We start from the raw sequence: 45,981 nt of genomic DNA, 5'->3' as shown, positions 1-45,981 counted from the left end.
CGTCGCCGAGGCGCTCAAGCCGGAGTTCGACGCCGACGCCCTGCGCGGGCGGGTGCGGGCGCTGGCCGACAAGCACCCCCTCTACCCCAACCTGTGACGAACTCCGACTCGACAGGGAGAAGAACAGTGGTACACGCAGTCAAGGGTGCGGTCGCCAAGGGGCGCGGAGCCGAGGTCTCGGTGGAGACGATCCTGGTTCCCGACCCCGGCCCCGGTGAAGCCCTGGTGAAGGTCCAGGCCTGCGGGGTCTGCCACACCGACCTGCACTACCGGGAAGGCGGCATCGGCGACGAGTTCCCGTTCCTGCTCGGCCACGAGGCCGCCGGGTCGGTGGAGGCGGTCGGGGACGGCGTCACCGACCTGGAGCCCGGGGACTTCGTCGTCCTCAACTGGCGTGCCGTCTGCGGCGTGTGCCGGGCGTGCCAGCGCGGACGGCCCTGGTACTGCTTCGACACCCACAACGCCGCACAGCCGATGACACTCGAGGACGGCACCCCGCTGAGCCCCGCGCTCGGCATCGGGGCCTTCGCCGAGAAGACCCTCGTCCACAGCGGCCAGTGCACCAAGGTCGACCCGAAGGCGCCGCCGGAAGTGGCGGGACTGCTCGGCTGCGGCGTCATGGCGGGCATCGGCGCCGCGATCAACACCGGGTCGGTCGGGCGCGGGGACAGCGTCGCCGTCCTCGGCTGCGGCGGCGTCGGTGACGCGGCCATCGCTGGGGCCCGGCTGGCGGGCGCGGGCACGATCATCGCCGTCGACCTCGATCAGCGCAAGCTCGACTGGGCCGAACGGCTGGGTGCGACCCACACGGTGGACGCCGCCGCCCGGGACGTGATCGAGTCGATCCGGGAGCTGACCGGCGGTCACGGGGCGGACGTCGTGATCGACGCGGTCGGCCGGCCGGAGACCTTCCGTCAGGCGTTCTACGCCCGCGACCTGGCCGGGACGGCGGTGCTGGTCGGTGTCCCCACCCCGGACATGACCGTCGACCTCCCGCTCATCGACGTGTTCGGCCGCGGCGGAGCGGTGAAGTCGTCCTGGTACGGCGACTGCCTGCCGAGCCGCGACTTCCCCGTGCTCATCGACCTGTACCTCCAGGGCCGGCTCGACCTGGGCGCCTTCGTCACCGAGACCATCGGCATCGGCGACGTCGAACGCGCCTTCGGGGACATGCACGAGGGGCGCGTCCTGCGATCGGTGGTGGTCCTGTGAGCGCGCGGATCGAGCACCTCGAGACCTTCGGGACCTTCATCCTCGACGGGGGCGCCTGGGAGGTGTCCAACAACGTGTGGCTGGTCGGCGACGACGAGGAGGTCGTCGTCATCGACCCCGCGCACGACGCCACGGCGGTGCTGGAGGCGGTCGGCGGTCGCGCCGTGGCCGCGGTGGTCTGCACCCACGCCCACAACGACCACGTCAACGCCGCCGCGAAGGTGGCGGACGAGTCCGGTGGGCCGATCCTGGTCCATCCCGACGACGAGCCCCTCTGGCGGGCCGTCCACCCGGACCGCGACCCCGACGCCTGGTTGGCCCACGGGGGATCCGTCACGGTGGCCGCGACCACGCTGCGGGTACTCGCCACGCCCGGCCACACGTGGGGGTCGGTCTCGCTGTACGCCCCCGACCTGGGCGCCGTCTTCTCCGGCGACACGCTGTTCTCGGGAGGACCGGGCGCCACGGGTCGCTCGTACTCCTCCTTCCCGACCATCGTCGCGTCGATCCGGGACACCCTGCTGACCCTGCCCGCCGACACCGTCGTCCACACCGGACACGGCCCCACCACGACCATCGGCACCGAAGCGCCGCACCTCGACGACTGGATCCAGCGCGGGTTCTGACGCGCTCCGACCACACGATCAGGAGGACCTCCATGCCGACCCAACCACGCGTCGTGCTCATCGGAGCGGGCATCGTCGGCTGCGCACTGGCCGACGAGCTGACCGCGCGAGGGTGGACCGACGTCACCGTGCTCGAACAGGGACCGCTGTTCGCCACCGGCGGATCCAGCTCCCACGCGCCCGGCCTGGTGTACCAGACCGTCGGGTGCAAGACCATGACGGAGTTCGCCAAGTACACCGTCGAGAAGTACACCGCGCTGACGCTCGACGACAGGTGGTGCTTCCAGCAGCTCGGCGGTCTCGAGGTGGCGACCACCCCGGAGCGCTGGTCCGACCTGAAGCGCAGGCACGGCTGGGCCACGTCGTGGGGGGTGGAGAGCTACCTGCGCGACCCCGGCGAGTGCGCCGAGCTGCACCCGCTGCTCGACCCCGCCAAGGTCCTCGGCGGTTTCCACGTCCCCGGCGACGGTCTGGCCAAGCCGCTGCGCGCCGCCGAGGCCCAGGCCCGGCGGGCAGCGGACCGCGGCGCGCGCTTCCTCGCGCACCACAAGGTCACCGGTGTCGAACGCCGCGGCGGACGGGTCCGCGCCGTCGTGACCGAGCACGACACCTTCACCGCCGACGTCGTCGTCTCCTGCGTCGGCATGTGGGGTCCGCGGATCGGCCGCATGGTCGACCTCGACATCCCCCTGGTCCCGATGGCGCACCAGTACGCCAAGACCTCGCCCCTGCCGGTCCTCCACGGCGTCAACGACGAGCTGCGCGAGATGTCCAAGCCGCTGCTGCGGCACCAGGAGGCCGGACTCTACTTCCGCGAGCACGTCGACCGCCTCGGCATCGGCGCCTACGACCACCGCCCGATGCCGATCTCCGCGGACGACATCCTCGACCCCGGCGACGCGCCGACCATGCCGTCGGAGACCCCGTTCACTCCGGACGACTTCGAGACGTCCTGGGCGGACTCAGTCGACCTGCTGCCGTGCCTGGCCGACGCCAAGGTCGACGAGGGGATCAACGGGCTGTTCTCCTTCACCCCGGACGGCAACCCCCTGCTCGGCGAGCACCCCGACCTCCAGGGCTTCTGGGTGGCCGAGGCGGTCTGGATCACGCACTCCGCGGGCGTGGCCAAGGCGATGGCGGAGTGGCTCGTGGACGGCCAGCCGACCGTCGACCTGCACGGCTGCGACCTCAACCGGTTCGAGGAGGTCGAGCGGGGACCGGAGTACGTCCACCTGCGCAGCTGCCAGGCGTTCGACGAGGTCTACGACGTGCTGCACCCGTTGCAGCCCGCCGAACGGCCGCGCCCGCTGCGGACCAGCCCGTTCCACGACCGGCAGGTCGAACTCGGCGCCGTCTTCCACGAGGCGTCCGGCTGGGAACGGCCGCAGTGGTACGAGGCCAACGCGGACCTGCCCGAGGTCGAGGAGATCCCCGAGCGCAACGACTGGGCCGCACGGTTCTGGTCGCCGATCGCGGGCGCCGAGGCGCTGGTGGCGCGCAAGCGGGTGGCGATGTTCGACATGACCCCCCTGAAGCGGATCGAGGTCACCGGCCCCGAGGCGCTGACGTTCCTCCAGACGATGACGACCAACCAGCTCGACCGCAAGCCGGGGTCGGTCGTCTACACCCTCATGCTCAACGAGGACGGCGGGATCCGCAGCGACCTCACCGTGGCCCGGCTCGCCGAGGACCGCTTCCAGGTGGGCGCCAACGGCCCGCTCGACCTCGACTGGCTGCGCAGGCACCTTCCACCCAACGGACGCGTGCAGGTCCGCGACATCACCGCGGGCACCTGCTGCGTCGGGCTGTGGGGCCCCGCCGCGCGCGAGCTCCTCCAACCGCTGACCCGCGAGGACTTCTCGCGCAAGGCGCTCGGCTACTTCAAGGCCAAGCGGGCCTTCATCGGGGACGTTCCGGTGACCGCCATGCGCCTGTCCTACGTCGGTGAACTGGGCTGGGAGCTCTACACCACCGCCGACCTGGGGCGCCGGCTGTGGGACACGCTCTGGGAGGCGGGACAGGACCACGGCGTCATCGCCGCGGGCCGCAGCGCCTTCACCAGCATGCGGCTGGAGAAGGGCTACCGGTCCTGGGGCGCGGACATGACCACCGAACACGACCCGTACGAGGCCGGACTCGGCTTCGCGGTGCGCATGGACAAGGGCTACTTCCACGGGAAGAACGTCCTGAGGGGCCGCTCCGAGGACACCGTCGCGCGCAGGCTCTCCTGCCTGACCATCGACGATCCCCACCAGGTCGTCATGGGATCCGAGCCGGTGTACGCCGGCGGCGCGCCGGTCGGCTACGTCACCAGCGCCGCACGCGGCTACACCGTCGGCAGGAACATCGCCTACGCGTGGCTGCCCGCGGACGTGTCCCGGCCCGGCACCGCCGTCGAGATCGAGTACTTCGGTGAGCGCGTCCGCGCGGTGGTCGCGGCCGAACCGCTCTTCGACCCCGACATGACCCGTATCCGCTCGTGAACCGGACGCGGTGCTCCCGGCCACGGCCACAGCACCCGATCGTCCCCGACCTCCTTCGACCCACGGCGCCCCGTCGGCGACCGTGCAGCACGGAACGGAGACAGCATTGACCGAGAACCTCGTCGCCCCTCCGGCCACCGGCGGTTCCGCACTGCCCGAGAGCCTGATCCCGACCCTGCCCGGGTACACCTACACCGACCCGGAGGTCTTCGCCCTCGAACAGGAGAGGATCTTCGAGCGGATGTGGTTCTGCGCGGTACGCGGCGCCGACCTGCACAAGCCCGGCGACTTCCGCACCGTCCAGATCGGACGCGAGAGCGTGATCGTCACCCGGTCCCGCGACGGCGCCCTGCGCGCCTTCCTGAACATCTGCCGGCACCGGGGCGCCAGGCTCTGCGTGGAGGAGTCGGGGACCGTCAAGCGGAACTTCCAGTGCCCCTACCACGCCTGGACCTACGGGCTCGACGGGAAGTTGGTCGCCGCCCCCAACCTGACCTCGATGCCGGACATCGATCGCACCGAGTACGGCCTCAAGCCGGTGCACCTGCGCGAGTGGCTGGGCTACGCGTGGCTGTGCCTCGCCCAGGATCCGCCCTCCTTCGCCGACACGGTGCAGGCCGACGTGACCGAGCGCTTGGGCTCGCTGGAGGCCATCGGGAACTACGAGATCGACGAGCTCGAACTCGGGCGTCGCATCACCTACGACGTCAGGGCCAACTGGAAGCTCATCATCGAGAACTTCATGGAGTGCTACCACTGCGCGACCATCCACCCCGAACTCACCGAGGTGCTGCCCGAGTTCGCCGACGGCTACGCCGCCCAGTACTTCGTCGGGCACGGCGCGGCCTTCGGCGAGGAGGTCTCCGGATTCACGGTGGACGGCGGCGAGGGATTCGACCGGCTGACCGGGGTGGACTCCGACCAGGACCGCAAGTACTACGCGATCACCGTCCGTCCCCAGGTCTTCGTCAACCTGGTGCCCGACCACGTGATCCTGCACCGGATGTTCCCGCTGTCCGCCGACCGCACCCTCGTGGAGTGCGACTGGCTGTACAGCAAGGACGTCGTGGCGTCCGGCCGCGACGTGTCGCGCTCCGTCGAGCTGTTCCACCGGGTCAACCAGCAGGACTTCGACGCCTGCGAGCGCTGCCAGCCCGCGATGTCGTCCCGGGCCTACGCCGAGGGCGGCGTCCTCGTTCCCTCCGAGCACCACATCGGCGAGTTCCATGAGTGGGTGCGGAACGCACTCTCCCCCAACGAGGATGGTGACAATCAGCGATGATCACTGCCCCCAGGGTCTTCTGGCCCTCAGTGGTTCTGGTGACCGCCTTCGTCGCGGCCACGGTGTTGTTCACCGACGCCGTGTCCGCGACGGTCACCGCCCTTCAGGACACCGTGATCGGCACGTTCGGGTGGTACTACGTCCTGATCGTGTGCGCGTTCGTGGTGTTCTCGATCCGGATGGGCCTCGGCCGGTTCGGTGACATCAAGCTCGGGCCCGACGACGAGGAACCCGAGTTCAGGCTGAGCACGTGGTTCTCGATGCTGTTCGCCGCGGGCATGGGCATCGGGCTGGTGTTCTGGGGGGTCGCGGAGCCGCTGAACCACTTCGCCAGCCCGAAGCCGGGCGTCGAGGGCGCGGAGCAGGACGTCGCCCAGCAGGCGCTGGTGCAGACGTTCCTGCACTGGGGCCTGCACCCGTGGGCGATCTACGTGGTCGTCGGCCTGGCCGTCGCGTACGCGATCCACCGCAGGAAACGCCCGGTGTCGATCCGCTGGGCGTTGGAGCCGGTGCTGGGCGAGGAGCGGGTGAACGGCTGGGCAGGCGACCTGATCGACGTCATCGCGGTCGTCGGGACGCTGTTCGGCGTGGCCACCTCGCTCGGCCTCGGCGTCCTCCAGATCGCCTCCGGGCTCGACGTGCTCGGTGTCGTCAGCGACCCGGGCAACTGGACGTACATCGTCCTGATCGGCGCGATCACCGCCCTGGCGATCTTCTCGGTGACCACCGGCGTGAAGCGGGGAGTCAAGTGGCTCTCCCAGATCAACATGGGGCTCGCCGCCCTGTTGATGGTCGTCGTGCTGGTCATGGGCCCGACGCTGTTCATCTTCCGGGAGTTCGTGCAGTCGATCGGGCTCTACTTCCAGAACCTGCTCCAGCTGAGCTTCGACACCACGGCGTTGGAAGGCGCGGACGGCGCCCAGTGGCAGGGCTGGTGGACGACCTTCTACTGGGGCTGGTGGATGTCCTGGGCGCCGTTCGTGGGCGTGTTCATCGCGCGCATCTCGCGCGGCCGGACCGTGCGGGAGTTCGTGACCGGGGTCCTGCTGGTGCCGACGGCGGTCACCTTCCTGTGGCTCACCGTGTTCGGCGGCAGCGCCCTGTACCGCGAGCTGTTCGGCTCCGGGGGAGGCGTCGCGGCGGACGGGTCCGTCGACACCGAGGCCGCCCTCTTCGGGTTGCTCGGCGACCTGCCGGGGGGAACCGTCCTGGTCGCGGGCGGGGTCGTCCTGATCGTGCTGTTCTTCGTGACCTCGTCGGACTCCGGTTCGCTCGTGGTCGACATGCTGGCCTCCGGGGGCAGCCCCGAGACCCCGGTCTGGAGCCGGGTGTTCTGGGCGACGGCCGAGGGACTGGTGGCCGTCGCGCTGCTGCTCGCGGGCGGCCTGGGCGCCCTCCAGGTCGGCGCCATCCTCATCGCCCTGCCGTTCAGCGCCGTCATGCTGGTCATGTGTGTCGCCACGTGGAAGCAGCTCGCCGAGGAACGCCACCGCCAGATCCGGCTGCAGCGCAAGCTGGAGCGCGAGGAGCTCACCGAGCAGGTCTCGCAGCACCTGCTGGAGGGCGACGAGTTCACCGAGCAGGTCTCGCAGCACCTGCTGGAGGGCGACGGGTTCACCGAGCAGGTCTCGCAGAGTCTGATCGAGGCGGAGGCCTCACCCGACGGCCAGGCGGCCTCGCGGGACGGGGACGCCGACGCCGTCAAGGACAAGGTCTGACACATGGAGAAGCGCGCTTCTGAGAAGGACGTCGACGAGGACGCGCTGCGCGTCGGTGAGCCCGGCCACGCCGCGGCCGGGCTCACCGGAGTCCTCGTCTCACTCCAGCGCAGCCGGGAGCAGATGGGCGTCGGCCGGACCGTGCGGACGCTGCCGCTGATCAACCAGAGGGCGGGGTTCGACTGCCCCGGCTGCGCGTGGCCGGACCCGCGCGCGGAGGACGGCGACCGGCGCAAGCCCGCGGAGTTCTGCGAGAACGGGGCGAAGGCGGTCGCGGAGGAGGCCACGACCCGCCGGATCGGTCCCGACTTCTTCGCCCGCCACTCGATCGGCGAGCTCGCCGATCGCACGGACTACTGGCTCGGCCGACAGGGCAGGCTGACGCAGCCGATGATCCTGCGCCGCGGCGACGGCCACTACCGGCCGATCGGCTGGGAGGCGGCGTTCGACGTGATCGCCGAGAACCTGGCCTCCCTCGGGTCCCCGGACGAGGCGGCGTTCTACACCTCGGGTCGGACCAGCAACGAGGCGGCGTTCGCGTACCAGCTGATGGTGCGGTGCTTCGGCACCAACAACCTGCCCGACTGCTCGAACATGTGCCACGAGTCGTCGGGGGTGGCGCTGAAGGACACGATCGGGATCGGTACCGGCTCCGTCTCGTTGGCCGACCTGGAACACGCGGACCTGGTGCTGGTGCTCGGCCAGAACCCGGGCACCAACCACCCGCGCATGCTGGGGTCGCTGGAGAAGGTGAAGCGGCGGGGCGGCCGGATCGTGGCGGTCAACCCGCTGCCGGAGGCCGGGCTGCACCGGTTCAGGAATCCGCAGAAGCTGAGCGGGATCGTGGGTCGGGGCACCGTGCTGGCGGACGAGTTCGCGCAGATCCGCATCGGCGGCGATCTCGCGCTGCTCCGCGCCCTGACCGGACTGCTGGTGCAGGCCGACGACGCGGCGCCGGGCACGGTGCTGGACCGCGCGTTCGTCGCGTCGCACACCCACGGCTTCGCGGAGTTCCTCGACCAGGCCAGGCACATCGACTGGACGGCGACCGAACGCGCGACCGGGCTCGACCGGCGGCAGATCGAACGGATCGCGCGCATGCTCGTCGACTCCGAGCGCACCGTGGTCTGCTGGGCGATGGGTCTGACCCAGCAGAAGCAGGGCGTGGCGACCATTCGGGAGGTCGTCAACCTGATGCTGCTGCGGGGGATGATCGGCAAACCCGGGGCCGGGCTGTGCCCGGTGCGCGGGCACTCCAACGTCCAGGGTGACCGGACCATGGGGATCTACGAGAAGATGCCCGAGTCGTTCCTGGGCGCGCTGGAACGCGAGTTCGGGGTCACGGTGCCGCGCGGGCACGGCATGGACACCGTCGAGGTGCTGCACGGCATGCACGACGGGAGGATCAGGGCGCTGATCGCCATGGGCGGGAACTTCGCCGCCGCCACACCGGACACCGAGGCCACCGAGCGGGCGCTGCGCGGCTGTGCGCTGACGGTGCACGTCTCGACGAAGCTCAACCGCTCGCACCTCGTTCCAGGGGAGACCGCGCTGATCCTGCCCACTCTGGGGCGCACCGAACGGGACGTCCAGGAGTCGGGGGAGCAGTTCGTCACCGTCGAGGACTCGATGTCGGTGGTGCACGCCTCCCGGGGCAGGCTCCGTCCCGCGGGCGAGCACCTGCTGTCCGAGGTGGCGATCGTCAGCCGTCTCGCCCGCAGGCTGCTCGGCGCGGACCATCCGGTGCGGTGGGAGGCGTTCGAGCGCGACTACGACGTCGTCCGCGACCGCATCGCGCGGGTGGTGCCGGGCTGCGAGGACTACAACCGGCGGGTGCGGGAGCCGGACGGGTTCGTCATGCCGCACCCACCGCGCGACTCCCGCACCTTCCCGACGGAGACCGGGCGGGCGAACTTCACGGTGAACGTCCCCGAACCGATCGAGGTCCCCGAGGGCAGACTGCTCCTGCAGACGCTGCGCAGCCACGACCAGTACAACACCACGATCTACGGTCTGTCCGACCGCTACCGGGGCATCGAGGACGCGCGCCGCGTGGTGCTGGTCAACGACGCCGACATCGCCGCGCTCGGCTTCGCCGACGGGGACCTGGTCGACCTGGTCTCGGAGTGGCCCGATCCGCGCGGCGGCGTGGAGGAGCGCCGCGCCCGCCGGTTCCGGATCGTGTCCTATCCGACGGCCGTCGGGTGCGCCGCCGCCTACTATCCGGAGGCGAACCCGCTGGTGCCGCTGGGCGCGGTGGCGGACAGGTCCAACACGCCGGTGTCGAAGGCGGTCGTGGTGCGGTTGGAGCCCCATGCCGGGTAGCGGCCGTCCGCGCCCCGGTTCAGATCAGGGCGCGGATGGCCTCCTCGAAACCGGTGACGTGCTTGAGCGCGAGCTTACCGGCCCGGTCGGCGTCGCCGTCGATGACGGCTGTCAACAAGGGGACGTGCTGGTCGACGTGGCCGGCCACACCGGACATCCTGGGGATGAACACGCACCAGATCCTGGTGGCCAGGTTGTCGTAGGTGATCAACGTGTCCTCGAGGAAGGGGTTGTACGCGCACCGGTAGATCGCCCGGTGCACGGCCACGTCGGTTCGGAGCAGTTCGGCGTTGTCCTGCCCGTGGTCACCCCCGATCCGCGACCGCAGCTCGGTGAGCTCGGCGCGGTCGGCGGGCGTCGCGCGCTCCGCCGCCGTCGAGGCGGCGAGCGGCTCCAGGGTGCGCCGTACCTCCGAGATGTGCGCCAGATCGGAGATGTGCACATCGGTCGCGAAGGTGCCGCGGCGCGGGTAGGCGACGACCATGCGGTCCCTTTCGAGGCGTTTCAGCGCCTCGCGGATCGGAGTGCGCCCCATGTCGAGTTCGGCGCTGAGCCGGTCCTCGACGATCGGGTCGCCCGGCTTGATCTCCAGCATCACCAGGCGGTCGCGGATCGCGGCGTAGGCACGCTCGGCCAGTGACGCTCCCGAGGATTGGTGCTTGACCTGAGTTCCCATGTGACCTACGGTACTACGAAGACTAATATATCAGTAGTTGATCAGTTTCCGCTGGAGGCATCGCGATGACCGACTCCGCGTCCCCTGCCCAGCCGCCCGGCGCGCACCTGCCCGACCACCCCGACTTCCTCTGGGACGACCTGGGCCCGAGGGCCTTCTACGACGTCGTGATCGTCGGCGGCGGCGGCCACGGCCTGGCCACCGCGTACTACCTCGCCAAGGTGCACGGCATCACGAACGTGGCGGTGCTGGAGAAGGGATGGCTGGCGGGCGGCAACATGGCCCGCAACACCACGATCATCCGCTCCAACTACCTCTGGGACGAGAGCTCGGGCATCTACGAGCACTCCCTGAAGCTCTGGGAGGGCCTGGAGGAGGACCTCGGCTACCCGATCCTGTTCGACCAGCGCGGGGTGCTCAACCTCGCGCACAGCCTCCAGGACGTGCGCGACAGCGTGCGGCGGGTCAACGCCAACCGGCTCAACGGCATCGACGCCGAGTGGCTCGACCCGCGGGGCGTCAAGGAGGTCTGCCCGATCGTCAACATCTCGGAGGACGTGCGCTACCCCGTGATGGGGGCGACCTACCAGCCGCGCGCCGGGATCGCCAAGCACGACTACGTGGCCTGGGGCTACGCGCGGGCCGCGCACGAGATGGGCGTCGACCTCATCCAGAACTGCGAGGTCACCGGGATCGAGACGGTCCGCGGCCGGGTCACCGCGGTGGAGACCACCCGCGGCCGCATCGCCGCGGGCCGCGTCGGGCTGTGCGCGGCGGGCCACAGTTCGGTCCTCGCGGCGATGGCCGGGATCCGGCTCCCGCTCGCGTCGCACCCGTTGCAGGCGCTGGTCTCGGAACTGCTCGAACCCGTGCACCCCACCGTGGTGATGTCCAACGCGGTGCACGTCTACGTGTCCCAGGCGCACAAGGGCGAACTGGTGATGGGCGCCGGAATCGACAGCTACAACGGCTACGGCCAGCGGGGGTCGTTCCACATCGTCGAACGGCAGATGTCCGCCGCGCTGGAGCTGTTCCCGGTCTTCGCCAGGGCGCACCTGCTGCGGACCTGGGCGGGCATCGTCGACGTGAGCCCGGACGCCTCCCCGATCGTCGGCCTCACCCCGGTCGGGGGCCTCTACCTCAACTGCGGCTGGGGCACCGGCGGGTTCAAGGCCACCCCCGGCGTCGGCGACTGCTTCGCGCACACCATCGCCCACGACAAACCGCACGCGTTCAACGAGCCGTTCACCCTCGAACGGTTCACCACCGGAGCCCTCGTCGACGAGCACGGCGCCGCCGCCGTCGCGCACTGAGAGTCAGGAGCCAGGCATGCAACTCATCCCCTGCCCGTGGTGCGGGCCGCGCGAGGAGACCGAGTTCCACTACGGCGGCCAGGCGCACGTGGCCTACCCGCAGGACCCCGCGGCGCTGACCGACGAGGCGTGGGCGCGGTACGTGTTCTTCCGCGACAACCCGAGCGGCCCGTTCGCCGAGCGCTGGAGCCACAGCGCGGGCTGCCGCCGGTGGTTCAACGCCGTCCGCGACACCAGGACCCACGACCTGCTGGCCGTCTACCGCATCGGCGAGCCGGTGCCCGAACTCAGCGAGAGGGACGAGGTGGTCTCGTGAGCGCGACCTTCCGAATGCCCACCGGCGGCCTCATCGACAGGGACACCGCCCTGCGGTTCACCTTCAACGGCCGGCCGATGACCGGGCACCCCGGGGACACCCTGGCGTCCGCGCTGCTCGCCAACGGCGTGCACGGGATCGGCACCAGCATCAGGTACGGGCGACCGCGCGGCATCGTGGCGGCGGGCTCGGAGGACCCGACGTCGCTGGTACAGATCGAGCGGCCGTTCCCGGAGCCGATGCTGACCGCGACCTCCGTCGAACTGTACGACGGACTCGTGGCGCACGGTCTGCCCGGACAGGGCAGGCTGGCGTCCGAACCCGACCCGGACCGCTACGACGCCAAGCACGTGCACTGCGACGTCCTCGTCGTCGGCGCGGGGCCCGCGGGTCTGGTGGCGGCGCTCACCGCGGCCCGCGGCGGGGCCCGGGTCGTCGTGGTCGACGAGCAGAGCCGGACCGGGGGAGCGCTGCTCGGCACCAGGGAGTACCTCGACGAGCGACTGGCGGCGGAGTGGGTCGCCGACGTCACGGCCGAACTGCGAAGGACCCCCGGCGTGCTGGTCCTGGAACGCACCACCGCGTTCGGCGTCTACCAGGACGGCTTCGTCCTCGCCCTGCAGCGCCGTACCGACCACCTCGGGTTCGCCGCGCCCGCCGACACGGCGCGCCAGCGCGTCTGGCGGATCAGGGCCAGGCAGACCGTGCTCGCCACCGGCGCCCACGAGCGTCCGATCGTCTTCGCGGACAACGACAGGCCCGGGATCATGCTCGCCGGTTCGGCGCGCACCTATCTCCACCGCTACGGCGTCCTGCCCGGCACGCGCGTGGTCGTCTTCACCACCAACGACAGCGCCTACCGCGCGGCGATCGACCTCGCCAGGGCCGGTGTGGACGTCGCGATGGTCGTCGACGCCAGGCCCACCGCGCCCAGTTCCCTCGCCGCCCGGTGCTCGGCCCGCGGGATCGAGGTCCGTGCCGGGCACGTCGTCACCGGAACCGAGGGCGGGGCCAGGGTCACCGACGTCCACATCGCCCCGCTGCCCGGTGCCGACGGGAGCCCCGACACCGTCGGTTGCGACTCCCTGCTGGTCTCCGGTGGCTGGAACCCCGTCGTCCACCTGTACAGCCAGGCGCGCGGCGCGCTCCGTTACGCCCCCGCGCTCGGCGCGTTCGTTCCCGGCGAGGAGCTGCCGACGGTCCGGGTCGCGGGTTCGGCGACGGGTGCGCTGGGCCTCACCGCGTGCCTGGTCCAGGGGCGCGACGCCGGGCGCGCGGCAGCGCTGGCGGCGGGGTTCACGGCCGCGGGCGAGGTCGAACTCCCGGTGTCGGGCGCGCGGACCGACGAAGGGCCCGGCCTGGTGCTCTGGCGCGTTCCGGGAGAGCCCCCGCAGGACGCTCCCGACGCCCGCTTCGTCGACCTGCAGCGCGACGCCACGGTGTCCGACGTGCTGCGCGCCACCGGCGCGGGGCTGCGCTCGCTGGAGCACGTCAAGCGGTACACGACCATCGGCACCGCGCACGACCAGGGCAAGACCTCCGGGATGATCGCCGCGGGGCTGGTCGCCGAGGACCTGGGGGTCGAACTCTCCGAGCAGCGGCCCACCACGTTCCGTCCGCCGTACACCCCGGTGTCGTTCGCCGCGCTGGCCGGACGGGACCGGGGGGAGCTGCACGACCCGGCGCGCGTGACCGCGATCCATCCCTGGCACGTCGCGCACGGCGCGCTGTTCGAGGACGTGGGGCAGTGGAAGCGGCCCTGGTACTTCCCGCGTCCGGGTGAGGACATGGACACCGCCGTGCTGCGGGAATGCCGCGCGGCACGCGAGGGCGTCGCCCTCATGGACGGCTCGACGCTGGGCAAGATCGACGTCCAGGGGAGCGACGCCGGGCGGTTCCTCGACATGCTCTACACGAACAAGATGAGCGGTCTGAGGGTCGGCAGGATCCGCTACGGGGTGATGTGCGGCGTCGACGGCATGGTCATCGACGACGGCACCGTCATCCGGCTGGCCGAGGACCGGTTCCTGGTGACCACGACGACCGGCAACGCCGCGATGGTCCTGGACTGGATGGAGGAGTGGCTGCAGACCGAGTGGCCGCACCTGGACGTGTACGCCGCCTCGGTCACCGAACAGTGGGCCACGATCCCGCTGGTGGGGCCGCGGTCCCGGGACGTGCTCGCCGAGCTCGCCCCCGACCTGGACGTGAGCAACGAGGCGTTCGAGTTCATGACGTGGCGGGACACCGTGCTCGACGTGGGAGCGGGCATCCCCGTGCGGGTGTGCCGGATCAGCTTCTCCGGAGAGCTCGCCTACGAGATCAACGTGACCGCCTGGCACGGCATCGCCGTCTGGGAGGCGCTCATGGCCGCGGGCGAGCGGTACGGGATCACGCCGTACGGCACCGAGACCATGCACGTGCTGCGCGCCGAGAAGGGCTACCCGATCGTCGGCCAGGAGACCGACGCCACGGTCACCCCCCAGGACCTGGGGATGTCCTGGGCCGTGTCGAAGAAGAAGGCCGACTTCATCGGCAAGCGGTCCTTCTCCAGGGCGGAGAACAACCGGCTGGACCGCAAACAGCTCGTCGGTCTGCTTCCGGTCGACCCGGACGTCCGGCTGCCGGAGGGCGCGCAGGTCGTGGACGCCGACCAGCTGCCCCAGCCCCCGGTGCGGATGCTCGGCCACGTCACCTCCAGCTACCGCAGCGCCGCACTGGACCGGACGTTCGCGCTCGCGCTGGTGCGCTCCGGCCGCGAACGTGTCGGCGAGACGCTCCACGTCCCCGTGGGGGACGACCTCGTGCCGGTCACCGTGACCGGGTCCGTGCTCTATGACCAGGAAGGAGCCCGTCGTGACGGCTGACATCGACTCCCGGACCAGCCCGCTGGCCGCGTGGACGGACCGTCTCGCCGCCCTCGCGCCCGCGCTGACGGCGCTGGAGCGGCCGTTCCTCACCCAGCTCACCGTGCGGGTCTCGGACCCGGACGCCGTGGCCGGGATGGGTGAGGCGCTGGGCGTCGCGTTCCCGGCGGACCCGTGCACGTTCACCCGGGGGGACGGCCCGTTCGGCGGGGTGGAGGTGCTGTGGCTGGGGCCGGACGAGTTCCTCGTGGTGGCCCGGTCGGAGCCGGACCCGCGGGCGCCGGTCGAGGACGCGCTGCGCGCCGCACTCGGGTCCGCGCGGGGCGCGGTCGTGGACACCTCGGCCCAGCGCACGGCGGTGTCCCTGGAGGGGCCGCACGTGCGGGACGTCCTCGCCCACGGCTGCGCCGTCGACCTGCACCCGTCGGCGGCGCCGACCGGCACCTGCGTGCAGACCCTGCTCGCCAGGGCCGGGGTCATCCTGCAGGTCGCCGACGCCGGGTCCGGCGCCTTCACCGTGCTGGTCAGGTCCTCCTTCGCCGAGTACCTCGCCGCGTGGCTCAGCGACGCCTGCGTCGAATACCGGGCGGCACTGTCATGAGCCTGAGCGTGTTCGACCTGTTCAAGGTCGGCATCGGGCCGTCGAGCTCGCACACCGTCGGTCCGATGCGCGCGGCGGGCACGTTCGCGCAGGCCCTGCGGGACGAGCGGCTCCTGCCGCGGGTGGCGTCGGTACGCGTGGAACTGTTCGGGTCGCTCGGTGCGACCGGCCACGGGCACGGCAGCGTCAAGGCCGTGGTGCTCGGGCTCGCGGGCCACGCCCCCGACACGGTCGACCCGGTCGCAGCCCAGCCCATGGCGGACGACGTGGCGGTAACCGGGAAGCTGGAGCTGGCGGGCGGCCGCGTGATCGGGTTCTCGGTCGACGACGACGTCGTGCTGCACCGGAACCGGCGGCTCGACTTCCACAGCAACGGCATGGTGTTCCAGGCGTTCGACCGGTCGGGCGCCGTGGTCGCGGCCCGGACGTACTACTCGGTCGGCGGCGGCTTCGTCGTGGACGAGGACGCCGCCGGAGCGAAGGTCCTCGCCGAGGACGCCACGCCGGTGGAGTACCCGTTCTCCACCGCCGGGGAACTGCTGGCCCACACCGCCCGCACCGGGCTGTCCCTCAGCTCGCTGATGCTGGCCAACGAGGCGACCCGCCGCCCGGAGCGGGACACCCGGGACGGGCTGCTGGAGATCTGGTCCGTGATGCGGGAGTGCGTCGAACGCGGCTCCACGACCCGGGGCGTGCTGCCCGGCGGGCTCAGGGTGCGGCGGCGCGCCGCGGCGCTGCGGGAGGGCCTGGAGGCCGCGGGTGACTCCGGTGATCCGCTGCGGGCCATGGAATGGGTCACGATGTTCGCTCTCGCGGTCAACGAGGAGAACGCGGCGGGCGGGCGGATCGTGACCGCCCCGACCAACGGCGCGGCCGGGATCATCCCGGCGGTCCTGCACTACTACGACCGTTTCGTGCCTGGCGCCGACGAGGACGGGATCGTGCGGTTCCTGCTCGCCGCGGGCGCGGTCGGCATGCTGTTCAAACGCAACGCCTCGATCTCCGGCGCGGAGGTCGGCTGCCAGGGCGAGGTCGGCTCCGCCTGTTCCATGGCCGCCGCCGGTCTCGCCGAGGTGCTCGGCGGCACCCCCGCCCAGGTGGAGAACGCCGCGGAGATCGGGATCGAGCACAACCTCGGTCTCACCTGCGACCCGGTGGGCGGCCTGGTGCAGATTCCGTGCATCGAGCGCAACGCGATCGCGGCCGTCAAGGCCATCACGGCGGCGCGCATGTCGGTACGCGGCGACGGCGCGCACCACGTGAGTCTGGACAAGGCCATCACGACCATGCGGGAGACCGGCGCCGACATGAAGGACAAGTACAAGGAGACCGCCCGCGGCGGGCTCGCGCTCAACGTCGTCGAGTGCTGACCGGCGCCGTCTTGGCCCGGGCACCGAGAATCCCCTGATCCCTCCGACCTGAGGAGCACATCGTGGCGCGCAACTTCACCCTCACTCTCCGGTGCCCGGAACGGACGGGCATCGTGCACGCGGTGACCGAGTTCCTGGTCGACCGGGACTGCGACATCGTCGAGCACCAGCAGTTCGATGACGACGTCCGTCACCAGCTGTTCCTGCGGACGTCGTTCTCGTGCTCGACCCCGGACCGCGGTGTCGGGGACCTCCGGCGCGAGTTCGCCCCGGTGGCGGGGGAGTTCGCCATGGAGTTCCAGCTGTGGGACGAGCGCAGGCCGCGCGTCCTGGTGATGGTGTCGAAGGCCGGTCACTGCCTGAACGACCTGCTGTTCCGCTGGCGTGCGGGCAACCTCGGCGGGGAGATCGTCGGGGTGGTCTCCAACCACGGGGACCTGCGGCCGATGGCCGAGGCCGCTGGCCTGGACTTCGTGCACGTGCCGGTGACCGCCGGGAGCAAGGCCGCCGCCGAGGCGCGCCTGCTGGAGCTCGTCGACGCGTACGACGCCGACCTCGTGGTGCTCGCGCGGTACATGCAGGTGCTCTCCGACGACCTGTGCGCCAAGCTCGAGGGGCGCGTGATCAACATCCACCACTCGTTCCTGCCCGGTTTCAAGGGGGCGAGGCCCTACCACCGGGCCTACGAGCGCGGCGTGAAGTACGTCGGAGCGACCGCGCACTACGTGACGGCCGACCTCGACGAGGGTCCGATCATCGAGCAGGAGGTGCTGCGGGTGGACCACTCCCACGATCCGCGCGCGCTGGCGACGGTGGGCCGCGACGCCGAGGCGCTCGCACTGTCCCGGGCGGTGCGCTGGCACTGCGAGCACCGTGTGCTGCTCAACGGCCGCGGCACCGTCGTCTTCCGCTGACCCCGGACCGCGGTCCGGGCACCTCATCGGACGGGTGCGGACACGGCGGCACGGTACCCACCGCCGAGGACGCTTCCGGCGCCGCGCGACGCCCCCGGTCCGGACGGGGCTCACCCCCGGTCGACGTCGGACGCCCGTTCCGCCAGCCAGTGGAACAGCGACGGGTCCTCGCCCATCTCCGGATGCCACTGCACCCCGATGACGTTGAACCGGTCGGTGTACTCGATCGCCTCCACCGTCCCGTCGTCCGCCCACGCCGTGGCGGTGACGTCCTCGCCCAGCTCGGCCAGCGACTGGTGGTGGTAGGTCGGCACCTCCAGTTCCGTGCGCCCCAGGACGTCGGCGGTGCGGGAGAACTCGGCCACGGTCACCGGGTGGGCGCCGAACACCCCCGTCGTCTCCCGGTGTCCGTGGTGCCCCACCAGGTCGGGCAGGTGCTGGTTGAGCGTGCCGCCGCGCACCACGTTGAGCAGCTGCATGCCCCGGCACACCCCCAGCACCGGCAGCCCCCGGGCCAGCGCCGCCTCCAGCAAGTCGATCTCGGCGCTGTCCCGCGCGCCCCGCACCCCGGCGGTGCGGGCGTCGGTCGGCGCCCCGTACCGGCCGGGGTCGATGTCGCCGCCGCCCGCCAGGAGGAGGCCGTCGAGCCGCTCCACGGCCCCCTCCACCCCGGACACGGGCGGCAGCAGCACCGGCACGCCGCCCGCGTCCGCGACCTGGTCGGCGTAGGCCCGCGGAAGCAGGACGGCGGGCAGGTCCCACGCCTCGCCCCACCGGGCCCGTTCGGCGTAGGCGGAGATCCCGATGACGGGGCGCATCGGCCCCCCTTTCTCGTGCGGTCGGCCCCTACATGCCCTACAGGGGGGTGACGTACGCCCCCGAGATCCCGCCGTCCACCAGGAAGTTGGACGCGGTGATGAACGAGGCGTCGTCGCTGGCCAGGAAGGCCACGGCGGCGGCGATCTCGGTCACCTCGGCGAACCGGCCCAGCGGCACGTGCACCAGGCGGCGCTGCGCGCGCTCGGGGTCCTTGGCGAACAGCTCCCGGAGCAGCGGCGTGTTCACCGGTCCGGGAGACAGGGCGTTGACCCGGATGCCCTCGCGCGCGAACTGCACGCCCAGCTCCCGGCTGAGCGCCAGCACCCCGCCCTTGCTCGCGGTGTAGGAGATCTGCGAGGTGGCCGCGCCCATCGTCGCCACGAACGACGCCGTGTTCACGATCGACCCGCGCCCCTGCTCGCGCATGTGCGGCAGCGCGTACTTGCAGCACAGGTACACCGAGGTCAGGTTGACCTCCTGCACCCGGCGCCAGGCGTCGATCCCGGTGGTGAGGATCGAGTCGTCGTCGGGCGGCGAGATCCCCGCGTTGTTGAACGCCACGTCCACGCTCCCGTAGGCGGAGCGCGCGGTCGCGAACGCCTCGCGCACCTGGTCCTCGTCGGTCACGTCCGCGCGGACGAACAGCCCGTCGGTGTCCTTGGCGACCTGCTCGCCGCCCTCCTCGTCCACGTCGACCGCGACGATCCGCGCGCCCTCCTCCGCCAGCCGCAGCGCGGTGGCCCTGCCGATCCCGCTGCCCGCGCCCGTGATCACGGCCACGCGTCCGTCGAACCGCTGCATGTTCCCCCCTCGGGTGGATGTCCCTGCCTGGTCCCGGCGCGATCGCGCCGGGCGTCCTGCCGCCGTGTCCTCAGGTGTCGTCGGAGACGAACACGGTCTTGGTCTCGGTGAACGCCTCCAGGGCGTCCGGGCCCAGTTCGCGGCCGATGCCGGAGTGCCCCATCCCGCCGAACGGCGTCCAGTACCGCACCGCCGAGTGGGAGTTCACCGACAGGTTCCCGGCCCGCACCGCGCGCGCCACGCGCAGTGCCCGACCGACGTCGCGCGTCCAGACGGATCCGGCCAGGCCGTACTCGGAGTCGTTGGCCAGCGCGACCGCCTCGGCCTCGTCCTCGAACGGGACCACGCACATCACCGGACCGAACACCTCCTCGCGCAGCGCGCGGTCGTCGCGGCCGGTCGGGGTGAGCACCGTGGGAGGGAACCAGAACCCGGGCCCGGTCGGCGCCGATCCCCGGAAGGCCACCGGCGCGTCCTCCGGCACGTAGGAGGCGACCCGCTCCCGCTGGGCCGCCGAGATCAGCGGCCCCATCGCCGTCGCCGGGTCGGACGGGTCGCCCACGGCGATCCCGGTGACGGCGGGCTCCAGCAGCTCCAGGAACCGGTCGAACACCGACCGCTGCACCAGCACCCGCGAGCGCGCGCAGCAGTCCTGGCCCGCGTTGTCGAACGCCCCGCCGGGTGCGCTGGCCGCCGCCTTCTCCAGGTCGGCGTCGGCGAAGACGACGTTGGCGCTCTTGCCGCCCAGCTCCAGCGTGACCCGGGTGAAGTCGTCCGCGGCGGCGGCCATGATGCGGCGGCCCACGGCCGTGGACCCGGTGAACACGATCTTGTCCACGCCCGGGTGCCGCACCAGCCGCTCACCGGCGACCGGCCCCGTGCCGGGCAGCACCTGGAACACGCCCTCGGGGAGCCCGGCCTCCCGGGCGAGTTCGGCGATCCGCAGCGCCGTGAGCGGCGTCAACTCGGACGGCTTGACCACCACCGTGTTCCCGGCGGCCAGGGCGGGGGCGGCGCCCCACGACAGCACCGGCATCGGGAAGTTCCACGGCACGATCACCCCGACCACGCCCAGCGGCTCGGCGAAGGTCACGCTCCACCCGCCCGGCACGGGGATCTGCCGTCCGGTCGCCCGCTCGGGGGCGGCGGCGAAGTACTCGAACACGTCCCGCGCGTTGCCCGCCTCCCACCGCGCCTGCTCGACGGGGTGGCCGGCGTTGCGGACCTCCGTGAGGGCCAGCTCCTCGCGGTGGTCGTCGATCGCCGCCGCGACGGCGCGCAGCAGCCGGGCCCGGTCGCCCGGGGCCGTCGCCCGCCAGACGGGGGCGGCGGCGCGGGCGCGCTCGACGGCCGCGTCGACCTCCTTCTCCCCGGCCAGCGGGACCTCGGCGATCACCGCCTCGGTGGCGGGGTCGACCACCCGCTGGACGGTCGGTGCGTCGGGCATCGTGCTCCTTCGTGGTGCCGGGCGCCCGGTCGGTGGTGCGGGCGCGGGGTCGGTGCGTCCGGCGTGCGGCCGGGGACGGGGGCGCGCGGTCACAGCCGTTCGAAGCCCCGGTACATCTCCCAGTCGGTGACGGCCGCGTCGAAGGCGGCCAACTCCACACGGGCGTAGTTGGCGTAGTGTTCGACGACCTCGTCGCCGAACACCTCGCGGGCCAGCGCGCTGTCCTCCCACGCGGCCAGCGCGTCGCGCATCGTGGCGGGCACGGTGGGCAGGCCGGAGGCGTAGGCGTTGCCCTCGAAGGGCTCGCCCGGCTCCAGCCCCTTGTCGATCCCGTGCAGCCCGGCCGCGATCAGCGCCGCGTTGGCCAGGTAGGGGTTGACGTCCCCGCCCGGAACCCGGTTCTCCACGCGCAGCGAGGGCCCGTGCCCGACCAGCCGCAGCGCGCACGTGCGGTTGTCGCGGCCCCACGCGATCGCGGTCGGGGCGAAGCTGCCCGGCACGTACCGCTTGTAGGAATTGATGTTGGGCGCCAGCAGCAGCGTGAACTCGCGCAGCGCCGCCATCTGCCCGGCGAGGAAGTGCCGCCCGGTCGCCGACAGGCCCTCGCCCTCGGCCATGACCGGGGCGCCGTCCTCCCCGCGCAGGGAGATGTGGATGTGGCAGGAGTTGCCCTCGCGCTGATTGGGCTTGGCCATGAAGGTGATCGACATGCCTTCCTGGGCGGCGATCTCCTTGGCGGCGTTCTTGTACACGGCGTGGTTGTCGCACGTGCGCACGGCGTCGTCGTAGCGGAAGGCGATCTCGTGCTGGCCGAGGTTGCACTCGCCCTTGGCCGACTCCGCGTACAGCCCCGCCGCGCCCAGTTCGTTCCGGATCCGGCGCAGCAGCGGTTCGACCCGGGCGCCGCCGAGCACCGAGTAGTCGACGTTGTACCGGTTGGCCGGGGTCAGGTCGCGGTAGCCCCGGTCCCACGCCTGCTCGTAGCTGTCGCGGTAGACGACGAACTCCAGTTCCGTCCCGACCATCGCCCGCCACCCGCGCTCGGCGAGCCGCTCGGTCTGACGCCTCAGGACCTGCCGGGGCGAGGGCGCGACCGGAGTGCCGTCGTGCCAGGTCAGGTCGGCCTGGACCATGACGGCGCCCTCCGCCCAGGGGGTGCGCCGCAGGGTGGACAGGTCCGGGGCCATGACGAAGTCGCCGTAGCCGGTGTCCCAGGAGGACATGGCGTACCCGTCGACGGTGTTCATGTCCACGTCCACGGCGAGCAGGTACCCGCAGCCCTCGGTCCCGTGCCCGACCACCTCCTCCAGGAAGAAGCGAGCGGAGAGCCGTTTGCCCTGGAGACGGCCCTGCATGTCGGTGAAGGCCACCAGGACGGTGTCCACGGCGCCGGAGGCGCTGTCGCGGCGCAGGTCGTCGAGGGCCAGCGGTGGGTCGGAGGCGACCGGGGGGATCTGTGGCACGGGGTCTCCTTGCTCGCGTCGCGGTGCGGCGTGCGGGGCGCCGTCCGGGCTCACGGTCCTGGGACGGTCGTCCCGAACGGATCTATGGTCCAGGAGCAGACCAATGAGCTGAATGGAACCAGGAGCCTCGGGCGGTGTCAATGGGCAGGAGCCACGAAATGCGCCTGTGACCTGGGCGAAACCGAAGACGTAAGGTGATCGTCCAGATCTGCCCGGAATCGCCGTACCCCCCTTGACAGGCCCGAACACGGCGGCGCATGATCTCGACTCATCAAAAGGACCGACCATAGACCTTTGTCCCCCGGGTCTGTGTCGGGGGCGACCGGTGGGGCTGGTTGACCGAGCAGAGGAAGCGCCCATGGCAGACGCCGACCACACGAGCTCCCAGGGACCGGCCGACGGCCGTGTCCACGTCCAGGGAGCGGACTACTCCCTGGCCAGCGACGACTACCTCCGCAGGCGGCAGCTCAGGAAGGGCGCGGCGGGCTGGGTCCTGCTCGCCGGACTGGGCGTCGCCTACGTCATCTCCGGAGACTTCGCCGGATGGAACTTCGGCCTGGCCGAGGGCGGCTGGGGCGGGCTCCTCATCGCCACGCTCCTCATGGGAACGATGTACCTGTGCATGGTGTTCGGCCTGGCCGAACTGGCCTCCGCCCTGCCCACGGCCGGAGCCGGCTACGGTTTCGCCCGGCGCGCCCTGGGGCCCCTCGGCGGGTTCGCCACCGGCACCGCCATCCTCATCGAGTACGCCATCGCCCCGGCCGCGATCGCGGTGTTCATCGGCGGCTACGTCGAGGCGCTCGGACTGTTCGGCATCACCAACGCCTGGCCGGTCTACCTGGTCTGCTACCTGTTGTTCGTCGGCGTGCACGTGTGGGGCGTGGGCGAGGCGCTGCGGCTGATGTTCGTCATCACCGGGGTCGCCGTGGTCGCCCTCGTGGTGTTCGCGGTGGGCATGGCGCCTCGGTTCGAGGCGGCCAACCTCTTCGACATCGCGCCCACGGACGCGGTCGGGGCCAGCGCGTTCCTGCCCTACGGGTACGCCGGGATCCTCGGCGCGTTCGTCTTCGGCATCTGGTTCTTCCTGGCCGTCGAGGGCGTCCCGCTCGCCGCCGAGGAGGCCCGCGAGCCCAAGCGCGACATGCCCCGGGGCATCATCGCCGCGATGTCCGTGCTCCTGGTGACCGCCGCGCTCATGCTGGTCCTGGCCCCCGGCGGCGCGGGGTCGGCGGTGCTCGCCGAATCCGGCAACCCCCTGCCGGAGGCGCTGCGGGAGGCCTACGGCGGCGACACCCTCCTCGCGGACTTCGTCAACTACGTCGGCCTGGCCGGACTGGTCGCGTCGTTCTTCTCGATCATCTACGCCTACTCCCGGCAGCTGTTCGCGCTCTCCCGGGCGGGCTACCTGCCCCGCTTCCTGTCGGTGACGGGCAGGCGCCGCACCCCCTACGCGGCCCTCATCGTCCCTGGCACGATCGGCTTCGTGCTCGCGGCCGCGGTCGCCAACGGGGACCTGCTCATCAACATCGCCGTGTTCGGGGCTGCGGTGTCGTACGTGCTCATGATGGTCGCCCACATCGTGCTGCGCCGCCGCGAACCGGACCTGCCGCGTCCGTACCGGACCCCGGGCGGCACCGTCACCACCGGGATCGCCCTCGTCCTGGCGGTGTGCGCTGTGGTGGCGACCTTCTTCGTCGACATGGTGGGGGCGGCCATCACCGCCGCGATCCTGCTCGCCTTCCTCGCCTACTTCTGGTTCTACTCCCGGCACCGGCTGGTGGCCAACGCGCCGGAGGAGGAGTTCGCGCTGATCGAGGAGGCGGAGTCGGAGCTCAAGTAGCCGCCTGACACGGGGGAGGGGCGAAGGCCGCCGTGCCGGGACGGGTTCCCGGCACGGCGGCCCTACCCTGGGTGCACGGGATCGAACATTCGGACAGCACGCGAACGGGAGGAGCGGCATGGCCGACACCGGGGCCGGGGACGCCGTCGACACGCTCCCCGCCGAACCGGCGACCGACGCCGTGTTCCGGCCGGTCCGGGCGGGCAACGCCTTCGAGGAGACGGTCGAGCGGCTGCTGTCGGCGATCAAGCTGGGCGTGGTCGCCCGGGGCGAGCGCTTCCCGGCCGAACGCGACCTGGCCACGCGCCTGGGAGTCAGCCGCATCACCCTGCGCGAGGCGATCCGCGCGCTCCAGGAGGCCGGGTACGTCGAGTCCCGACGCGGCCGCTCCGGAGGCACCTTCGTCACCTACGTGCCCCCGCGCCCCAGCCGCGCCGAGGCCCGCCGGGTGCTCGCCGACATGGGCGGCGACCTGGACGACCTGTTCACCCTCCGCCGCGCCCTGGAGGTCGGCGCCGCCGTGCTGCTGGCCGAGCGCGGACTCACCCCCGACCAGAATGCGCTGCTGACCGAGCGGCTGGCCGCCGTGGACGGGGCGGTCGTGGACGACTACCGCCGACTGGACACCGTCTTCCACCTGACCCTGGCCGAGCTGACCGGGTCGCGCTCGCTCAGCTCCGCGCTGACCGACGCCCGGATGCGCCTGAACGGCCTGCTCGACGCCATGCCGATGCTCGTGAAGAACCTGGAGCACAGCGGCGCCCAGCACCACGCCATCGTCGACGCGATCCGCGCCCGCGACCCCGAGGCGGCCCGGCTCGCGGTCAACGAGCACCTGGAGGGCAGCGAGGCGCTGCTGCGCGGATTCCTGGCCTGACGCGCCCGCCCGGTCCGGGCCGGAGCCCGCCGTCCGACCGCGTTCCCCGCGATGCGGCGCGCCCACGCGCGGCGCGATGCTACAAATGTGGCGACGAATCCGCGTTCCTCCCCCTGGAGCACCCATGTCCCCACCCCCTCCAGGTCCGCATCCGTCCGGCGTCGCGCCCCTGACCGAGGGGGACCCGGACCGGATCGGCCCCTACCGCCTGGTCGGCCGCCTCGGCGCGGGCGGCATGGGCACGGTGTACGCGGGGCTGACCCCTGCGGGGGAACGCGTGGCGGTCAAGACCGTGCACCGCCAGTACGCGACCGACCCGGAGTTCCGCTCCCGCTTCGCGCGCGAGGTCGACCTGCTCGGCCGGGTCCGGTCCACCTGCGCGGTCGGGGTCCTGGACGCCGACACGACCGGCCCCCGGCCCTGGCTGGCCAGCGAGTACGTCCCCGGACCCACGCTCCGCCAGTACGTGCGCGACCACGGGGCGCTCACCGGCGCCGCCCTGGTGGGCGTCGCCGCCGGGATCGCCGAGGCCCTGCGCGCCATCCACGCGGCGGGCGTCGTCCACCGCGACCTCACACCCGGCAACGTCATCCTGTCGCCCGCCGGGCCGCGCATCCTCGACTTCGGCATCGCCCGGGCGGTGGAGGAGACCGCCATCACCCGCACCGGCGGCGTGGTCGGCACCCCCGGTTGGCTGGCGCCCGAACAGTACGACGGGGCGCCCCCAGCCCCCGCCGCCGACATGTTCGCGTTCGGGGCGATCGTCGCCTACGCCTCCTCGGGACGCGAACCCTTCGGCGCCGGGCCCCTCGACATGCTCGTCTACCGCACACGCCGCGAGGAGCCCGACCTGGCGGGGGTGCCTCCGGAGTTCCTGCCGCTGGCGCGCGCGGCCCTGCACAAGGACCCCGCCGCGCGGCCCACGGCCGCCGCCGCGCTCCACGGAGCACTGGCCGCCTGGCCCGAGCGGGCGCCCTCCACCGACGACACCCTGGAACTCACCCGCCTGCTGCACACCGGCTGGGCGCTGCCCGAGACCGCGCCCGTCGCCGCCCAGGCGTGGACGCCCCCGCCCGCCCAGCGACGTCGGCGCACCCGCACCCCGCTCGTGGTGTCCGCCGCCGTGCTGGCCCTCGTCCTCGTCGCCGGGACCCTCACCGCGGCGGCGCCGCCCCTGCGCGAGGCCACGTGGGGCCGACTCCCGTTCGGCGGGCCGCGGGTCGCCGCCGGGGACACCGCCGGGGCCGGGTCCGACGGCGCCGACGCGCGGGAGCCCGTTCCCTGCGATCCCGACGACCGGACACGCACGGCCGCCCACGAGGCCGCGGCCCCCTGGCGGCCGTTCGACCCCGACGCGCTGCCCACTGAGACGTACGCGTCGTTGCTGACGCCCGTCCCCGAGGGCGAACTCGTCACCGACCCCGAGGTCTGGCCGGGCATCGGCCTCCTGGACCACGACACCGCGGACCTCGTCGTGGCCGTCCCCGGGCTGGAGGGGGGCTTCCCGCTGCTGACCGTGTGCTGGATGGACGTGGCGTCCACCCCGGAGGGGGCCGAGTTCACCGCGCGGTTCACCTACCACCCGACCCTGGGCAGCCACGCCGTGTACGCCGAGGACTTCCTGGTGCTCTACGCCCAGGACATGGCGACCACCGGCACCGACAAGGGGATCCACCGGGGCGGGACGGGCGTGGACTGGGGCGGCCCCCTCACCGAGGTGGCGGTGCTCGACCCGGCCGCACCGGTCCAGGAGGTCACCGTCCTGGTTCCGGGCTCCCCCGGGCGCGGGGGCATCGGTTACCGGCCCTCGGCCTACAACGGGGCGCTCGTCCACGACCTGACCGGCCACTGCTACGACGTCGACGGCACCGCGGGCTGGCGCGACGACGCCCACGAGGGCTCCGAGGGGTTCGCGCTCGCCGACTACCGTCCCGAGCAGAGCATGCTCACGGACTGCCCGACCTGACCCATGGCACGACTGTTCACCCACGGCCCGGTCCCCGACCGGCTCCAGGAGCTCACCCCCGCCGATCCCGAACGGATCGGCCCCTACCGCGTGGCCGGGCTGCTCGGCGCGGGCGGCATGGGCGCGGTCTACGCGGCGGCGGACTCCGTCGGCCGGTGCGTCGCCGTCAAGGTCGTGCACCCCGAGTACGCGGCCGACGCCGACTTCCGCGCCCGCTTCGCCCGCGAGGCCGCCCTGATGCGCCGGGTCGGCGGCGCCTGCACGGTCACCGTGTTCGACGCCGACACCGGGGCCGCCCGCCCCTGGATCGCCACCGAGTACGTCCCCGGTCCCACCCTCCGCCAGCGGGTCCGCGACGGCGGTCCGCTCGTCGGCGGCGACCTGGCGGCCTTCGCCGGGGGCGTGGCCGAGGCGCTGCACGCGGTCCACGCCGCCGGGGTCGTCCACCGCGACCTCAAGCCCGGCAACGTGATCCTCGCCCCGGACGGGCCGAGGGTGCTCGACTTCGGGATCGCGCGCGCCGCCGACGGCACCGCCATCACCCGCACCGGCGCACTCATGGGCACCCCGGGGTGGATCGCCCCCGAGCTCCTGCGGAACCGGGCCCCGGGCCCGGCCGCCGACATGTTCGCCTGGGGCGGCCTGGTGGCCTACGCGGCGACGGGACGGCCGCCGTTCGGCACCGGCGGCGCGGACACCGTGGTGCACCGGACCCTCTCCGAACCGCCGGACCTGTCCGGGCTGCCCGACTGGGCGCGCCCCGTGGTCTCAGCCGCCCTGGACAAGGATCCGGCCCGCCGCCCCACCGCCGCCCAGGCCCTGCGCGAGGTAGGCGGCCGGTGGCTGGGACAGGCCGCACCCACCCTCGTGGCGGAACCGCCGACGATGCTGGCCACCCGGTTGATGGAACGCGCATGGTCACCGGCCCGGGCACCCGTCGCGCACCGCCGGTCGTGGTCACCGCTGCCCACGCTGCTGGTCGCCGCCGCGGTCCTGGTCGCCGTGCCGGCGGTCGGCGCGGGCGGGTACGCGCTGGGCGGGTTCGACGCCGGATCCGCCGCGGAGGCGGGGACCGGCGCCGACGGTCCCGGGGGCGCCGACACCGCCGACGGTGCCGATCCGGCCGACGCGGCGGGCGGCACGGGTGAGGCGGCGGTCCCGCCCGACGCAGAGGCGTTCACGCAGGTCGCGGTCGCCGAGGACACCGGCCTGGTCACGGCCGTCCTCGGCGACGACACCTTCGTGTCGGAGACGCTCGTCATCACCCTGGGCGAGGTCAGGGCCGAGGAGAACGGTGTCCTGATGACCGGCGTCCGCGCCCCGCGCGCGGTCGACGGCCCCGTCCGGCGGCTGAGCTCCCTCGCGCCGACCTTCACCGCCGGAGCCCGGGGCACGGAGGTGCCGGGACGGCTGTCGGGCGCCACGGGCGCCGACGCCACCGCGCAGACGGTCCCCGGGACGTTCACCGCGTTCTTCCCCGGCGCGCCCGAGCGCGGCACTCTCGTCTTCGAGCAGCGCCTGGACAGCGCGCAGGGCGCGGTGTACGCGACCCCGCGCCTGTGCTACGACACGGCGACCGGGTTCTCCGCCCCCGGCACGGACGAGGAGTGCCCCGCATGAACAGACCGCTGACCGCGCCCGCCCACCGGTCGTGGGAGCCCGCTGGCTCCGCTGGCCGCCGTGGTCCGGGTGTCCGCCCTCGCCGGGGGCTTCACCGCGGGGAGCGTCACCCGCGGTGCGCCTGGGACCGGTCCCGGTGACCGGGCTCGCCTACCGGCTGTGGTCCCACCCCGGCCCGCTGGCCCTGGTGGCCGCCGTCGTCCTGGTGTTCGCCCTCGCCGGGGGCTTCCTCGCGGGGAGCCTCACCCGCGACGCGCCCGAAGCCGGTGCACAGACGGGGGACGGCGGAGCGGCGGGGGAGGACGGGGCCGGCGGGGGCGCCGTCACCCCGGCCGATCCGGCGCCCGCCGCCCCGGGCCTCGCCGGAGAGGCGGTCCTGGTCGTGCACGGTTCGGACCGCGTGACGCTCTACGTCGAGGGCCACGGCGTCCTCAGCCTCCTTCTGACCGACGCCGCGGCGGACGGCGGCGGTGTCCGCATCGGGGGAACCGCCCGCTACCACCTGGAGGAGGGCGGGTACGAGCCGCGACCGTTCCAGTTCACGCTCGGCGGGGTCCCGGCGGACACCGGAGGCGCCGACCTGCCCGTGCTGACGGCCGCCGCCCCCGTCGCCGCCTTCGGCCTCTCCTTCCCGGGCGCGTCCCTGCCCGCGGTGCTGGAGGTCAGCGCGCCCGAGGTCGCCACCGGGGACATCGACGAGGCCATGCTCTGCGTCACCGCCGACGGCGGCGTCGGCACGGACGTCCTCTCCTGCTGAGCGCGTCGGCCCCAGCCGGTCGCGGTCGGGTGTCCGGTGCGTCGAGGGCGACCGGGGCGTCCCCCGGCCCGACCTGGTCAGGGCCGGGGCCGCGGGGCCCGTGGGCGGACACTCCGGACGGGAAATTGGCCGGATCCGGCCAAACATGAAACACCCTCACCTTTGTGACGGCCTCGCCACGCGCGGACGAACACGTCGGGACGGTCCGGCGACCGGCGGGCGGACATCGTCTGATCACCGTGTGTGACGTACCGGCGCCGTGCCGTCTGGCGCGCCGGGCGAAACCCGCCACCCTATCCCGGGCCGCCTCGGATGCCTACCGGCGGGTAGTAACCGGCTCCCGCAACACCCGTTGCCCCTGACCGCCCCGCCGGTCTTCAATGACGACGCCCCACCCCCACCGGCCACCCCCGGCCGGGGCCGAAAGGACGTCGCACCCATGGCTCCCCTCAACCGGCGCGGATTCCTCACGACCTCCACGGCAGGACTGGGCATCGCCCTCGGGCTGCCCGCCCTGCCCGCCTCCGCCGCCGCGCACGACCGCCTCCTCCGCCAGACCGCGTCCCGGGTCGCCCATCCCGACGGGACCACGCTGGCCCAGGTCGCCACACCCGTCGGCGACGGGTACCGCCTGCTCACCGCCGGACCCGGATGGCCGATCGAGGTCCGCGAGGACTTGGTCCCCGCGCAGGCGGGGCGCGACGACCGGCGCACCGCGCTCGCGGCGTTCGTCCAGTTCACCGACCTGCACATCATGGACGCCCAGAGCCCGGTGCGGTTCGAGTACACCCACCCGGTGATCGGGTCCAGCGCCCACCGCCCCCAGGAGACGCTGTCCGCGCTCGGCGCGACGGCGCTCGTCCGCCGGGTCAACGCGCTGCGGGTCGGCCCGGTGACCGGGCGTCCGTTCGACTTCATGGTCACCACCGGGGACAACACCGACAACCACGAGACCGTCGAACTCGCATGGCTCATGGCGGTCCTCAACGGCGGGACCGTGACCCCCAACACCGGCGACCCCGCCCGGTACGAGGGCGTGCAGGACTGCGGCAACGAGCTGTACTGGCACCCGGACGGAGACCTCGCCGACCGGTACAAGACCCGGGGCGGGTTCCCGAGGATCCCCGGCTTCCTCGACGCCGCCACGGCCCCGTTCGAGAGCCCCGGGCTCGACGTGCCCTGGTACTGCACCATCGGCAACCACGACGACACCCCCGCGGGCAGCCTGCCCGCCGGGTCGCTGGACGAGGCCTACCTCGGCGACCGCAAGATCATGTTCGCCGACGACGACGTCCGCGACCAGGCCGCCGAGGCGATGACGAACGAGGACCGGCTCGGCCAGGTGCCCGACGCGGTGGAGTCCCCCGAGGACACCGTCTCCGCCGCCGCCGTCACCTCCCGGATCACCCCCGACGACCGCCGCGCCCCCTTCGACACCCGCGCCTTCGTCGCCGCGCACCTGGCGGAGGACAACACCGGCCCCGGTCCCGTCGGCCACGGCTTCACCGACGACAACGCCGACGGCGTGGACTGCTTCTACACCTTCCGCATCGCCGACGGCGTCACCGGCGTCAGCATGGACACGACCACGCTGGCCGGGCTGGCGGACGGGTCGATCGGCAAGTACCAGTACGACTGGCTGGAGCGGACGCTGCGCGCCTCCAGTTCGGTCTACTACGACTTCTGGGGGCGGCGGCGCGTCCAGCAGGTGACCGACGAGCTGTTCGTCCTGTTCTCCCACCACACCAGCGGCACGATGGGCAACATCCTCCCCGACAGCCGCCGCCCCGGCGACCTGCGGCTGACCGGCGACGTCCTCGTGCACATGCTCAGGCGGTACCCGAACGTGCTGGCCTGGGTGAACGGGCACACGCACTACAACCAGGTGCGCGCCCACACGCACCGCACCGCCGAGCGCGGGTTCTGGGAGGTCAACACCGCCTCGCACATCGACCACCCGCAGATGGCGCGGGCGATCGAGATCGTGGACAACGAGGACGGGACGATGTCGCTGTTCACGACCCTGCTGGAGGCGGACAGCCCGTACCGGGCCGACCACGGGGACTTCTCCGCCGACGGGCTCGCCTCGCTGTACCGGGAGCTGTCGGTCAACGACCTGTACGCCGACCAGGCCAACTACGGCGGCCCGCGCGACCGGAACGTCGAACTGCTGGTCGCCGCCCGCAACCCCGCCCGTTAGGGCCGGACCGCACCGCTCGGACCCCGGGGGCGGGTCAGCGCTCCCGGGGCTCTCCGTTCTGGGGGCGCGGACACGCTCACGTGGGACGTCGGTCCCCGTCGGGCCCGCCGTGGGCGGAGGAGGGGGTTCGGTCGTCGCCCGGGCGCGGTGGGGGGACCCCCGATGTCGGGCGCGCCGCCAGCTTTGCTCCGAGTGCGTTCCAGAAGTCGGGCTTGACCTGCCAGTCGCGGTCGTACTGCTCGCGGAGCAGGGCGATGAAGCCCTGCTCCCGCTGCATGCACTCCAGGTCGGGGTCGAGGGCCAGGAGCTCGGAGGGGCGGTAGTGTTCGCACGCCGAGGGGTTGAGCGCCTCGCGCAGGGTCGTGATGACCTCGTCCACGGCGTCCGCCCTCTCCTTCGGGCTGAGCGGGATACCGGACTCCAGCTTCTGGGTGGCGATGAGCGAGGCCTTGTTGTACGTGATGCCCCACAGCCCCCATCCGGGGTTGAGTTCCCTGAAATCGTCGATCTCCTTCTCCAGCCGCCTCAGCTCGTGCTCCTGCCGGTGCCGCTGCCGCCACCGCTTCTCGTGGTGGTCGGCCCCGCCCTCCGCCGACGCGATCCTGCTCGCGATGCTGCTGTGCAGGAGGCGGAAGCCGATGTCGTAGTACATCCGCCGCCGCCAGGGCGATTCCTGGGAGGTGATCCCGGGAGGCAGGACGCTGTAGGGGTTGCGTCCGCGCCACCTGATGTCGTCGCAGACCATCCTCCGTCGGGAGAAGTACCGGTCCAGCGCGTCGGCCTCCAGTCTGGCCGTGTGGAGCAGGGCGAGGCGGACCCTGCGAAAACCGTCGCCGCTCTCGCGCGGCGCGGCGAACTCCTCCTCCCGGAGGCCGTCGAACTCACCCGGCCGGTCCTCCCTCAGCATCGACAGGAGTCCGGCGAGGTTCAGGGCGTGGTAGACATCCCGAAGGTCCCGCTCATCGGCCTGGCTCCACACCTCCTCGAACCGGTGGTTCGCGATCATCTTCAGCAGGACGATCATCCGGTAGCGGCTGCGCTGGAACATCCTGTTCGGGCCGGTCGCCGACGCGTAGTGGGCCCGGTTGAGGGCGTGCAGGCGCAGCGCCTTGACGTGCTGTCCCTCCTGCTCGTACAGCGACGCCAGTTCATAGCGCACGATCCCGGAGACCCGCCGGGAGTCGGCGGCGGGTCGCAGGATGGCGATGCGCTCCCGCTGCATCGCGTGGAAGGCGTCGTAGTCCCCGTCGGCGTCGACGAGGGCGTCCGAGCTCCGCTCCCAGCTCCCGCTGTCGAGTCTCGGGAGCTCCCTGATCATCAGGTAGGCGGCCAGATCCTCGCCCTCGTAGCTCCCCTTCGCCCACGCGGGGATCAGGGGGTTGTCCGCGAACACCCGGGAGGCGACGAAACCGGCCGCCCGGATGGCCGCCAGATCCGTGCGCAGCGGGGGCAGTGTGGTCTGGTGCAGGCTCTTGCCGGAGATGCGGTCGTGGATGTCGACGGTCGCCGACACGTACTCGCCGGCCCCGGGTCCGTCGCCCGCCTGGCCGTCGGCCCGCACCCGGACCCCGTAGGACGGGGGAACCGGCAGGACCAGCGCGAGGACGCGCATGAGCGCGGCCGCGATCCGGCTTCCCTCGATGTCGCTGCTCTCGACCATGGCGGCGACGGCGTGCCCCGGCGGCGCCCCCGGCTTCCACGCGGGTGCGAGCACCTCGATCGCGGGGAGCCGCCACCGCACCTCCTGGTTGAGCCTCGTGGTCGCCTCGTCGTCCTGTTCCCTGGGCTCGGAGATGTTCACGCTGGGTTCGCGTCGGACCGCGGTCGTCTCCAGCCACAGGTACCCCCCGCCGAGCAGGATCAGCAGCGCGGCCGTCCAGCCCCCGCGGATCGGATCGGGCCAGTCGGGGAACTGTTCGATGCTCTCGGGAAAACGGATCCACGCCACCCAGATGACGGCGGTCGCCGCCATCGCCAGGGCGGACAGACGGAGACCGCGCTGGCCGAAGATGTGCGCCACCCCTCGGAGGAACATGAACGCGGTGGTCAGAGCGATGGCGTTGAGCGCGACGACGACGGCGAGATGGGGGAGCCGCGGATCCGTGGCCAGGGTGGGGAACATGACCCCCAGCACCCGGTGGAACCCGTCGCCGCCGAGGAGACCGCAGAGGCACGGGTGGCCCGGACCCCCGCCTCCCGCGCAGCACGCCGTGCCCACCAGGTCGAGGATCGTCAGGATCGCGACGCTGGAGAAGAGCGGGAGGACGGCCACGGCTCCCCGAAGGGCGGTGTCGCCGAGTTCCTCCCGGATCTCACCGCGGCAGGCCCAGAGCAGCCCCGCCATGACCGCGAGGACCGCGACGTAGGCGAGGAACGGCACCGGGGCGACCCGCCAGGTCGACGACGCGACGACGAGCAGGGCGGCGCTGGTGCCGACGAGAGCACCGAGCACGATGTTCGTAGCGTTCATGTGACGCATCGCCAAAGTCCGGCCGTCGATCTGCGTGACTTCGCGAATCCGGCGCCGCTCCCGAAACTGAGACGCGGTCGCCCGCACTCCACTGTCCCACTCGCTCAAGTGCGGACGTAAGCGGAGTGTCACGCGGTTGACAGTGTCCTGCCCCGGCCGGGTCCCGGGATCGGAGGGCGGACCACCACGGCCCGCTCAACTCTTCGCCACCGAGTCCCATGTTCGGGCACGTCCCGCTGCGGTCGACGGCCGCGATGGGGACGATGGGGTCGCAACCACCAGGAACACTGACAGGAGAACACGATGACCACCGCAGCCGACATCATGCACTCGGGAGTCAAGTGGGTTTCGGCCACGGACACCCTGGACCAGGTCGCCCAGCTGATGAGCGAGCTGAACGTGGGCGCGATCCCGGTCGCCGACCCCGGCACGTCCAACCAGCGCATGTGCGGCATCATCACCGACCGGGACATCGTCGTCGGCTGTATCGCCGCCGGACGCGACCCCTTCCAGATCACCGCGGGGGAGATGTGCAAGGGGACCCCGCGCTGGGTCTCCACCAAGGCCGGTGTCGACGAGGTCCTTCGCGAGATGGAGTCGCACCAGATCCGCCGGCTCCCCGTCATCGACGAGAACAAGCGGCTGGTCGGCATGATCAGCGAGGCCGACCTGGCCCACCACCTCACGGACGACCAGATCGCCGAGTTCGTCGAACGCGTCTACGCCTGACCGGCCGCGCGCGGCACGGAGCGGGCTTCCGCGTCCACGCCCGCGTCACCGCCGACGACACCGCGCCCCCGGCCGTCCGGCCGGGGGCTGCTTCGTGCCCTACGCCCGGCGACGCGTTCACCACCGCCTGGGGACGGGGCCTCGTGCACGGTCCTCCGCCGTGCTGACCGCTCATCGCGCGGTGCCGTCGTGGCGGCCGTGGGCGGCGGTCGGGCGCCCGTCCCGCTGACGGGGCGGGCGGCCCACGAGCACGGCGACGGCGACCGCCCCGACCAGGCCGCCCATCAGGAGGAAGGCGGCCCTGTCGGTGCCCGTGAGCGCTGTCGCGGCGGTCGCGGCGGCCAGGCCCAGGGCCCCGCCGAACTGCTTGGCGGTGTTCATCAGACCCGACGCCGCACCGGCCTCGTCGGCCGGGACGCCCGTGGTCGCCATCGTGGCCAGGGGCGTGTTGAGCAGGCCGCCGCCCACCCCGATCACCACGCCCGGCACGAGCAGGGTCAACACGTGGGCTTCCCCGGCGGCGAAGGCCTGCCAGACCAGGCCGAGGGAGGCGGTCGCGGCGCCGAGCGCGGCGAGGGTTCGGGGAGCGACGCGGGCCATCAGGCGCGGAGCGACCCAGGTGTTGACCACGAGCATGGTGACGGTCAACGGCAGGAAGCCCAGGCCCGCCTGGATCGGGGTGAGGCCGAGCGGGCCCTGCATCCGGTAGGTGAGGAAGTACCACAGCCCCACCTGGAAACAGGCGGCGGTCGACGCGGTGGCGAGGTTGCCCCACACCACGGATCGGTTGCGCAGCAGCCGCCCGGGCACCAGGCGGTGCACGGCTCGCCGCTGCTGCACGACGAGGAGGAGGAACAGCGCGACGCTCGCGACGGCGGCGGATCCGGCCGCCAGGAGGTTCGCGTCACCGCCCGCCGCCGACAGGGCGTAGGTGGCCGAGGTGAACGCGCCGGTGGCCAGCGACGCGCCGACCAGGTCCAGCCGCCCCCGTCCGGGGGCGGAGGGCGAGCGCCTGTGCAGGACGACCGCTCCGGCGAGCACGGCGACGCCGACGGGCAGGTTGATCAGCAGCACCGCGCGCCAGGAGACGAGTTCGGTGAGCACACCGCCGAGGACGGTGCCCGCACCGCCTCCCGCCAGGCTCACCGCCGTCCACGCGGCGATGGCGCGCGTGCGCACCGGACCCTCGGGCCGGGTGGTGGTGAGCAGGGTGAGGGTGGCGGGGGAGACCACGGCCGCGCAGAGCCCCTGCGCGCCGCGCGCCCCGATGAGCACCCACCCCTCCGTCGCGAGACCGCCCGCGGTGCTGGCCAGCGTGAACGCCGCGAGCCCCCACAGCAGGGCCCGGCCGGTGCCGACGACGTCGGCGAGGCGGGCCCCGACCAGCAGGGCACCGGCGAAGCCGAGGCCGTAGGCGAGCGCCACCCAGGACGCCCGCGTCGGGTTCATCGCGAGTTCGGCCTGGACCGACGGCAGGGCGATGTTGACCACCGAGATGTCCAGCACGACCAGGAGTTGGGTCACGCACGCGACCCACAGCGCGAGCGATCGGGGAGCGGTGGTCACACGGCCTCCTTGATACGCGTGTATCAACTTGATACGAGCGTATCATCGAGGTGTCGGAGGGAGTCGCCGGTGCCGGAACCGCAGCGTCGTGAACAGATCCTGGACGCCGTCGAGCGCCTGCTCGGCCGGGAGGGCCTGCACGCGGTGACCATGCGCGCGGTCGCGGCGGAGGCGGGGGTGTCGCTGCGCCTGGTGCAGTACTACGGGGAATCCAAGGAACGGCTGCTCACCGCGGCGCTCGACCGACTGGCGGACCGGAGCCTCCGGCGGTGGCGGACGCGGACTTCCGCACGGGGGGCGGGCGACGCGTCGGAGGCGGTCCGGGCGTACTTCGACGAGGCGCTGCCCACCGACGAGGACGGCCGCGCGTTCCACCGCATCGGCGTCTCGCTCGAACTGCTGGCGATCACGCGGCCCGACGCCGCCACCACCGCCTACCAGGACCACCTGAGGGCGCTGGCCGACCACCTGGCCGAGGTCGTGGGCGCGGACCCGCGGATGGACGCCGCGCGCGCACGGCTGATCGCCACGGAGGTCATGTCCCTCGCCCACGGGCTCGGCTCCCTGCTCATGGCCGGGAACGTCACACGGGCCCAGGCCGAGGAGGTCGTGCGCGGCTACCTGGAACGGCTGGGGCCACGGGGGACGGAACGCTGATCGCCGGGGATCCGTCCACGTCGGCCGGTCGCGCGCCCGGACACCGCCCGGCGCCTACGCGGCGGACTTCGTGTACTCGACCTTGGCGGGGCCCTCGCCGTCCAGCTCGCCCCCGCGCGACCAGCCGCACGCCTCGTAGAACGCGTTGGCCGCGGTGTTGCCGGCGAAGCTCTCCAGCCGAATGGCGGAGTACCGCGCGAAGAGCGTCTCCTCCGCGTGGCTCAGCAGGCGTCGGCCCAGTCCCCGGCGGTGGTGGTCCGAGTCGACCATCATCAGGTCGACCGTGGGCCCGTCGAGAACGGAGAACCCGACGATGCGGTCGCCCTCGCAGAGGCAGTACATGCCGCCCTTCGGCAGTTCGTCCCTGACGTAGGTGTCCGAGGCGCCGCTGCCGATGAACCAGTCCACTCCCTCGTCGCCGAGGAAGCCGCGGTAACTGGCGTCGATCGTGCGGCGCGCGAGGGCTTGGAGCTCCGCGAGGTCCGCCTCGGCCGCAGGACGGATCGTGGGGCGGCGCTGTTCGGTCGACACGGTGGCTCCAACGTTGACGTGCGGGGATCCTGACCCCGGCGACTCTATCCGCTCCGCCGTCCACCCGCGGACGCGCCGGGCGCGGGCCGGGCGACGGTTCAGCCTGTTCTGGCGGGGAGCCCCCAGCTGACGCGACGGGGTGTGGTTCCTGCTGGTCACCGTGCGGGTGCCCGACGCAGAGGTGTATGAGCCCGACGGGTTCCTCGGGGCGGACCTGGGCATCGTCAACATCGCCACCACCAGCGACGGCCAGATCATGGCCGGGCGCGAGCTCAACCGCTACCGCAGACGACGTCGACAAGGCCCGGCGGGCCAGTGTGCCGGTGGTGTTCGTGGACCCGGCGCACTCCTCACGCGAGTGCGGGTGTTCCTACACCCACCGGCACAACCGGGTCTCCCAAGCCGTGTTCACCTGACCGGCGGCCAGCCGGGCCCTACCCGCAAGCTCGGTCGTTCACGACCGAGAAGCTGGCGCCTGGCCGGTGTCGAACCTGGAGACCTTCCCGTTGGAGACGGTGAACTCCCAGCTCGTCCGCATGGAGCCCCAGGTGTCGTTGCGGTAGTCGGCGATCAGCGACCGCCCCTCGTCGCTCGCGGAGACGACGTCCATCTGCCCGTTGGACGCGAAGATCTCCTTCTCCGCCCACTGGAAGAGGTCGCGGTCCGTTCCGTCGTCGGACATCGTGGCGTCGGGGGTCAGCGCCTCGGCGAAGGCCTCGCGGTCGTTGTCGTTGATGGCGTCGATCAGGGCGCGCACGGCCCGGTCGGTGACGTCGGGGTGGTGGGTCATGGCGGTGTGCCTCTCGTGTCGTGCCCGGCGACGGTCGACGGCCGGACGTGGTGGCTACCACGTCTTCCTACCGTGCGTCCCACACCCGTTCCAGGGGGCGTCGTCCCCGCCCGTCGAGTCCTTGCCGATCCGTTCCCGACGCTTGGCGGTGCGGCGGTGAAGGCGGTCATCCGGCCGGAGACCCACGGGCCCGGTGGGCGGAGGCGTGCGCCGGGGATCCGAGTTCACCGGAGCGGGCCGCGCGCGGCGGGGTCTCCCGGACCGCCGTCCGAGCGCGTGGCGTCGAACGCCTGGGCGACGGCGAGGTTGTCCTCGTAGACGTGGTACCGGGTGACGCTCCCGCCCTCGACCGTGAGGTGGAGCGCGAACCGGGCGCGGTAGGGGCGTCCGGTGGACCGGGCGGTCTGGCGGATCTCGCCGAGGACGACCGCCTCCTGGCCGTCGACGAGGACGCGCTCGACCCGGGTGGCGGCCTGTTCGGGCACGTGGTGCTCGGTGAGTTCCCGGAAGTGGGCGGAGGCGTCGGCGCGGGAGGAGCGGTGGCGGATCCAGGGGGTGGCGGGGCGACCGTGCTCGGCCTCCGGCCAGTTCAGCTTCCAGTCCGCGCGCTCGGCGAACAGTGCGGCGACGCCCTCGTGGTCGCCCTCGCCGATGCGGCGGAGCAGGTCCTCCACCACGGTCCGGGTGGCCGTGGTCGCGGTCGACGGCATGGTGTGCCTTTTCGGTCGGGAGCCGCGTCGGGGTGGCGCGGGCAACGGGCTCATCGTGGCAGCGCCGGGGAACCGGGTCGATGACCTGGCAGGTAAGGGGAGCCGCTGACCCCCGGACCACGCTCGCGCCCTCGGGGCGGTGGAAGAGCGTGCCCCGCTCGGACCGGGGGAGGAGGCCGACCGCTCTCCCCTCCAGCCGGGCCGCCAGCGCGTTCGGTGACACACTGTGCCGCATCGTGGGCATCCCCATCACCCGTCGTTACTGTCGCTCTGGGGGCGACACCCCCATGCCCGGAACCGAGGGGAAGCACATGGACACGCACGGGACCGACGCCGAACCACGCTCCGGCCCGTCCACGGAACGGTCGGTGACGCTCCGGGTCAACGGCGACCCCCACCGCCTCAGGATCGAACCGCGCGTCTCCCTCCTCGACGCGCTGCGCGAGTACCTCGGTCTGACCGGCACCAAGAAGGGCTGCGACCAGGGCGCCTGCGGAGCCTGCACGGTGCTGGCCGACGGTCGGCGGATCGTCTCGTGCCTCGCCCTCGCCGTGCAGTACGAGGACCGCGCGATCACCACGATCGAGGGGCTGGCGCGGAACGGCGAACCGCACCCGCTCCAGGCCGCGTTCGTGGACCACGACGGCTTCCAGTGCGGCTACTGCACCCCGGGGCAGATCTGTTCGGCGATCGGCATGGTCGACGAGTTCCGGGACGGCCTGCCCAGCGCCGTGACCCCCGACGTGGCCGCGCGCGACTTCGACTTCTCCGACGAGGAGATCAAGGAGCGGATGAGCGGCAACCTCTGCCGGTGCGGCGCCTACACCGGCATCAACGAGGCGGTCCGCGCGACCTTCGCCGACGAGGTGACCCGATGAGGAACGTCGCCTACACCCGTGCCGTCGACGTCCAGGACGCCATCCAGCTCATGGCGGCCCGACCGGGGGCGAAGTTCCTCGGCGGCGGCACCAACCTGGTCGACCTGATGCGGGAGAACGTCGAGCGCCCCGAGACCGTCATCGACGTCACCGGGCTCCCGCTCGACCGGGTGGAGGAACGTGCGGACGGAGGGTTGTCGATCGGCGCGACGGTCCGCAACACCGCGCTCGCCCACGACCGGCGGGTCCGCGAGCGCTATCCGTTCCTGGCGCAGTCGGTGCTGTCCGGGGCCTCGGGCCAGATCCGCAACATGGCGACCGTGGGCGGCAACCTGATGCAGCGCACCCGGTGCCCCTACTTCTACGACCCGGCCGCACGCTGCAACAAGCGCACGCCCGGAGACGGCTGCGACGCGATCGAGGGCTACCACCGCGACCACGCGATCCTCGGCGCGTCCCCGTCCTGCATCGCCGCGCACCCCTCCGACCTGTGCGTCGCGCTGGCCGCCCTCGACGCCACCGTCCGGGTGGAGGGCCCCGACTGCACCCGGGAGATCCCGTTCACCCGCTTCCACCGGCTCCCGGGCGACACGCCCGAACGGGACACCGAGCTGCGGCCCGACGAGCTGGTCACCGCCGTCGGACTCCCCGCCCTGCCGATCGCCGCGAACTCGGCGTACCGCAAGGTGCGCGACCGGCGGAGCTACGCCTTCGCGCTGGTCAGCGTGGCCGCTGCCGTGGCGGTCGACGGCGACCGGATCGCGGACGTCCGGCTCGCCCTGGGCGGTGTCGCGCACCGGCCGTGGCGCGCCCGCGTGGCCGAGGAGGCCATGCGCGGCGCTCCGGCGACGGCCGACACCCTCCAGGCCGCGGCGGACGCCGAGCTCGCCGACGCCCGGGGCTACCCGGGAAACGCCTTCAAGATCGAACTCGCGCGGCGGACGGTCGTCGACGTCCTCCTCGGCCTGGTCGCACGGGAAGGTGCGCGATGAGGGCCGTCCCGCGGCGCACGGGCACGGTGGTCGGCTACGGACCGGACCGGGTCCAGGGACCTCCCGGAGGGCGGGAACCGTACGTGGGGCGGTCCCTCCCGCGCGTGGACGGCCCCGCGAAGGTCACCGGCGAGGCCCGGTTCGCGGCGGAGCACCGGTTCGACGGCCTCGTGCACGCACGGCTGGTGTGCGGCGCCATCGCCCGGGGGCGGATCCGGGCGATCGACGTGTCGGAGGCGGAGAGCGCGCCGGGGGTGATCGCCGTCATCACCCACGAGAACAACCTCCGCCTGGCCAGGCCGCGACTGCTCGATCTCCAGAACATGGCGGCCGGCATGTCGCCGAGCGACCTGCCGGTGATGCAGGACGAGCGGATCCACTGGAACGGGCAGCCGGTGGCGGTGGTCGTCGCCGACACGTGGGAGCGGGCGGGGCACGCGGCGTCGCTCGTGCGCGTGGACTACGACGAGGAGACGCCGACGACCTGCTTCGACGAGGCGAAGGCCGACGCGGTCCTTCCGCCGGACATCCTCGGCGAGCCCTCCGAGATCAGGGTCGGCGACGCCGCGGCGGCGCTGTCCGAGGCCGCGGTCGGCGTCGACCGGGTCTACCGCACCCCGTGGCACAGCCAGAGCGCCATCGAGCCGCACGCGACGGTCGCCGTCTGGGACGGCGACAGCCTGACGGTCCACGAGTCGACCCAGTTCGTCGGCGGGTGCCGGCACGTGCTCGCGGCGCTGTTCGGCCTCGCCCCGGAGAACGTCCGGGTTCTGGCGCCGTTCGTCGGCGGCGCCTTCGGCGGCAAGTGGGGGGTGTGGACCAACACGCCGCTGTGCGCCGCCGCGGCGCGGATCGTCGGCCGCCCCGTGAAGCTCGTCCTCTCGCGGGAGGAGGTGTTCCGCATCGTCGGAGGCCGCCCGCGGTGCGAGCAGCGCGTGGCGCTGGGCGCGGACCGGGACGGGAGGTTCACCGCGCTCGTGCACACCGGCGTCTCCGCGACCACCGCGCACGCGCGCAACCCCGAGCAGTTCTCGCTCACGCCCCGGCATCTGTGGGCGTCGCGGACCATGGAGATCGGCCAGCGGCTGGTCCACCTGGACACGGTGGCCAACAGCTGGATGCGCGCGCCGGGGGAGACGGTCGGCACGTTCGCCCTGGAGTCGGCGGTCGACGAGCTCGCGCACGGACTGGGGATGGACCCGATCGAGCTCAGGCGCGTGAACGAGCCCGAGCGGGACCCGACCACGGGGCAGGAGTTCTCGTCCCGGAACCTGGTCGAGGCCTACGCGCGCGGCGCGGAGCGGTTCGGCTGGCGCGACCGCCGTCCCGAGCCGCGCTCGCGTCGGGACGGGAGCTGGCTCGTCGGTCAGGGCGTGGCCACCGCCTACTATCCGGTCTTCCGGTTCCCCGCGACCGCGCGCGTGCGTATCTCCGCGGACGGCACGGCGCTGGTGCGGGCGGCGGCCAACGAGATGGGCATGGGCACCGCCACCGCGCAGCTCCAGCTCGCCGCGGACCGGCTCGGCCTCCCGATCGACCGGGTCTCCTTCGAGTACGGCGACTCGGCGCTGCCCGGCGGAGCGCTGTCGGCCGGCGGGTCGGGCCAGACCGCGAGCGCGGCGGCGGCCGTGCTGGCGGCGGTCGAGGCGGCGCACCGCGAGCTGCTCCGGCTCGCGGGCGGGGGCGGGTCGCCGTTGGCGGGTGCGGGCTTCGAGACCGTCCAGGCGCGCGACGGCGGTCTGTACCGCACGGACGACCGGCGCGGCGAGTCGTACGGGGCCGTCCTGGCCCGGGCCGGTCTGGAGTGCGTCGAGGTCGAGGTCGAGGGGGCCGCGCCCCTGGAGCTCGCGGAGTACTCCATGGCCTCCTACGGCGCGCAGTTCTGCGAGGTCCGCGTCCACGAGCGGACCGGCGAGGTGCACGTGTCCCGGTGGCTCGGGTCGTTCGACTGCGGGCGGATCGTCAACCCGCGGACGGCCGTGAGCCAGTTCCGCGGCGGGATCGTCATGGGCATCGGGGCGGCGCTCACCGAGGACGTGGTGTTCGACGACCGCACGGGGCGCGTGGTGAACCGGTCGCTGGCGGGCTACCACGTCCCCGCGCACCTGGACGTGCCGCGCATCGACGTCGTCTACACCGACACTCCCGACGAGCACGCGCCCCTGGGCGTGCACGGGGTCGGGGAGATCGGCATCACCGGGGCAGCGGCGGCGGTCGCCAACGCCGTGTTCAACGCGACCGGGAGGCGCGTCCGGGACCTCCCGATCACGCTCGACGCGCTGCTGTGACCTCCCCGGGACGGACGCCGGGTCAGGCCTCGGCGACCTCCGGCAGGGCGGAGACGACCAGGTCCACCGCCTCGCGCGGATCGTCGAAGCCGCACCCGTAGACGTAGACCACGGTGAACCCGGTGGCGCGCAGGTCGAGCAGGCCCCGGACCAGGTCGTCGGCGGTGGTGTCGGGGGCGACGGACAGGACCGACGTCTTCTCGACCTCCTCGTGGTCGCGCCCGACGGCCTCGCAGTGCCGCTTGAGCACGTCCAGCTTGTGCCGCGCCTCGGGGCCGCCGAAGATGTTGCACGCGTCCGCGTACCGGGCGACCAACGGCAGGGTCCGGCGTTCCCCGGACCCGCCGATCATCAGGTAGGGGTGCGGCCTGCTGAGCGGAGCGGGGGAGTTCAGGGGCCGTTCGAGCCGGTAGTACTCGCCCTCGAACGGCCGCTCGTCGCCCCTCCACATCTGGAGGACGACGCTCAGGGTCTCCTCCAACATGTCGAACCGGCGCGCCGTGCTCGGGAACGGCAGACCCAGCCCGCGCGCCTCGTCGGCGAACCATCCCGCGCCGACGCCGAGCCCGGCGCGGCCGCCGGAGAGCACGTCCAGCGTGGTGACCTGCTTGGCCAGGACGCCGGGGTCGTGGTACACGGCGCCGGTGACCAGCGTGTGCAGCCTCACCTGCGAGGTGTGGGCGGCGAGGAAGCCGAGGGTGGTGTAGGCCTCCAGCATCGCGTTCTCGTACGGTCCCAGGTCGTGGCCGATCTGCCAGAAGTGGTCCATGACCGTGACCCGGGCGATCCCCGAGTCCTCGGCGTCGCCGACGGCCCGCGCGAGGGTGCGGCCCAGTTCGGGGGCGCCGCCCGCCCAGGTGAAGTCCGCGACGTGCAGACCGAGTTCCATCCGATTCTCCTGTCTTGTGCGTGGTCCCCGCCCCGTCGGTGTCCGTCCCCGCCCGACCGTTCCCCCCGGTGCCGAGGTCAGCGGTCCGCGTACGCGGTGGCTCCGACCGAGACGTCCTCCCGTCCCACCAGACGCAGGCTGCGGCGCCACAGTTCCGCCCGGACCCCGGGATCGGCGGCCTGGTCGTGGACCGGGCTCTCCTGGAGGCGGTCGTAGAACCGGTCGGTCACCCCTCGCACGGCCGGGTCGGTGACCAGTCGGTACGTGGCCGCCACCCCTTCCTCCAGGGTGTCGACCGGGGCGATGCCGTGCAGGGTGACGATCTTGGTCGGCATGAACGTCGCCGGGTGCAGGCTGGTGAACGTCACCTCGTCGGCGGGCACGCGGGCGGCGAACTCGGTCGCCGACATGATCTGTGCGAGCTTGCTCCGCCGGTAGGCGTCCACGCCGTCGTAGTCCCGCTCGAACATGAGGTCGTCCAGGTCGAGCGGGGCCTGGCCGAGGGAGGACACGTTGACCACCCGCGCGGGCGCGGAGGCGCGCAGCAGCGGCAGCAGGTCGAGGGTGAGGAGGAACCCGGCCAGGTAGTTCACGGTCAGACGCAGCTCGTACCCGTCGGCGCCGACCCGCCGCTCCCGCCCGTCGGGTTCGCCGAACCCGATCCCCGCGTTGCTGACCAGGACGTCGAGCCGGTCGGTGCGCGTGGGCACCTCAGCGGCCAGGCGGGCCACCTGGCCGAGGTCGGACAGGTCGGCGACCAGGGTGTCGGGGGCCGGTGCGCCCTCCTTCTCGACCTCGGCGGCGAGCACGGCGAGCTTGTCGGGGTCGCGGCCGTGCAGGAGCAGCCGTGCCCGGTCCCGGGCCAGCCGCAGGGCCAGCGCGCGGCCGAGTCCGTCGGTCGATCCGGTGATGAGCGTGGTGGTCATGGGGGTCCGTTCCGGCTCGGTTCGTGGGTGCGGCGGGGGTGCGTCGCGACCGGTCGCGCGCCTCGGCTCGGCTGACCGAGTTCCGCGGCGGTGTCCGGTCCTTCTCACGGATCAGAGTCCCTACCCCCCACCGGGCGGAGGGAACCGGGTGTGAGGGGAGTGTCACCCCGCGATCGCGGCCCGCCTTCCCGGGGGCGTGGTGCCCAGCCGAATGTTCCTGTCGATAGCACGCATGCGTTATCGTTGATACATGGCGGGACGAGAAGACACACGGGAACGGATCGTTTCGGCGGCGGTGGCTCTGCTGGCCGAGGGCGGCCGCGAGGCGGTGACGACGCGGTCGGTCAGCCAGGCCGCCGGGGTCCAGCCTCCGGCGATCTACCGGCAGTTCGGTGACATGGACGGCCTGCTGGGCGCCGTGGCCACAGCGGGCTTCAACGACTACCTCTCCCGCAAGGCGGCGCAGGAGTCGTCCGGCGACCCGGTGGACGACCTTCGCTCCGGGTGGGATCTGCACGTCGCGTTCGGCCTGGAGAACCCCGCCTTCTACTCCCTGATGTACGGACGGACGAGCTCACCGCCCGACGGCGGGGCGGCGGCCGAGACGTGGCGGATCCTGGTCGGGATGGTCACGCGGATCGCGGAGGCGGGTCGGCTGACGGTGGACGTCGAGCGCGCGGCGAGCATGGTCCACTCCGCGGCCGTGGGGGTGACGATGACCCTCATCGACACGCCAGCGGAGCGGCGGGACCCCGGTCTGTCCGACCGGATGCGGGAACTGGTGATCACGGGGATCACCGTCGGCGGCGGTGGGACCGACGACCGCGCCGGCGCCGGTCACCGCGAGGCGGCGCGGCGCGCCATCGCCCTTGCCGCGGTCCTGGACACCGCCGACGTCGCGTTCACCCCCGGCGAGCGGATGCTCCTCGACGAACTGCTCGACCGGCTCGCGCGCGCCGAGTGAGCCGGCTCCCGTCGGTTCCGGGGGGGGGGGGGGGGGGGGGGGGGGCCCGGGCCCGGGGGGGGGGGGGGGGGGGGGGGGGGGGGCCCCCCGGGGCCCGC

General features: G+C 72.7%; 36 protein-coding genes. 24 read left to right on the top strand and 12 right to left on the bottom strand.

Annotated elements, in window-relative coordinates; all coding sequences use genetic code 11:
• The first annotated feature begins 126 nt into the window (after positions 1-126).
• The 6 genes from ACIBFB_RS19575 to ACIBFB_RS19550 all read left to right on the top strand — a co-directional run bounded on the left by ACIBFB_RS19575 (position 127) and on the right by ACIBFB_RS19550 (position 9,646).
• Positions 127-1,212: an S-(hydroxymethyl)mycothiol dehydrogenase gene (locus tag ACIBFB_RS19575; RefSeq protein WP_397232036.1), complete on the top strand. Its 1,086-nt coding sequence runs from the start codon at positions 127-129 to the stop codon at positions 1,210-1,212.
• The gene (locus tag ACIBFB_RS19570; protein WP_397232034.1) at positions 1,209-1,838 is read left to right on the top strand and encodes an MBL fold metallo-hydrolase; all 630 of its coding nucleotides are present in this window, start codon (positions 1,209-1,211) and stop codon (positions 1,836-1,838) included. The genes ACIBFB_RS19575 and ACIBFB_RS19570 overlap by 4 nt, the downstream gene beginning before the upstream one ends.
• Positions 1,839-1,870: 32 nt before the next feature.
• Positions 1,871-4,321: an FAD-dependent oxidoreductase gene (locus tag ACIBFB_RS19565; RefSeq protein ID WP_397232032.1), complete on the top strand. Its 2,451-nt coding sequence runs from the start codon at positions 1,871-1,873 to the stop codon at positions 4,319-4,321.
• 106 nt (positions 4,322-4,427) lie between these two features.
• Positions 4,428-5,603 carry an aromatic ring-hydroxylating dioxygenase subunit alpha gene (locus ACIBFB_RS19560; RefSeq protein ID WP_397232030.1) on the top strand — a complete coding sequence of 392 codons (1,176 nt, stop codon included), beginning with the start codon at positions 4,428-4,430 and terminating at the stop codon, positions 5,601-5,603.
• Positions 5,600-7,321 (top strand): BCCT family transporter, encoded by a 1,722-nt coding sequence (locus ACIBFB_RS19555; protein ID WP_397232028.1) that lies wholly within the window; start codon positions 5,600-5,602, stop codon positions 7,319-7,321. Before ACIBFB_RS19560 ends, ACIBFB_RS19555 begins: the two co-directional genes overlap by 4 nt.
• A 3-nt stretch (positions 7,322-7,324) precedes the next feature.
• Positions 7,325-9,646: an FdhF/YdeP family oxidoreductase gene (locus tag ACIBFB_RS19550; RefSeq protein WP_397232026.1), complete on the top strand. Its 2,322-nt coding sequence runs from the start codon at positions 7,325-7,327 to the stop codon at positions 9,644-9,646.
• Positions 9,647-9,665: 19 nt separating this feature from the next.
• Here ACIBFB_RS19550 and ACIBFB_RS19545 read toward each other — a convergent pair whose 3' ends face one another.
• Positions 9,666-10,322 (bottom strand): GntR family transcriptional regulator, encoded by a 657-nt coding sequence (locus tag ACIBFB_RS19545; protein ID WP_397232024.1) that lies wholly within the window; start codon positions 10,320-10,322, stop codon positions 9,666-9,668.
• Positions 10,323-10,387: 65 nt separating this feature from the next.
• On the opposite strand from ACIBFB_RS19545, the gene ACIBFB_RS19540 reads away from it, so the two are divergent.
• The 6 genes from ACIBFB_RS19540 (at position 10,388) to purU (ending at position 17,703) form a co-directional block, all read left to right on the top strand.
• Entirely contained in the window at positions 10,388-11,635 is a 1,248-nt protein-coding gene (locus tag ACIBFB_RS19540) for a sarcosine oxidase subunit beta family protein (RefSeq protein ID WP_397232022.1), read from the top strand.
• A 16-nt stretch (positions 11,636-11,651) separates the two neighbouring features.
• Positions 11,652-11,951 carry a sarcosine oxidase subunit delta gene (locus tag ACIBFB_RS19535; RefSeq protein ID WP_397232020.1) on the top strand — a complete coding sequence of 100 codons (300 nt, stop codon included), beginning with the start codon at positions 11,652-11,654 and terminating at the stop codon, positions 11,949-11,951.
• Positions 11,948-14,818, top strand: coding sequence for a 2Fe-2S iron-sulfur cluster-binding protein (locus tag ACIBFB_RS19530; protein ID WP_397232018.1), 2,871 nt, complete (start codon positions 11,948-11,950; stop codon positions 14,816-14,818). Before ACIBFB_RS19535 ends, ACIBFB_RS19530 begins: the two co-directional genes overlap by 4 nt.
• On the top strand, positions 14,808-15,419 hold the full coding sequence (locus ACIBFB_RS19525; RefSeq protein ID WP_397232017.1) for a sarcosine oxidase subunit gamma: 612 nt from the start codon (positions 14,808-14,810) through the stop codon (positions 15,417-15,419). Before ACIBFB_RS19530 ends, ACIBFB_RS19525 begins: the two co-directional genes overlap by 11 nt.
• Positions 15,416-16,789, top strand: coding sequence for an L-serine ammonia-lyase (locus ACIBFB_RS19520; RefSeq protein WP_397232015.1), 1,374 nt, complete (start codon positions 15,416-15,418; stop codon positions 16,787-16,789). The genes ACIBFB_RS19525 and ACIBFB_RS19520 overlap by 4 nt, the downstream gene beginning before the upstream one ends.
• Before the next feature lie 62 nt (positions 16,790-16,851).
• Positions 16,852-17,703 (top strand): formyltetrahydrofolate deformylase, encoded by an 852-nt coding sequence (gene purU, locus ACIBFB_RS19515; RefSeq protein WP_397232013.1) that lies wholly within the window; start codon positions 16,852-16,854, stop codon positions 17,701-17,703.
• Positions 17,704-17,813: 110 nt separating this feature from the next.
• On the opposite strand, the gene ACIBFB_RS19510 is transcribed toward purU, so the two are convergent.
• The 4 genes from ACIBFB_RS19510 to ACIBFB_RS19495 form a co-directional block, all read right to left on the bottom strand.
• Positions 17,814-18,521: a gamma-glutamyl-gamma-aminobutyrate hydrolase family protein gene (locus tag ACIBFB_RS19510; RefSeq protein ID WP_397232011.1), complete on the bottom strand. Its 708-nt coding sequence runs from the start codon at positions 18,519-18,521 to the stop codon at positions 17,814-17,816.
• 37 nt (positions 18,522-18,558) lie between these two features.
• The gene (locus tag ACIBFB_RS19505; RefSeq protein WP_397232009.1) at positions 18,559-19,323 is read right to left on the bottom strand and encodes a 3-oxoacyl-ACP reductase; all 765 of its coding nucleotides are present in this window, start codon (positions 19,321-19,323) and stop codon (positions 18,559-18,561) included.
• Positions 19,324-19,393: 70 nt separating this feature from the next.
• Positions 19,394-20,770, bottom strand: coding sequence for an aldehyde dehydrogenase family protein (locus ACIBFB_RS19500; protein WP_397232007.1), 1,377 nt, complete (start codon positions 20,768-20,770; stop codon positions 19,394-19,396).
• A gap of 89 nt (positions 20,771-20,859) precedes the next feature.
• Positions 20,860-22,233 (bottom strand): glutamine synthetase family protein, encoded by a 1,374-nt coding sequence (locus ACIBFB_RS19495; protein WP_397232005.1) that lies wholly within the window; start codon positions 22,231-22,233, stop codon positions 20,860-20,862.
• A gap of 358 nt (positions 22,234-22,591) precedes the next feature.
• Here ACIBFB_RS19495 and eat point away from each other — a divergent pair, with 358 nt between their 5' ends.
• The 6 genes from eat to ACIBFB_RS19465 all read left to right on the top strand — a co-directional run bounded on the left by eat (position 22,592) and on the right by ACIBFB_RS19465 (position 31,493).
• Entirely contained in the window at positions 22,592-24,073 is a 1,482-nt protein-coding gene (eat, locus tag ACIBFB_RS19490; protein WP_397232003.1) for an ethanolamine permease, read from the top strand.
• Positions 24,074-24,191: 118 nt separating this feature from the next.
• Positions 24,192-24,950: a FadR/GntR family transcriptional regulator gene (locus tag ACIBFB_RS19485; RefSeq protein ID WP_397232001.1), complete on the top strand. Its 759-nt coding sequence runs from the start codon at positions 24,192-24,194 to the stop codon at positions 24,948-24,950.
• A gap of 124 nt (positions 24,951-25,074) precedes the next feature.
• On the top strand, positions 25,075-26,916 hold the full coding sequence (locus ACIBFB_RS19480) for a protein kinase (protein ID WP_397231999.1): 1,842 nt from the start codon (positions 25,075-25,077) through the stop codon (positions 26,914-26,916).
• Between the two features lie 3 nt (positions 26,917-26,919).
• Entirely contained in the window at positions 26,920-28,536 is a 1,617-nt protein-coding gene (locus tag ACIBFB_RS19475; protein WP_397231997.1) for a serine/threonine-protein kinase, read from the top strand.
• A gap of 115 nt (positions 28,537-28,651) precedes the next feature.
• On the top strand, positions 28,652-29,293 hold the full coding sequence (locus ACIBFB_RS19470; RefSeq protein WP_397231995.1) for a hypothetical protein: 642 nt from the start codon (positions 28,652-28,654) through the stop codon (positions 29,291-29,293).
• Between the two features lie 439 nt (positions 29,294-29,732).
• Entirely contained in the window at positions 29,733-31,493 is a 1,761-nt protein-coding gene (locus ACIBFB_RS19465; RefSeq protein WP_397231993.1) for a TIGR03767 family metallophosphoesterase, read from the top strand.
• Positions 31,494-31,569: 76 nt separating this feature from the next.
• Here ACIBFB_RS19465 and ACIBFB_RS19460 read toward each other — a convergent pair whose 3' ends face one another.
• Positions 31,570-33,963, bottom strand: coding sequence for a hypothetical protein (locus tag ACIBFB_RS19460; RefSeq protein WP_397231991.1), 2,394 nt, complete (start codon positions 33,961-33,963; stop codon positions 31,570-31,572).
• A gap of 303 nt (positions 33,964-34,266) precedes the next feature.
• Between ACIBFB_RS19460 and ACIBFB_RS19455 the strand changes: the two genes are divergently transcribed.
• Complete coding sequence (locus ACIBFB_RS19455) at positions 34,267-34,692, top strand: CBS domain-containing protein (protein ID WP_397231989.1); 426 nt, start codon at positions 34,267-34,269, stop codon at positions 34,690-34,692.
• Positions 34,693-34,863: 171 nt separating this feature from the next.
• Here ACIBFB_RS19455 and ACIBFB_RS19450 read toward each other — a convergent pair whose 3' ends face one another.
• On the bottom strand, positions 34,864-36,258 hold the full coding sequence (locus ACIBFB_RS19450; protein ID WP_397231987.1) for an MFS transporter: 1,395 nt from the start codon (positions 36,256-36,258) through the stop codon (positions 34,864-34,866).
• 69 nt (positions 36,259-36,327) lie between these two features.
• Between ACIBFB_RS19450 and ACIBFB_RS19445 the strand changes: the two genes are divergently transcribed.
• The gene (locus tag ACIBFB_RS19445) at positions 36,328-36,915 is read left to right on the top strand and encodes a TetR/AcrR family transcriptional regulator (RefSeq protein WP_397231985.1); all 588 of its coding nucleotides are present in this window, start codon (positions 36,328-36,330) and stop codon (positions 36,913-36,915) included.
• A 54-nt stretch (positions 36,916-36,969) separates the two neighbouring features.
• On the opposite strand, the gene ACIBFB_RS19440 is transcribed toward ACIBFB_RS19445, so the two are convergent.
• From ACIBFB_RS19440 to ACIBFB_RS19430, 3 genes are all read right to left on the bottom strand, one after another.
• A complete protein-coding gene (locus ACIBFB_RS19440) occupies positions 36,970-37,446 on the bottom strand; it encodes a GNAT family N-acetyltransferase (protein WP_397231983.1) in 477 nt (158 codons plus the stop codon).
• A gap of 454 nt (positions 37,447-37,900) precedes the next feature.
• Positions 37,901-38,236, bottom strand: coding sequence for a nuclear transport factor 2 family protein (locus tag ACIBFB_RS19435; RefSeq protein ID WP_397231981.1), 336 nt, complete (start codon positions 38,234-38,236; stop codon positions 37,901-37,903).
• Positions 38,237-38,460: 224 nt separating this feature from the next.
• A complete protein-coding gene (locus tag ACIBFB_RS19430) occupies positions 38,461-38,946 on the bottom strand; it encodes a nuclear transport factor 2 family protein (RefSeq protein WP_397231979.1) in 486 nt (161 codons plus the stop codon).
• Positions 38,947-39,257: 311 nt separating this feature from the next.
• Between ACIBFB_RS19430 and ACIBFB_RS19425 the strand changes: the two genes are divergently transcribed.
• The 3 genes from ACIBFB_RS19425 to ACIBFB_RS19415 are packed head-to-tail and all read left to right on the top strand — an operon-like array spanning position 39,258 to position 43,104.
• Entirely contained in the window at positions 39,258-39,824 is a 567-nt protein-coding gene (locus ACIBFB_RS19425; RefSeq protein ID WP_397231977.1) for a 2Fe-2S iron-sulfur cluster-binding protein, read from the top strand.
• Entirely contained in the window at positions 39,821-40,816 is a 996-nt protein-coding gene (locus ACIBFB_RS19420; protein WP_397231975.1) for an FAD binding domain-containing protein, read from the top strand. Before ACIBFB_RS19425 ends, ACIBFB_RS19420 begins: the two co-directional genes overlap by 4 nt.
• Positions 40,813-43,104, top strand: a complete 2,292-nt coding sequence (locus ACIBFB_RS19415) for a xanthine dehydrogenase family protein molybdopterin-binding subunit (RefSeq protein ID WP_397231973.1) — start codon at positions 40,813-40,815, stop codon at positions 43,102-43,104. Before ACIBFB_RS19420 ends, ACIBFB_RS19415 begins: the two co-directional genes overlap by 4 nt.
• A gap of 22 nt (positions 43,105-43,126) precedes the next feature.
• On the opposite strand, the gene ACIBFB_RS19410 is transcribed toward ACIBFB_RS19415, so the two are convergent.
• Together ACIBFB_RS19410 and ACIBFB_RS19405 are read right to left on the bottom strand one after the other, a co-directional pair.
• Positions 43,127-43,993 carry an LLM class F420-dependent oxidoreductase gene (locus ACIBFB_RS19410; protein ID WP_397231971.1) on the bottom strand — a complete coding sequence of 289 codons (867 nt, stop codon included), beginning with the start codon at positions 43,991-43,993 and terminating at the stop codon, positions 43,127-43,129.
• Between the two features lie 77 nt (positions 43,994-44,070).
• Positions 44,071-44,919: an SDR family NAD(P)-dependent oxidoreductase gene (locus ACIBFB_RS19405; protein ID WP_397231969.1), complete on the bottom strand. Its 849-nt coding sequence runs from the start codon at positions 44,917-44,919 to the stop codon at positions 44,071-44,073.
• A 250-nt stretch (positions 44,920-45,169) separates the two neighbouring features.
• Between ACIBFB_RS19405 and ACIBFB_RS19400 the strand changes: the two genes are divergently transcribed.
• Positions 45,170-45,883, top strand: coding sequence for a TetR/AcrR family transcriptional regulator (locus ACIBFB_RS19400; protein WP_397231967.1), 714 nt, complete (start codon positions 45,170-45,172; stop codon positions 45,881-45,883).
• Positions 45,884-45,981: the final 98 nt, after the last annotated feature.

Source organism: Nocardiopsis sp. NPDC050513, from assembly GCF_044457925.1.
In the GTDB taxonomy this organism is placed as follows: Bacteria; Actinomycetota; Actinomycetes; order Streptosporangiales; family Streptosporangiaceae; genus Nocardiopsis.
This window is presented reverse-complemented; position numbering and strand designations above follow the sequence as displayed.

What these genes read in the sequence shown, in the direction of transcription:
- ACIBFB_RS19460 (WP_397231991.1), bottom strand. Translation starts at nt 33,963, where the DNA reads ATGAACGCTACGAACATCGTGCTCGGTGCTCTCGTCGGCACCAGCGCC.
- ACIBFB_RS19485 (WP_397232001.1), top strand. Translation starts at nt 24,192, where the DNA reads ATGGCCGACACCGGGGCCGGGGACGCCGTCGACACGCTCCCCGCCGAA.
- ACIBFB_RS19465 (WP_397231993.1), top strand. Translation starts at nt 29,733, where the DNA reads ATGGCTCCCCTCAACCGGCGCGGATTCCTCACGACCTCCACGGCAGGA.
- ACIBFB_RS19405 (WP_397231969.1), bottom strand. Translation starts at nt 44,919, where the DNA reads ATGACCACCACGCTCATCACCGGATCGACCGACGGACTCGGCCGCGCG.
- ACIBFB_RS19550 (WP_397232026.1), top strand. Translation starts at nt 7,325, where the DNA reads ATGGAGAAGCGCGCTTCTGAGAAGGACGTCGACGAGGACGCGCTGCGC.
- eat (WP_397232003.1), top strand. Translation starts at nt 22,592, where the DNA reads ATGGCAGACGCCGACCACACGAGCTCCCAGGGACCGGCCGACGGCCGT.
- ACIBFB_RS19475 (WP_397231997.1), top strand. Translation starts at nt 26,920, where the DNA reads ATGGCACGACTGTTCACCCACGGCCCGGTCCCCGACCGGCTCCAGGAG.
- ACIBFB_RS19565 (WP_397232032.1), top strand. Translation starts at nt 1,871, where the DNA reads ATGCCGACCCAACCACGCGTCGTGCTCATCGGAGCGGGCATCGTCGGC.
- ACIBFB_RS19540 (WP_397232022.1), top strand. Translation starts at nt 10,388, where the DNA reads ATGACCGACTCCGCGTCCCCTGCCCAGCCGCCCGGCGCGCACCTGCCC.
- ACIBFB_RS19435 (WP_397231981.1), bottom strand. Translation starts at nt 38,236, where the DNA reads ATGACCCACCACCCCGACGTCACCGACCGGGCCGTGCGCGCCCTGATC.
- ACIBFB_RS19415 (WP_397231973.1), top strand. Translation starts at nt 40,813, where the DNA reads ATGAGGGCCGTCCCGCGGCGCACGGGCACGGTGGTCGGCTACGGACCG.
- ACIBFB_RS19520 (WP_397232015.1), top strand. Translation starts at nt 15,416, where the DNA reads ATGAGCCTGAGCGTGTTCGACCTGTTCAAGGTCGGCATCGGGCCGTCG.
- ACIBFB_RS19430 (WP_397231979.1), bottom strand. Translation starts at nt 38,946, where the DNA reads ATGCCGTCGACCGCGACCACGGCCACCCGGACCGTGGTGGAGGACCTG.
- ACIBFB_RS19410 (WP_397231971.1), bottom strand. Translation starts at nt 43,993, where the DNA reads ATGGAACTCGGTCTGCACGTCGCGGACTTCACCTGGGCGGGCGGCGCC.
- ACIBFB_RS19555 (WP_397232028.1), top strand. Translation starts at nt 5,600, where the DNA reads ATGATCACTGCCCCCAGGGTCTTCTGGCCCTCAGTGGTTCTGGTGACC.
- ACIBFB_RS19455 (WP_397231989.1), top strand. Translation starts at nt 34,267, where the DNA reads ATGACCACCGCAGCCGACATCATGCACTCGGGAGTCAAGTGGGTTTCG.
- ACIBFB_RS19500 (WP_397232007.1), bottom strand. Translation starts at nt 20,770, where the DNA reads ATGCCCGACGCACCGACCGTCCAGCGGGTGGTCGACCCCGCCACCGAG.
- ACIBFB_RS19480 (WP_397231999.1), top strand. Translation starts at nt 25,075, where the DNA reads ATGTCCCCACCCCCTCCAGGTCCGCATCCGTCCGGCGTCGCGCCCCTG.
- ACIBFB_RS19400 (WP_397231967.1), top strand. Translation starts at nt 45,170, where the DNA reads ATGGCGGGACGAGAAGACACACGGGAACGGATCGTTTCGGCGGCGGTG.
- ACIBFB_RS19420 (WP_397231975.1), top strand. Translation starts at nt 39,821, where the DNA reads ATGAGGAACGTCGCCTACACCCGTGCCGTCGACGTCCAGGACGCCATC.
- ACIBFB_RS19425 (WP_397231977.1), top strand. Translation starts at nt 39,258, where the DNA reads ATGGACACGCACGGGACCGACGCCGAACCACGCTCCGGCCCGTCCACG.
- ACIBFB_RS19545 (WP_397232024.1), bottom strand. Translation starts at nt 10,322, where the DNA reads ATGGGAACTCAGGTCAAGCACCAATCCTCGGGAGCGTCACTGGCCGAG.
- ACIBFB_RS19505 (WP_397232009.1), bottom strand. Translation starts at nt 19,323, where the DNA reads ATGCAGCGGTTCGACGGACGCGTGGCCGTGATCACGGGCGCGGGCAGC.
- ACIBFB_RS19535 (WP_397232020.1), top strand. Translation starts at nt 11,652, where the DNA reads ATGCAACTCATCCCCTGCCCGTGGTGCGGGCCGCGCGAGGAGACCGAG.
- ACIBFB_RS19510 (WP_397232011.1), bottom strand. Translation starts at nt 18,521, where the DNA reads ATGCGCCCCGTCATCGGGATCTCCGCCTACGCCGAACGGGCCCGGTGG.